The organism is Epilithonimonas sp. 33E (genome assembly GCF_059372615.1).
Map to the genome: position 1 here is coordinate 2595213 of NZ_CM182009.1, position 57671 is coordinate 2652883.

Below are 57671 nucleotides of genomic sequence, written 5' to 3' on the forward strand. Positions count from 1 at the left end.
TTCTTCCCAGGTTTTTTCACGGAATTCTTCTGCAACAGGCTCCGCTTCTTCTTTCCAAAGCTTATGAAGATATTGCAATTCATTCAATGCTTTTTGAACAACCTTCTCATCCAGCAATTCTTTTGCTCTTTGGATAATATGTTGTCTTTTTTCAAGATTATGAGCAAATTCCTGCTCCAGATATTCTTTATTCAAATCCAACATCTCATTGAACATTTTAAGATGATGGAAGTAATTGTTATTTAGATTTTTGAACTCAGATTTAGCAACCTGACCTGCATTTCCCCAGGCTTCTTTGATTTCTCTTATCGATTTGAAAAGATTAGTTCCCGGTTCAGAATTGGTGTAAAGGTTTTTCAATCGCTCAATGATTGCCAATCTTTCTTGCAGATTTCCCTGATGTTCAGCTTCTTGTTGTTTATGAAATTTATCTTGTTTTTCTTTGAAAATATTGACAAGAGCAGACAATTTGGAAGCCTGTGGATGATGATATTCGAAATGTTCTTCAGGATTTCCCTGTTCCAGGTACTCGTGTTTTTTGTCTTCGATTTCGTCAGACAATTTGTGATTTGCCTGTTCCCGCAATGCGTTAAAACGTCTGGAAAAAGATGACGCATCGTCTTTGTTGACTATTTTTTCCATTTCGTCCAAAGCTTCTTTTAAAGAATAATGAGAAAAATCTTCCTCAACAACTTCGGTTTCCTGATGTTCAGATTCGGTTTCGGTTTCTGAATTTTGACTGGTAACTGTTTCTTCTACTGGTTGATTTTCAGCAGCATTAGTTTCCGGATTCAAATTTTCATTCTCAGGATTTTCATTTTCAATACTCATAACAAAGCAAATTAATTGACAAAAACAACTTTTAGATGCACTAAATTAACTGTTTTTTACAGAAAACACCAAATATAAATACTAAATTTCTAAAAAAAACATTAAATATATATTGAAATGATTAATCCGATATTTAAAATTAATATTTACTTGACATAGGCTCTTTGATGTCGTATCTTTGCACCTCGCAAAAATTTAACCGCAGGCAAGTCCTGTAAAAACAAATAAAATCCGTAAATTTTATGAAAACATCTGATTTCAATTTCGATTTGCCAGCAGAGTTATTGGCAGAACACCCGTCAGAAAACCGTGATGAGGCAAGGTTGATGGTTCTTAACAGAAAAACTGAAACTATCGAGCATCGCCTTTTCAAAGATGTTATTGATTATTTTGATGAGAAAGACCTTTTCATTTTTAATAATACCAAAGTTTTCCCTGCAAGATTATTCGGGAACAAAGAAAAAACAGGAGCTAAGATTGAAGTTTTCCTGTTGAGAGAACTGGATGCAGAAACGCGTGTCTGGGATGTTCTTGTGGATCCTGCAAGAAAAATCAGAATCGGTAACAAATTATTCTTCACAGAAGATGAGTCTCTTGTAGCGGAAGTTATCGACAACACGACTTCAAGAGGAAGAACACTGAGATTCTTGTTTGATGGTTCTTATGAGGAATTCCGCGCAAAATTGACAGAACTTGGAGAAACACCACTTCCAAAATATATCAAAAGAGAGGTTGAGCCGGAAGATGCAGAAAGATATCAAACCATCTATGCCAAAGTTGAAGGTGCTGTAGCAGCTCCAACTGCAGGTCTTCACTTTTCAAAACACTTGATGAAGAGATTAGAGATCAAAGGAATTGATTTTGCAGAGATCACACTTCACGTTGGTTTGGGAACTTTTAACCCAATCGAAGTTGAAGATCTTTCCAAGCACAAAATGGAATCTGAAGAAGCGATTATCGATGAGAAGAACGCCGCGATTATCAACAAAGCTGTAGAAGAAGGACGCAGAGTTTGTGCCGTGGGAACAACGACGATGAGAGCTTTGGAAACTTCTGTTTCTTCTAACAAAAAAATCTCAGCTTACAGAGGTTGGACCAACAAGTTCATCTATCCACCTCACGAATTTGGTGTAGCCAATGCAATGATTACCAACTTCCACACGCCTAAGTCTACTCTGATTATGATGATTGCCGCTTTTGCGAACAAAGATTTCATCATGAGAGCTTACGAGGAGGCTATCAAAGAAAAATACAAATTCTACTCTTACGGAGACGCGATGTTGATTCTTTAAGATTTGAATTTTTCAAAAACAGAATGCACAATTTTTATAGTTGTGCATTTTTTGTTAAGCCACAAAAGTCACAAAGATTTTTATTGAATATTTTTTCAATATATAACAAGTTCACAAAATTTTCTTTTTGAACTTTTAACGTATCCATTCAATTTTGTCCTTTTGTAACTTTTGTGGTTTCAATCTCCATTATTTTCATTAATTTCATCCAATGAAAGCACTTTCCTTTTTCGCATTATTATCCATTACATTTTCCTGTTCACAGACTCAGGAGAATTTTTCAACACTAACGAGTCTTCCCAAAAAGCTGAAAGAAGCTTCGGCTTGTGAAATTTCAAAAGCATCGCCTTTGATCTGGACGATTGAGGACAATCATAATCACAATGTTCTTTTTGGGTTTAATGAAAAAGGAGAATTAATCAGGCAAATTACCATCTCTAATGTTGAAAATAATGACTGGGAAGATTTGACTTCTGATGATGAAGGCAATATCTACATCGGTGATTTTGGAAATAATGATAATAACAGGCAGAACTTAGCCATTTATAAAATTAATGCTTCGGATTTGAATAAGGATGTGGCTAAAGCAGAATCAATTGTTCAGTTCTATTATCCGGAACAGATGGAATTTCCTCCAAAGAAAAAAGACCGCATTTTTGACGTTGAATCGTTCTTCATCCATAACAACAATTTTTTTCTTTTCACTAAAAACAGAAGTTCAAAATTTGATGGAACAACTGTTTTGTATGAAGTTGATAACAACTCCACTCAAAAATTACCTGCTAAGAAAATCGGGAGTTTTGTGACCTGCGAACAGTTCAATCATTGTGCTGTGACCAGTGCAGACATCAGCCCGAATAAAGATAAAGTAGCTATTTTAAGCTCCGATAAAGTCTGGATTTTCACCAATTGGAAAGGCAATAATTTCTTCTCCGGAAACGTCGAAAAAATTGAACTGAATCATCACACTCAGAAAGAAGGTTTGTGTTTCAAAGATGAAAATACAATCTTAATGACCGATGAAGGCAACAAAACACACACAGGAAATCTTTATCAATTGAAGTTGAAATAACCACTCAATTACAATAATCTGGAAGCGGAAAATTTCGCCACAAAATCCTCAAACTCTTTTCGATAACTCCTGCCAACGGGAATATTGTATTTGCCCAAATTCAATTCATTATTATTAAAAGCAGATACATATTTTGAATTGATTAAAAAAGACCTGTGAATCCTTACAAAACCCCTATCAGAAAGTGAATTTTCCAAATCTGTCATTTTATTTTTTGTAATGATTTTTTTTTCATTTTGTAAAGTAATTTTGACATCATTTCCCTGACTTTCAAAGTAAAGAATGTCAGATAAAATGATTTTCCGATTCAATCCATCTGTCTTTACAATAATGAAATCTTCAACTTGTTCATCATAAGAAATATTTCTCAACACACGCTCTACAGATTTGAAAAATCTCTCGAATGTAATTGGTTTCAGAATATAATCAACCGCTTCCAATTCAAATCCTTCTATGGCAAATTCGCGGTAAGCTGTTGTGAAAATGGTTTTAGGTTTTCGATTTAAGGATTTCAGAAATTCGATTCCGTTAAGATTGGGCATTTCAATATCGAGAAACATTAGGTCAACAGGTTTTGTCTGCAATATTTGATAAGCTTCGATTGCGTTTTTTGCAGTTGCGACCAGTTTCAGAGAATCAATCTTTGAAATATGGTTTTCCAAAAGCTTTACAGCCAGAGGTTCGTCATCAATTATAATACAATTTATCATTCTGTTGCAGGCGTAATAATTTCTACTTCAAACCAATTTCCGATTTCTGAAACATTAAATTCAAATTGATTCTCATAAAATATCTTCAATTGCTCTTCTATATTATTTAATCCCAAACTTTCACGTTCAGATTTTAAAGTTTCTGAATAGGTATTTTTGATTCGAAAAACAGATTGATTTTCATCCGTTTCAATTTCAATATTAATTTCAATATTTCCAGCCGATTTTCCAGCGCCGTGCTTAAAGGAATTTTCAACCAAAGAAAGATACAACAATGGCGGAATCTTATTTTCAGAGTTGAGCTTTTGTGTTTTGAATATTTTCAGACGTTCGTCATATCTCAGTTTTTCAAGCTCAATATAATCATCAATGATAGAAATCTCATCCGAAATATTAACCGTTTTATTCTGACCTTTATAAAGAACATAGTCCAAAATTTCCGAAAGTCTGCTGATAGATTCTGAAGTTTTACCTGAATTAATAATGGAAAGCGAATAAATATTATTGAGTGTATTAAATAGAAAATGAGGATTAAGCTGCGATTTCAGAACCTTTAATTCTAATTCTGCTTTTTCCTTCAAGAGTTTGGTTGTGTTTTGTTTTTCACTTTTATATCGCAGCATAAACATCACTGAAACAAATGCAAAAGCTCCGGTAATAATAGAAAAAGTATAGCTAATCAACAGATATCTGATATCTGTAACAATGCTATAAATGCTGTCCTGTGGAAAATTACAAAAGAAAGGTTCGGCTATGTAAACAATAAAAAGACGATTAATAACAGAAAAGACATACAGAGAAACAACCAGTAAAGCGGAAAATAAAAAGTACTTTTTTCGGTCGAAAAAATGCTTTATAAGAACATAATAAATAAAATTGGCGCTGATAATCTGAAAAATCCAATGGCATAGATCATAGTAAAAAATCAATTGAATATTAGCATCCTCATATTCTCCGTAGTTCCTCGCCTCAATCAACATAAATAATGCTGTCCAAAATAAAATTTGAAAGCCAATGTTTGATTGATATTTTTTCCAAGTTCCGATTTTCACAATCTTCAAAAATATAAATTATAACCCGATAAAATCTCTTATGAATGCAGAATCGGCAAATCGAATGACAAACAGCCAGAATTATAATTTAAAATACAGAAAAAGTAATCCACATAAAAATCTCCTCTTTCCGAACATCACTTTAAAATTGCAATGAAAATCCCACCATCTTGCAAGAAAAAATTAAATGCAGACAACATCTTCTCAAAGATTCAATGGATTAGACCATCTAAGAACCATTGCAATTCTTTTGGTATTAATGTATCATTATCGAGCTTTTATACATCCAGATTGGATAGATATTTATGGGCGTTTTGGCTGGACAGGAGTTGATTTGTTCTTTATATTAAGCGGTTTTCTGATTTCAAATCAATTATTTCAGGAAATTAAAAATAAAGGGGAAATTAATCTAAGATCATTCTTCATAAAACGTTTTTTCAGAATCATTCCGCCTTATTTTTTCACATTACTATTATATTTCTGCTTTCCTTTTTTCAGAGAAAGAGAATCGCTTTCGTCTTTATGGAAATTTCTCACCTTCACTCAGAATTATGGCTTAGATGTCATCAACAAAGGAACGTTTTCACACGCTTGGTCATTGTGTATTGAGGAACAATTCTATCTGATTCTGCCTTTTTCATTTCTATTACTCATCAAATCAAAAACATTGAAATATCTAATTGTTATGATTGTATTCATTATATTATTTTCAATTTTTGCGAGGTATTTTTCTTGGCAGGAATACGTTTTTCCAAATATCAATTCGAATGAATTTTGGAAAATCTGGTATATGAAAATCTATTATCCAACGCACACAAGATTGGACGGATTGGCTATCGGCGTTTTAATTGGATATCTTTTTCAATATTCTTCAAAATTCAGAAAATTGATTGATGAAAATGGTAATTTGTTTTTGCTGTCAGGTTTAGCTTTTCTTGGTTTCTCTTTATGGGTTTGCAATGACCAATCTTCTGAATTTGCATCGATATTTGGATTCACATTCGTTGCTATAAGTTATGGTTTTATAGTAATTTCTGCGATTTCTAAATCTTCGTTTATAAGCAAATCAAAAAACTATTTCACAACTCAATTAGCCAATTTATCTTTTACAATCTATCTTTCTCACAAGGGAATTATCCATATTATTCAAAGCCTGATAGAATTTTACAAAATTCCTATTTCGGAAAATTTGTTATTGATTACCTGTTTAATCGGATGTATTACTGGAGGATTATTTTACAGATATCTTATTGAAAAACCGAGTTTAAAATTGAGAAATAAAATCTCTACTAATCTGTCTTCGTAAACGAATAAAGCAACATATCCGTAAGAAATTCTTGTCTTTTTTTGTAATCGTTTTTCAACAAACCTTCAAACTCGAAATTGCAGAATTCCGCTACTTTTTTGCTGGCAATATTGTCTGGTGCGATTTTCATAAAGATTCGAAGCATTTCTTTTTCATTCATACAAAAATCACGAAATGCTTCCAATGCTTCATAAGAATATTTATTACCCGAAAAATCATTAAAAATAAAGTATGCCAACTCACCTTTTGGAACTGTCCAGTCGATTTCCCTTACAGAAATATGACCGATCAATTCATCTGATTCCTTGAGAAAAATCCCAAAGTAGAAACCTTCTTCACTTTTAAAACTTTCAATCTTTTTTTGGAAATACAATTTGGTTTCTTGCAGAGTTTTCGTAACACTTAAAGTTCTCGAAAAGTAATCTTCCAGATAAGTTTTGTCATTTTGAAATTTAGTATAAAATTCCTCAGCAAAATCTAGCGAATAAGGTTTTAGAAGCAGTCGTTTGGTTTCAATCATCATTACATTTTAAAAAGTCCCGCCAATCCCGACAACCAATCTTCCTCCGTCTGACGATGTAAAATAAGAAATATTGGCAGAAATCGCATCAACCGCATTCAGCCAAAATCCACCACCGTACGAATTATGCCATTTATTAGAACTTTCATTCGGATTCCAAACTCTACCTAAATCAAACCCGCCGAAAAATCCATAGCTCAAAGGTAAAATTGAATTCTTGATTTTACCGACTTCATATCTCAAATCCGAGGTTTGATAAAAAGAATTTTTCCCATAAAAACGGTTAAAACGGAAACCTCGCAAATCTTTGTTTCCGCCCAACGTCGCCATTTGATAAAACTCGTAATCGTTACCAAAAAGCCATTTTGCCTTCGCATAAGAAGACCAAACCAATCTTTGATTTTTCGTCAGATAATGCAGGAAACCAAGTCCTGTTTCCAGTGAAGTATATTGTCTGTCCGTGTTTTGAAGATTCATATTCCAAACCGTTCTGATATCGAATTTCATTCCCAATTTTGGATTCGCTTTGTTATCATAATTCTCATAATTGAACGACAAATCGGCTCCACCAAACTGTTTCGATTTGAAAACGTCGTCATTGATGACACCAGGAATTGAAATATAGCGATTAGCCGTTCTATCGATTTTCAGAATTTCATAATTCAGTTTTGCGGAGAATGTTGACGCATTTTTGTTCCAGTTAATAGACGGCGAAAATCCAAACTCCCGAGCTCTGACATTATTAAAGCGATCTCCAAATTCTTCCTTCGGATTAACTGTCTCATTACCAATGCCGTAGAAATTCCTGATGTAATGAGAACTCGTGACCCTCGTATCCAAGCCGTAAAACCACTTACCTTTCAACAATGGAAACATGCCCTGATAAGCCAGTTCATAACCTCTCGTTCCTGTGAAATAATTGGCTGTAAAATGGTGTTTCTGAGAAAACGGATTCTTGATAAAATCATTCACAGTATAATCTGCATTAAAACCAATCGCCAAGGCATCATCCGGATTGAAATTGAAATTCATAAATGTGGTAAAAACATTATATTTCGGGTTTCTGTAGTTGTACTGGTTGATGTCATAGTCATCAGTCAACTTCAGAGTTGCACTTCCTTTATTTTCGAAATTGTTCGGTTTACTTTTATAATCGTAAATCGTCACTTTCCTGGAGTTGAAAACCGAATATTTATCGTTATCCAAACCTCCCAAAAGTTTGATTTTGATACTCGAATGTGGTTTTCCTTCAACAATAAATTCGTCATCGTCATCCAGACCATACAATATGATTTCTTTGGTCATCAATCCAGAATAAAGCTTGGATGATTGCAATTCTTCACCAGCTTTTTTCAGTCTGATGATTTTGACTTCGGTTTCGTTATTCGGTAATCTGGTGACTACAAACTTGTCTTTTTTGTCAGTTCCGGTCAATACCACTTTTTCCTGAAGGAATTTGAAATAAGCCGAAGCATATTTTTGAAGGTCATTTTTTCTCGTCAGTAATTTCTGAATCAAATCTTCTGAAACTTTATCCTGAACTTCTTTTGGAAGATTTTTAAAAGCTTCTCTGATGTCATTTTCCGATAAATGATTTTGAATAAATTCTGCTAAACCCTGCCAGTCTTTTCCATTAGAATTTTTAGCAAAAATCAAATCCAACGGATAAGGTTCACGGTTAAACCACTTCACGCTTTCAATCTGATGATCAAAAGTCTGCATATGCTTCAGCTCAGGAAATTCCATCAGGATTCCCGTGATAAAACCGTCATATTTTGAAAAAGCCTGGTCTCTGTCTTTCGGAATCGGGCTGTAAATCACGTTGCCATTTTCTTTCCTGGATTCGAATTTCCATTGATCGTGATGCCTGTCCCAATCGCCAATCAGCATATCGAACAAACGTGCTTTGATCCACGCTTTTTCATCCATTTTATATTTTTCATCTTTGGCAAGATTCAGGATTACTTCATCAGTTCCGAGAACTTTGTTCGGATTTTCCTCGGTTTCCATTGGTCGGTCTTCGAGATAATACAATTCATTTCCAAAATTCTCATTGAAATTTTTAAGAGTTTTCTGTTTTGGAATGTAAAATAACTCCGGTGTTGTGTGACGAATTCCCAATTTGTCTGCCATTTCACCAATTACCAGAGGCGTGTACGGATGAGAAGTCGTGTAAAAATCCAGCAAAAATTTGTCCGCATAACTATCCGAAAAATCATCAATTACATATTGATTTTTGAACGCCACAGCCTGCAAAAATCTCACACCGCTTTTTTTCAGCGCACGAATCACGTATTCATTTCCGGATTTAGTTTCCAGACGAAGGGATTTGGTTTGATGTCCGCCTCCTGCTCTATCGGGTTTCACGCCACCAAATAATGTATCCAATTCCAGATTTTTGACATTGATTTTTTTCGAATAATATTCACGGTAATGTTTTCCCCAAAGAAATTCATAGAATTTGCTTTTCTTCGTCATCGCAGAATCATAAATCGAGGCTTCTGTATTTTGAGGAAATTGATTCGGGTAATCTTTCGCAATTTTCGATTCGTTTTCTAAAACCGTTTTTCTGAATAGCAATTCCGATTTTTTTTGATTAAGACTGTAAAAACTCACTTCAGCATTTCCTGATTTTGAGATTTTCAGTTCTGCGTATCCGTTTTTTCCAAATGAAAAATCATTGCTTCCAACGGCTTTTGCAGATTCCGTTTTGGAACCTGCGCCGCTAACGATTTGCCTTATGTCACCTTGCTCGATGTATTGCAGATTGTGGTCGTGACCAGAAACTACGATGACATTTTTTCTTCCGCTAATCAATGTTTTCAGTCGGTCTGCCAGATTTTTATAATTCTGATTGCTGATATCCTGATGCGTGATTCCGCCGGTTGCCCTTGTCAAATTGATAATTGAACCTAAAACCGGGAGTGGAATTTTATTTTCCAAAGGAAAAATCTGCTTTTCCCAAGAATATTTTCCGCCGTGTGAGCCGTTCGTCATCAATGGATGATGTGTTGCCACAACAATGGTTTTGTTCTGATTTTTATTCAATTGGTCTTCGAATTCTGTGTAGAAATCTTCTCTGGTTTTGAGGTCACACTTTTCATTGATGCCTGGATTCTTGTCCCAATTGGCTAAAACCCATTCCGTATCCACTAAAATCAAAGTCAGTTTTTTGTTGATTTTTCTGGTTTCGATGGGACAGCCGTTTCTTGGTCCGAAAGCCGATTTGTCATTCAGTTTTTCTGTGACATAAGCTTCTTCTCTTTTCAAACCTTTGATGCCGTTGTTGTACCAGTCGTGGTTACCGGGAATGAAAACCGTTTTTCCTTTGAACTGTTGAGATAATGAAATCTGGTTATCCATTTTTTTCTCCGCCAAAGCTCTATGTTCGTCCTCATTTTTTGGCATTCCGACTGGATAAATATTATCTCCCAAAAACATCAAAGTACTATTTTCCGGAGCTTTGGATAATGAATCTTTCAGAATATTCATATTATGGAAAGCTTCGTCCTGATCAAGATTCCCAGCATCACCAACCAAATAAAAAGTGTGAATGACGCTGTCTTTTATCGTTGGATTTTTGGCAAAATATTTGGCGTTTTTTCCGTAGTCAGCATTTTGGACGGCGCAAGAAACCGCAACGAACAGAAGTATAATAAAAAGATATAATTGGTATATGTATCTCATAAATGATTTTCAATATTTAAAGGTAATCTATTACCGATGAATTTCACGCAGCCCTACTTGAGCGGACTCTTCTAGAACCTCAGAGTGACAATCGGGAGCCCTTCGACTTCGCTCAGGATAAACTGCAGGCGGATTAAGCTGCCATAAATAAAATTAAATATTTAAGTTAAAGGCTTCGACAAGTTCGACCTGACGATTTTGATTTCAAATATTCACGAAATTAGTCAAACTCTAACAATATTTAACAAAATTAAAATTAATAAGCTATAAATACTTTCTTAAATTTGTTCCAAATTGCTTTTATGGATATTTTGAAAATTTCGGAAGATTATGTTAAAAATTTATTCAAAGATAGATTATCTTCTGCTTATACTTATCACAATCTTGACCACACGATTCAGGTTGTTGATAAGATAAAAATCCTTGCAAAAGAAGAAAACATTGGTCCCGAAGACACAGAAAATCTGCTTTTGGCAGGCTGGTTTCACGATTTGGGTTACATTGATGATGCTGATAATCACGAAGAAGAAAGCCGAAAAGAAGCTGCAAACTTTTTAAAGCAATATGGATTTCCCGAAGATAGAATTGCTAAAATCGGAGAACTGATCCTGGCAACGGACAAATTTTACAAGCCTAAAAATCATCTGGAAGAAATCATAAAAGATGCAGATTTGTATCATCTGGCTTCGGATGATTATTTCAGGATTTGTGAGAATCTGAGACAGGAAATCAAGGAGGTTCATCATCAGAAATTCAGCAAGCAACAGTGGTCTGAGCTTAATATTGTTTTCTTTTCAAAACATCAGTTTTATACCAAATTTGCTAAAGAAAACTGGCAGCCAATCAAAGAAAAAAATGTGGATAAAATCCTTTCTCACATCCAGAATCTGAAAGAAGAAAAAAAGAAAAAAGCGGCCGAAGATAATGATAAAGCACTTCTGAATAAGAAAAAGCTTGAGAAGCTGGAAAGCCCTGAACGTGGTATAGAAACAATGTTCCGGGTGACACTGAACAACCACACCAAACTGAGCCAAATTGCCGATAGCAAAGCAAATATTCTGCTTTCCGTCAACGCGATTATTATTTCAATCGCATTATCATCTTTGATTCCAAAACTGGATGCGCCAAGTAATTCGCATTTGATTATTCCGACTTTTGTGATGGTCATATTCAGTGTGGTTTGTATTATTTTGGCGATTATGTCCACAAGACCAAAAGTATCCAGCGGAACGTTTACGAGAAAGGAAATAGAGGAGAAAAAAGTAAACCTTCTGTTCTTCGGAAATTTCTACAAAATGCCAATGGAAGAGTATCTCTGGGCGATGAAAGAAATGATGAACGACCGACAATATTTGTACGATACAATGATAAAAGACCTCTATTATCTGGGCGTTGTTCTCAACAGAAAATATAAATTACTTAGACTGACTTATACCGTTTTCACAATTGGAATTATTGTTTCTGTGGTAGCTTTTGTGGTGGCTTTTCGGAATGTGACGGTTTAGAAATTTAAATTATGCCAAAAATTTATAATAACAGAAACTCAGAAATAGCGCCTTGCATTATTTCCAAAGTAAAAAAAGCTTTAAAATTAAAAGAAAAAGAACCTAATAATACAAAAAATTGTAGCTTAGAATATTGGAATGAGGCAGTTGATATTGTTGGTAAAATAAATAATTGCAATTCAGACACAATAAGACTGGCAAAGGAGAATTATAACTTATTTATTAAATAAATTTTATTATTTAATAACAATCTAAATCCCTTCTACAAACTCATAATCCACATCTTCTGCCTCATAATTAACCGCAACACGCAAAGCTCGCAAACCGTTAATTCCCTGTAAATCTTCAACTTCCAGTTCTTCTATAGTTGAAAGTACATTTTGGTCCTGAAGGATTTTGATTAATTTCAAATATTCTTCACGTTCCCTATCCTGAGAATAGATAATGCTAATTTTTCCGGGTTGTGTGATACGTTCGTCAGAATTTTTGACCTGGGATTTGTCGATACGTTTTTTAATCATTTCGTAGCGGGCATTATAACTTCCGTCCACATCAAAACGTTTTTCATCCATCCTGAATCTGATACTGATCGGCGTGCTGTAAACTAAAATCAAAGACGAAACATCCAGAGAATAATCCAGCGTTTCTTTATATTTTTTGTAATGCAATTCGGATTCGCAAATCACACGCAATTGCCATAACCTTAAATTCTTGAGGAAAATCGGGTCGTAAGTCAACTCCGGTTCAATTGATGAACCGATATACATATTATGTTCTACACCGTCCGTCTTGAAACGCTCGTAGTAAAACGGAAATCTTTGCTGTTGCTCTTCCTGACGTTTGTCCAGGATATCCGCCAAAAACTTATTGACCGATGACAAACTATCATCAAATTTCTTCCTGAACTGATAAACCAATTCCGTTTTAGAATCCAATTGTTTGTGATAATCTGTAACGATTTGATTATAATTCACATTCTGAAGCTTGATGGACTCCAGCAAAGGATGAACTTCGTTATGAATAAAATTCTGAACCTGACTTTCTGTGTCGGCTTTTAAATCTTTTGCCAATAATTCTTGAAAATGAATCAGTTTTAAATTAATGGATTCCAAATCATTATCAGAACTTAGATCCTTGAAAACATCAGAAATCAGCATCAGATTGATTTCCAAATCTTTTTTAATTGCCAGGTTCCTCGAAACCGAAGAGTTCCTGATATCTGTCTGTCCAAAAAGTGGCGTCAGATTTTCGAAAGTGATTTTTCGGTAAGGCAAATCAAATTCTTCTCTGTAGAAACCAATGTGGCGTTCCGCTTCCTGTCGGAATTTCCAATAAACACTTGGATGTATCGCTGTATATTCCCGTTGGATAATCGCTTGGATTCTTGTCTCAATCCCATCATAAAGTCTGTCCATCGTATCTTCAAGATATGGCATCACGATTTCCATTTTTTGAGCATTGATGCTGTTCAGCATTTTCTTTCTGGAGACGAGTTCGATAATTCCAAGAACTTTTTTGTTTTTGATAATAGGCGCAAAAATTGCGCTTTTGATTCCCAATTCGTAGAATTGCTTGGCAAAATCACTGTCCGGAAACTCCCGGTAAACTTTCTCAACATCAGAAATGCTGAAGTATTTTCTGGATTCTACTAATGTGTTAAAATTCTTTTCACAAAGCAATTCATTTCTGGAATGATTCAATCCTGACAGAATAAAACTATCAATCACACCATTGATGGGCGTTTTTACAAATTTGTTTTCTTCGTGATTGATGGATGTATAGCCCAGTTCCAAATCAGGAACCTGAAAAATAGAACGGAAAATCTTGTTCAGTTCCGGTTTCAGATTTTCATCATCTTCAAGATTAATCAACTTGGTTTTGAGATTGGAAACTGCAATTTCTGTTGTGGCGTCAAAGAAATTAACGACAGCAAAACCCTTCAGTTCCCAGCTTTTTGGCGGAAATTTTTCTTTCCACAATTCGTAATCTTCAAAATTATCCAGCAATTCAGAAATCTCTTCTTCTGTCAATCTTTTGAAATTTTCCAGCGGATTAACATCAATAAAATCAACATTATTCAAAAAACGGTAATGGTTCACAATACCTTCCTCATTCGGAATATCGAAAATAAACGGCATCGAAAGATTGAGCGGAACATTATAAAAATTTCTCAAAATAATGCAACAGCTCATTACATAAAAACGATGCGGATCAAGACCTTTAATAAACATATCAAAGTTTTCGCCGGCATTTTTAAGGATGTTCTGAAAACGTTGTGTAGGATTGAAAAAGAAATTATAAAAAGGAAAACCAATTGCCTTGATTTCATTTCCCGTCAACATTGGCGGAAAAAGATCACGCAAAAGCTCCTTCATCAAGGTTTCATTTTTCTCAAAGAAATTAAGATTTGTAATACCATTCAGAAGTTCGGGAAATTCTTTCGCTTTATCCAGAATTCTCTGATGTGACAGCGCATATTCTGGGTTATCAGAAGCTTCTGCTTCCATTTTCTCGATGAGCTTTTCAAAGGAAAAATTCAGTATGAATGGGCTGTCGTAAAAGGCTTGGAACTTCATCTGGTAAAAATCAATGCAAATGTAAGAATTATCAATCTATTAATAAAGTCGAATTATAATTCCCAATACTTTAAGTTCAATAATTAAAATTACCGTTTCCAAATCATAATTAATTATTAATGTAAAACTTAGCTAAGAAATTATCTTTCAAAAAAACGAAAACTCAAGATTATCAAATGTATCTATCGTTTCATTATTGGATTTTTAAATTGTTACATTAAACGTATCTTTGCAAAAATTTTCAGAAAACATTGAAAGATATCCGCACACTTTCCCTCGATCAGCTCAAAGATTACTTCAGCACAATTGGTGATAAGCCGTTTCGTGCCAAGCAAGTCTATGATTGGCTGTGGAGTAAGAATCTGCACTCTTTTGATGAGATGACAAATCTTTCAAAAAATCTTCGTGATAATCTTTCCCGCGATTTTTTCATCAACCCGATTGCTGTCGATCTATTACAAAAATCAACAGACGGAACCATTAAAAACGGTGTCAAGCTTCACGACGGATTAATGGTAGAATCGGTTCTGATTCCGACAGAAACGCGTTCTACGGCCTGTGTTTCTTCTCAAGTTGGTTGTTCTCTGAACTGCGAATTCTGCGCCACAGCCAAACTAAAAAGAATGCGAAATCTGGAAGTTGCAGAGATTGTAGACCAAGTCGCATTGATTGACCGACAAAGCAAAGAATATTTTGACAGGCCACTCACAAACATCGTGTTTATGGGAATGGGCGAACCGATGATGAATTACAAAAACGTTGTCGAAGCTATCCATAAAATTACGAAACCGGACGGTCTGGGAATGTCGCCAAGAAGAATTACCGTTTCAACATCCGGAATTCCGAAGATGATAAAAATGCTCGCAGATGAAGAACTGAAAGTGAAACTGGCGCTTTCACTGCACTCAGCAATTGAACATAAACGTAATGAAATAATGCCTTTTTCTGATAAATTTCCTTTGACTGATATTATGGATTCGTTGCAGTATTGGTATCAGAAAACAGGTTCTCCGGTCACTTTTGAATATTGTGTCTGGAAAGGAATCAATGACGGCGATGAAGATATCAAAGCATTGATTAAGTATTGCCGACAAGTTCCAAGTAAAGTCAATCTCATCCAATACAACCCGATTGGCGAAGGAAAATTCGACCACAGAAGTATTGAAGCCGAGCAAAAATATGTCCGCGAACTGGAAAAAGCAGGAATCACGATTGTTGTCAGAAAAAGCCGTGGCGGCGATATAGACGCAGCTTGTGGACAATTAGCTAATAAAACGGCGGAGTAATTCCTTAACAATACTTTAATCCATAAAATTTTACGTTCAAAAAATCAATTCTTATTTTTACAGAATATGAAAAGGATTTTTTACATCTTATTGATTCTCTCTGGGTTTCAAATCTCAGCACAGAAAACGCAATCACTGAATCTAAAGAAATACAAAATTGCTGTTTTGAGTGATTCTTTAAGGGAATCATCAGGCTTGACAAATATTAATGGAAGACTTTTTTCGTTCAATGACAGCGGTAACACCAGCGAAATTTTTGAAATAAAACCAGGAAGTTCAAACATCGAAAAGACCTTTCAAACCGGTCTCAAAAATATCGATTGGGAAGCTATTACAAATGATGGTGAAAATTTTTATATTGGAGAATTCGGGAATAATCTGGGAACAAGAAAAGATTTGAAAGTGTATCAAATCCCTTTCAGAAATGATTCTTTGATGGTTAATTCTATCAAGACCATTCCGTTCTTTTATCCTGAACAAACCGATTTTACACCAAAAAACATCAGTAATAATTTTGATGCAGAAGCGATGATTTTCTTGGATGGGAATATTCATCTTTTTACTAAAGAATGGATTACGAACACGGTTTCACATTATGTAATTGACAAAAATCTGACAGAAAACCAGCCAGCTCAGAAACTGGAAAGTTATGATACAGGATTTGTAGTGACGGATGCTTCTGTTTTTCAAGATAAATTATATGTTGTCGGTTACACCAAAAATGCGTCGGTTTATCTTATGGTTTTTGACAAAGATGAAACGGGGAATCTTTTCTTCAATAAGCCTCCAAAAAAATATGCTTTGGGAAGAGCCTACAATATTGGACAAATCGAAGGTATTACGACAACTGAAAAAGGAATTTATATTTCAGGAGAGCGATTCAGCATCAAATTCAAAAAAGTACCGCAAAGTCTCTATTTTATTCCGTTTAAAGATTTAGAATAATTATATTTGTAGAATAATAAGTAGATGTTATAAGAGAGATGTTAGATAGTAAACTAATATTTTCTGCTAAAATCTATTATTAATAATTTTGGTCAATTGATAGACAACTGCTCAACATAGCCCCGATTGCAGTGAAAATCCTTTTTATTTGTCTTTGACAAATAAAAAGATTGCAACGGAAAGCGGGTTAGAATGTTGAAAAAAAGTACAGTCGTCTTGCTCCAAAAATATAATCTTTAAACGCAAACAGTGGCAAATACAGTAGAACTCATCAAAGCTCCGATCTCTGACGAAATGAAACTTTTTGAACAAAAGTTTTATGAATCGATGAAAAGTAATGTTGCTCTGTTGGATAAGGTCACGCGTTTTATCGTGACAACAAAAGGTAAGCAAATGCGCCCGATGTTTGTTTTTCTCTGTGCAAAACTGGTCGGAAATGTGAACGAAAAAACGTTCCGCGGCGCCAGTATGATTGAGCTGATCCACACGGCGACTTTGGTCCACGATGATGTTGTGGATGAGAGTTTTAAGCGCCGGAATTTCTTTTCTATCAATGCGCTTTGGAAGAACAAAATTGCGGTTTTGGTTGGCGATTATCTGCTTTCGAAATCGGTTTTACTTTCTACGGATAATAAGGATTTTGATTTGCTTTCTGTGATTGCAAGAACGATCCGGGAAATGTCTGAAGGTGAATTGCTTCAATTGGAAAAGGCGAGAAAACTGGACATTACCGAAGATGTTTACTATGAAATCATTCGTCAGAAAACGGCCACTTTGATTGCGGCCTGCTGCGAAGTTGGCGTTTTGTCTAATGGCGTAGATGAATCAACTGCGAAAAAAATGCAGGAATTCGGGACTTACACGGGAATGGCTTTCCAGATCAAGGATGACCTTTTTGATTATCAAACCAGTAATATCATTGGAAAACCCGTCGGAATCGACATCAAGGAACAAAAGATGACTTTGCCTTTGATTTATACTTTGAAAAATGCGAGTCCAGAGAATTACAAAAAATATTTCGCAACGATAAAGCGTTATAACAACGATTCTAAAAAAGTTCGCGAGTTGGTAGAATTCGTGAAATCTTCCGGCGGAATGGATTATGCCATCCGTACCATGAAAGATTACCAGCAAAAAGCATTGGATATTCTGGCTGAATTCCCTGATAACGAAGCCAAAGAGTCCCTGAAGTTGATGTTGGATTATGTGATCAGTAGAAAGTTGTAATTCAAATTTATTTCTTTTGTTTTTCTGAAATTTTTATTCCGTAATTTTGGAATATGAACAACTCACCTCTTGCCGAAATCCTCCGTCCGAAAACCCTTGACGATGTTTTGGGTCAGGAACATCTGACCGGAAAAAACGGAACCATCCGGAAAATGCTGGAGAATGACACACTCAATTCTCTTATTTTTTGGGGACCACCGGGAACAGGAAAAACAACGCTTGCTGAGATCATTTCTGAAAAATCCGGAAGAAAATTCTATAAACTATCAGCGGTTTCTTCCGGTGTGAAAGATGTGCGAGATGTGATTGATGAGGCTAAAAAGCAAAATCTTTTCTCAGGAAAAAGTCCTATTTTATTCATTGATGAAATTCACAGGTTTAATAAGTCCCAGCAGGATTCTTTGCTTCATGCTGTGGAAAAAGGCTGGATTGTTCTGATTGGCGCCACTACGGAAAATCCTAGTTTCGAAGTGGTTTCGGCTTTATTGTCGCGTTCGCAGGTTTATATTTTGAAGGCTTTGACGTTTGAAAAACTGGAAGAATTAGCCGACATTTCTGTATCAAAATATAACGAAATCAACAAAACCAAATTTTCCCTCGAGGAAAAAGAAGCATTTATTCAGTATTCCGGAGGCGACGCAAGAAAGCTGATTAACTCCGTAGAGCTTGTACTGAATCAATTCAAATCAGCGAAGAAAAATAAAATTTCCAATAAGGACGTTCTTTCGGTTTTGCAGGAGAATATGGCTTTATATGATAAAAATGGCGAACAACATTATGACATTATCTCCGCCTTTATCAAATCAATGCGAGGCTCCGACCCAAATGGTGCAGTCTATTGGCTTGCAAGAATGCTGGTTGGCGGCGAAGACATCAAATTCATTGCAAGACGAATGGTGATACTGGCTGCGGAAGATATTGGATTGGCAAATCCAAACGCACTTGTCATGGCCAACAATTGTTTCCAGGCCATTAATGTTATCGGAAATCCGGAAGCAAGAATTATTCTAAGTGAAACTGCAGTTTATCTCGCTGTTTCTCCAAAAAGTAATTCAACTTACAATGCAATTAACGAAGCAATGGCTTTTGTAAGGAAAACAGGTGATTTACCGGTGCCTTTACATCTCAGAAACGCACCAACCAAATTAATGAAAGACCTTGATTATGGCAAAGATTATCAGTATGCTCATTCTTATCAGGGCAACTTTATAGATCTGGAGTTTTTGCCTGACGAAATCAAAGGGACCGCATTCTATAAGCCTTCCAACAATTCTACAGAGAAAAAAATACATGAACAGATGAAGGAAAAATGGGGAAACAAATACGACCGGTAACAATAGTTAAATATTCCTAAATAACACTTTTATAGCCGTGCTTTCGGTTTGTTTTAATATATTTGCGATTCACAGATAGCTATGGAACATTTTGAAAGTTGGAAAGACTTACTGAACCCCGAATTTTACATCAAACTAGGTGGTTTTTGGCTGATTTTGTTTATCATTTTTGCAGAAACCGGGTTATTCGTAGGTTTCTTTTTACCGGGCGATAGCCTGCTCTTCATTTCCGGTATTTATGCAGTCCAGATCATTGATACCACTTTCGGTTCTACCGGTTCGGATTTTCTGGACACCACTATTCTTGCAACAGCGGTAGCCATTGCAGCCATCATCGGAAACGAGATTGGCTATTGGTTTGGATACAAAAGCGGACCATTGTTGTATGAAAGAAAGGATACCTTCCTGTTCAAAAAGAAATATCTGTTCAAAGCGCACGATTTTTTCGAAGACCATGGAACAGTTGCAGTTATCTTGGCAAGATTTCTTCCCATAGTAAGAACTTTTGCGCCCATTGTCGCAGGAATTGTAAAAATGGACAAAAAGAAGTTTTTCTTTTACAACATTGTTGGCGCTATTTCCTGGTCATTTACAATGATATTTGCAGGTCATTATCTGGATAAACTGTTTATGGATCAGTTTGGGATAGACCTTAAGAAGAAATTGGAACTGATCGTTTTGGTCATTGTTTTGGTAACAACGCTCCCAATCATTATCAAATTCTTTTTCACAAAAGACAAAGAAAGACCCACACAGGAATAATTTTTGATAATCAATATCAGACAACATATAAAAACCGGAAGCCATTTCCGGTTTTTGCATTTTAACAAATCAAAATATTAAAATGAAAGTATTCCTCAACAAAAGAATTCCACAGACCGGAATCGAGTTACTGAAAGCAAATAATTTAGAAATTATAACACCTCAGCATGACATTCTTTCTCAATATGAATGGCTTGAACTTTGTAAAAAAGCGGATATCATCCTGAATGTAGGTAAGAATAAATTCGATAGGAATTTTTTTGACAATTGTCCAAATATAAAAGCTATTTCCTTATTCTCAGTCGGATTTGACCAGGTAGATATCGAAGAAGCAACCAAACGGAAAATCCCGGTTGGAAACACACCGAATGTGCTTAATAAAGCTACTTCTGACATTGCATTCCTCCTGATGCAAATGGTTTCCAGAAAAGCCAATTACAATATAGAAAAAGTAAAATCCGGAAACTGGAAAGATTTTGATGCTTTAGAACAGTTAGGACAAGAATTATATGGCAAAACTTTAGGCATTTTTGGTTTAGGAAGGATAGGTTTTGAAATGGCTCAAAAATGCAAAGATGCTTTCCAGATGAACATTATTTATCACAACAGAAACCATAACGAACAAGCTGAAAAAGAATTATATGCTAAATATGTTTCTTTTGATGAATTAATTGAACAATCTGATGTCATCAGCATCCATGCGAATTATACGTCGGAACAGATGGATCTTTTCAATCAATCAGTTTTTGAAAAAATGAAGCCGAATGCAATTTTCATTAATACGGCACGAGGCGGTTTTCATAATGAAACTGACTTGTTTGAAGTGCTTCAATCAAATAAAATCTGGGGTGCAGGTCTGGATGTTACCAATCCCGAACCAATGGATTCCAAAAATCCCCTACTCCAGCTCCCGAATGTTGTAGTATTGCCACACATAGGTTCTGCTACAGTCGAGGCAAGAAATGGAATGTCAAGGATTGCCGCAGAAAACATCATTGCTTTTTCCAGGAATCAGCCAATGCCAAATTGTGCCAACCCTGAGGTTTATCGATAATATTTTGAAAAGCTTGGAATCATATTTGTTTAAATTATCTCAATACTAAATCAAATATTATGACACCAGAAGACAACCGCGATGAGCAAAACAGAAAATTAAGAGAAATGGATTACAATCCGGGCGAAGATATCTTTAACCGTGAACACCATATTCCCTTGGACGGCGACGGAAATCCAATCAAAGACCCAAGTCAGGTGAATGACGAGATGCCTTTCGGACTTGATGTTCCGGGTGCCGAAGATGATGACAACTTTGAACAGATCAACGATCAGCTTCCTGATGAAGAAAACAATTATTACAGCCAAAGCGATAACGAGGATGACCATGAGGAAACCAATGAAGATATCGTGGAATAACAATTAAGCTTACCAATCCGGTAAGCTTTTTTATACATCATGAAAAATCTTCAAAGGTTTTTTCTGCTCATCAATTGCAACTAAGGTAAAGTCACCTGAAACAGCCTTCTCTCGAGTATCAACATACATCTCTTCCACAAAAATCTCGACATTCACTTTCACGCTCGTATTTCCGACATATTTTACTCTTCCTATAAGCTCTACCAAAGTATCTGCAGGAATTGGTTTTTTAAAATCAATTCTGTCACAGCTGACTGTTACAAAAGATTTCCTGGCAAATCGCGTTGCGGTCATGAAAGCAACCTCATCCATCATTTCCATCACTTTTCCACCGAACATGGTGTTGTGGTGATTGGTCGTATTCGGGAAAACCACTTTGAAAACACGGGTTTCAGATTCCTGAATTTTAGTTTCGTAATTCATTTCTTTTAGAATTTAATTTTAACATTTGAAATGAATAGAAATTGAATTTCTACTTCAAATCGCGAAAGTTTTTGGGGATCCGACTTTCCGCTCTGCGGATAACGGTTGCGCGACAGTTCGTGAGTTACACACGATTCACCCTTTTTCAGCAGCAAATATAAGAGATATCATTTTATCAGAAAGGTTTTGCTGATGTTTTTCATTTTGAATATCTTTAAAACCACAAAAATCAGTCAACTATAAACTATCAACTATATAATGACATTCCAGGAACAGATACAGCAAGGTATTCCGAGTCAATTGCCACAAGCAAAACCGTACGAAACCAATATTAATCACGCTCCGAAAAGAAAGGAGATTTTAGGGGAAGAAGAGAAAAAATTGGCATTAAAGAATGCTTTACGTTATTTCGAGCCTCAGTTTCATGCGGAATTATTGCCGGAATTTAGAGAAGAATTAGAGAAATACGGAAGAATTTATATGTATCGCTTCCGTCCGGATTATGAAATGAAGGCAAGACCGATCTCTGATTATCCGGGGAAATCTGAGCAGGCAAAAGCGATCATGCTGATGATTCAGAATAACCTGGATTATGCAGTAGCGCAGCATCCTCATGAGCTTATCACTTACGGTGGAAATGGTGCGGTTTTCTCCAACTGGGCACAGTATCTTTTAACAATGAAATATCTGTCTGAAATGACGGACGAGCAGACTTTGGTGATGTATTCCGGTCATCCGATGGGATTATTCCCGTCTCATAAGGATGCACCGAGAGTAGTTGTAACCAACGGAATGATGATCCCGAATTATTCCAAACCGGACGATTGGGAGAAATTCAACGCCTTGGGTGTAACGCAGTACGGACAAATGACGGCGGGAAGCTATATGTACATCGGTCCACAGGGAATTGTGCATGGAACGACGATTACCGTTCTGAATGCTTTCAGAAAAATCAATAAAGAACCGAAAGGCGGATTGTTTGTGACTTCCGGATTGGGCGGAATGTCCGGAGCTCAGCCAAAAGCCGGAAATATTGCAGGCTGCGTTACCGTTTGTGCGGAAGTAAATCCAAAGATTACAAAGATCCGTCATGATCAGAAGTGGGTGAACGAAATTCATGAAAACCTTGATGAGCTGGTGGAAAGAGTAAGAAGAGCTCAGGAAAACAAAGAAACGGTTTCTTTAGCTTATTTAGGGAATATTGTTGAGGTTTGGGAGAAATTCGATCAGGAAAATTTAAGAATCGATATAGGATCAGATCAGACTTCGCTGCATAATCCTTGGGCGGGAGGTTATTATCCTGTCGGACAAAGCTTTGAAGAATCTAACGCGATGATGGCAGAAAATCCTGAATTATTCAAAGAAAAAGTTCAGGAAACGCTGAGAAGACACGCAGAAGCCATCAACAAACATACGGCAAAAGGGACCTATTTCTTCGATTACGGAAATGCTTTTCTTTTGGAAGCATCAAGAGCGGGCGCCGATGTAATGGCGGAAAATCCCACATTGGGAAGAGAATTCAAATTCCCTTCGTATGTTCAGGATATTATGGGACCGATGTGTTTTGATTATGGTTTCGGACCTTTCCGTTGGGTTTGTACAAGCGGAAAACCGGAAGATCTGCAGAAAACCGATGATATTGCGTGTACAATTCTAGAGGAAATTCAGCAGAATTCCCCTGAAGAGATCCAACAGCAGATGAAAGATAATATTCAATGGATTAAAGGTGCACAGGAAAATAAACTGGTCGTTGGTTCGCAGGCGAGAATTTTATACGCTGATGCAGAAGGAAGAATGAAAATTGCGGAAGCTTTTAATAAAGCGATTAAAAACGGAGAGATCGGACCAGTAGTTTTGGGGAGAGATCATCACGATGTTTCCGGGACAGATTCGCCGTACAGGGAGACTTCCAATATTTATGACGGTTCGAGATTCACGGCGGATATGGCGATTCACAATGTGATTGGCGACAGTTTCCGTGGTGCGACGTGGGTTTCCATTCACAACGGCGGCGGTGTTGGTTGGGGAGAAGTAACCAATGGAGGTTTTGGAATGTTGCTGGATGGAAGCGATGATGCCGACAGAAGGTTAAAATCGATGCTGTTCTGGGACGTGAATAACGGAATTTCAAGACGAAGCTGGGCAAGAAATGAAGGTGCTGTCTTCGCTATCAAAAGAGCCATGGAAGCAGAACCGAATCTGAAAGTGACGTTGCCGAATTTTGTGGATGAAAGTCTATTAAGCTGAAAATTCCCCTCCTCTGGAGGGGTGGCGATTCGCCAAAGGCGAATTGACGGGGTGGTTATCCTGAATGAATCCAATCACCCTATGAGCTCAGAGAAATTTCAACTATAATTTTCAATAATAAAATCCTCCAATTCCTTCATCACCACAGAAAGATTGTGTTTCACATCCCAGTCCGTAATTCTAAAAACTTTCAGACCCAGACTTTCTAAAAACTTAGTCCTTTCCAGGTCATATTCTTGTTTAAGGTCGTGACTTGATCCATCGATCTCAATCACAAGCCCCAACGTTTTTACATAAAAATCGACAATATAGTTGCCAATAATCCTTTGTCTGTCAAAATCAATATTGTGGAATGTTCTGTTTCGAACCTGTTTCCAGAATAACACTTCAGACAGAATTCCCAATTTTCTTTTTTCTTTGGTCAAAGCTTTCAGGAGCGGATTGTAAGGTAGGTTTTCCACAAAATTGCGGTAGATGATAATACCCTCAATTTGGGTTAGCATTTCTTTTCCTGACATTTGTATTTTTTTTTTTGAATTTAAGTTTTTTCTTTCAGGTGGAGAAATTGAGAACCACCCCGTCAGAAATTCTCTGAATTTCTGCCACCCCTCCAGAGGAGGGGAATTCCCAGCCGCGGTATAATTTGAAAAGTGACGCTGCCAAATTTTGTGGATGAGCGTTTGTTTGAGACGTCATTGCGAGGAGGAACGACGAAGCAATCTGTTGAATTGATTATGATAACCCCCGCTAGTGCGAGCATCTTGCTCGTACCCAAAAATAAATAAATACACGAGCTAGAAGCTCGCGCCACCAAAAGCTCTTATTTGTTTTAAAACAATTATGTTTATTCCTTCCGTAGTCCTACGGAAATCTCCCAAAAGTTGCGGGAAATCTCCCAACACCTCCGTTGATTTAAAACAATCCTATTTGTAACTTCCGTAGTCCTCCGGAAGTCTCCTGCAAGTTGCTGGGAATCTCCGGAGGACTTCTTTGATTTAAAACAATAGTGTTTGTGACTTCCGGAAGACTCCGTTGATTTGAAACAAGCTTGTTTGTAATTAAAGAAGTTTTTATATATTTGGTTTAATTAATTAATCAAAAAATACAAATAGATGAAAATTGCACTCACTAAGCTGAGCACCAAAGACCTTGCGACTTTGGCTCAGAGAATTCTCAGCAACATCCAGTCAGGGAAATATCCTGTGATCACCAACCATCCTCTTACGGCAACTTTGCAGACCTCCTACGCCAGTTATGACCTGGTCTATACCAAGCAGATCTACAGCGGAAAAGGAAAAGATGTTGCCACGGCAGACCATGAGCGAGATGTTGCCTACAAAAATCTGAAAGCGTTTCTCAATGGTTACAGACAACTACCTTCCGCACCCAATTATCAGTCAGCGGTGGATCTGTATGGCATCTTCAAAACCTTCGGACTGGACCTCGACCGTTTGAGCTATTCTTCCCAAACAGCCCAGATGAAAAAGCTGATAGAGATCCTGGAAACAGCAGAAAATATACAGAAGCTGAAAACCCTTTCCCTGGATGCAGCATTTGGAGAGATGAAGAGCAAGCACGAGGCTTTCGAAACGTTATTCGCTGATCAGGCAGAAGCCAACGCAGACCTGAGACAGATGACCAGCGCCTCTGCCATCCGGAAAGATCTGGAGAAAAATCTGAAAGCGTATCTTAATCTTTTGACGGTGATGAAAGAGGTTCCGGGTTGGGAACTGCTCTACAGCGACACCAATGAGCTGGTGAAGGCCGCCAAGAACTCGGATCAGAAACCGAAAGATAATGACCAGGGCAACAATCCATAATCCACGAACTCAGCGCAATGCTGAGTTTTTTGTTCTGAACAAGCACTTCAACCATCATTTTTGTCATCCCGTAGGGATCTAAGCTCTAAATTTTCCCAAGCTATTCTTTTAAGACTTGAGATACCTACGGGATGACAAACTGTATGGATTTTAATTGATATTTTTGAAGTCTTAATATTAAAGCTCCTCGTCCGTTCAAGTAGCGTAATGTAATCAAAACAATGCAAAACCTAGGAATAATAGGCTTCGGCTGGCTCGGCAATCACATCGCAGAAAGACTATTGGGCAGATATAAAATCTTCGCCACCACAACAACACCTGCCAAAGCACAAGAACTCAACAATAAAGGCTACCACGCCACTCTGACCAGTTTTCCTGATACGTTAGATGCTGAGATGCAACCTTGGACAGTCGCCAAAGATCTGGACGCCATCATCATCAGCGTTCCGTTTTCCGGAATCCGGGGCGCACAGATTCCAATGAGTCACAAACGCCAGAACCTCCTCAATTTCCTTGGCAATTACAAAGGTCAATTGTTTTTAATGAGTTCGACCGGCGTTTATCCTCAGATTGAAAAAGAATTTATAGAGGAATACCTGCCGGCACAGGAAGTGGAAAGTGAAAGTTTTATTCTGGAAAGATTCCCTCAAACCAATATCCTGAGATTGGCTGGTTTGATGGGCGATAATAGACTCCTCAAGAATTACAACATCTCCAATCCCGATCACTTGGTAAACCACATCCATTACGCCGATATCTGTTCCGCCATCGAAAAAATGCTGGAGCAAAAATCCCAATCCAAGGTTTACAACATCGTAGCGCCTATCCATCCCAGTAAAGAAGAAGTCATCAATGCCCAGAAAGGGCTCTCCTACTCTGGTGAGCGCGCTACCAAAGGCAGAACCATTTCGCCCGAAAAGCTGATTCAAGAATTGGATTTTGAGTTTCAATATCCCGATCCGCGGTATTTTCATTTGTAGATTTTACTGCTCATAACAACAAAAACTTCCACTGCCAAACTGTCAAAAATCATCCAAAATCCAAAGCCAACAAAAACATATTTTGGGTATAGAAGGAGTATACCGATAGCTTCAAAAAAACTTCTGTCAAAGTGTCAAAATATATATGCGAGAAACAAAGCATCTTAAAGATATTTTAACATCCCCTCCCAACCTTTGGAATCATTCTTGAACCTAATCTATAAAATCGTTCATTATGGAAGCCAATACAATCAAAACTATCGCAAAATACGGATTAGGTGCAATGCTGATTTCCGCAGGAATCGGGCATCTCACATTCGCAAGAAAAGAATTCCAGGCACAGGTCCCGGAATGGGTTCCGTTGGAAAAAGATGATACCGTTGTCTATTCCGGCATTGTGGAAATTGCAATTGGAACGGCTATTATTGCTGCTCCAAAGAAATATGAATCTCTAGTGGGGAAAGTTGCGGCAGGACTATTTACAGCTGTTTTTCCCGGAAATTACACCCAATACAAAGAAAGGAGAAACGCCTTTGGCCTTAATACCGATAATAAAAGATTTGCCAGATTATTTATGCAGCCGTTATTGTTACTTTGGGCAATCAAATCAACAGATTAATACTATTGGAATCCATTATAAACTCAGCATTAAGTTGAGTTTTTTATTTTCGAATAGAATAAATCAATAATTCTTTTATTTCCAAAATGAATTTTAAACTCTAAATTTATACTTCGAAAAATCGATTTTAATTCAAATCAAAAACTATGAGTTCAATACAATCCAATTTTAACAATTTATTCAAATCAGAAAACGAAATCCCGGAAGAATATAAAGTCCCAATAATTCATCAGAGAGAATACCTTCTCAACGGAGAACTGGTTCAATGGAATGGCGACGTGACAGAAATCTATTCGCCGGTTTGCATCCCTACGGAAAACGGTTTGGAAAGAAAGCTACTGGGAAGCATCCCGAATATTGGACCAAAAGAAGCCCTTGATGTTTTAGACGCTTGTGTAAAAGCTTATGACAATGGACTTGGCGAATGGCCGACCATGTCTGTGGAAGGCAGAATCAAGTGTATGCAAAGGTTTGTTTACCTGATGATCAAAGAGCGTGATTTGGTCATCAAATTACTAATGTGGGAAATTGGCAAAACCCTACCCGATTCTACTAAAGAATTTGACCGAACTGTAGATTACATCAACCAAACTATTGATGCTTTAAAAGATCTGGACAGAGAATCATCCCGTTTCCAACAAGCAGAAGGAACAATTGCTCAAATCCGTAGAGCACCACTTGGCGTAGTTCTAAGTATGGGACCATTTAATTATCCTTTGAATGAGATCTTCACTACGTTGATTCCTGCTTTGATTATGGGCAATACGATTTTGTTTAAACTTCCAAAACACGGTGTTCTTGCGCATTATCCATTATTGAAAGCTTTCCAGGAAGCCTTTCCAAAGGGAACTGTAAACACATTGTACGGAAAAGGCTCAGAAATCATAACGCCGATTATGGAAAGCGGTAAAGTGAATGTTCTGGCTTTCATCGGATCAAGTAAAGTCGCAAATGGTTTGAAAAAACTGCATCCAAAAGTGAACAGATTGAGAGCAATTCTAAGTCTTGATGCAAAAAATGCAGCGATTGTTACTAAAAACGCCAATCTGGATGTTGCTGTTAGCGAATGTATTTTAGGTTCGCTATCGTTCAATGGACAAAGATGTACTGCTTTGAAACTGATATTTGTTCAGAAAGATGTGGCGGAAGAATTCACTCAAAAATTAACGGCAGCCGTTTCTGCAATGAAAGGAGGATTGCCTTGGGAAAAAGATGTAAAAATTACACCACTGCCTGAAGTGAACAAACCGCCTTATCTGGAAGAATGTATCGCAGATGCTGTTTCAAAAGGGGCTAAAGTACTGAACGAAAATGGTGGTTACAACGAAGCTTCTTTTGTTTTCCCAGCAGTGGTTTATCCGGTTAATGATCAAATGAAATTATACCACGAAGAGCAATTCGGACCGGTGATTCCTGTTGTGCCGTTTGAAACGATTGAAGAACCAATTGATTACCAAGTGAACGCAGACCATGGGATGCAGGTCAGTATCTTCAGTGAAGATGCAATGGAAGTTTCAAAACTGATTGATCCTTTTGTGAATCTTGTTAGCCGTGTGAACATCAATTGTCAGGCTCAACGTGGGCCAGATGTTTTCCCTTTCACAGGAAGAAAAGATAGTGCGGAAGGAACGTTGTCTGTTTTTGATGCGTTGAGATCTTTCTCAATCCGGTCATTGGTAGCGGCAAAAATCACCGATTCAAATAAAGAGCTTTTGAACACGATTGTCAGAGACCATGATTCTAACTTCCTGAGTACCGATTATATTTTCTAAAAAATGCCAGATCTATTTCTGGCTTTAGACCTTTCAAATTCTATCCGCAGTTGAGATTAGCTGCGGATTTTATTTATATGTTACAGCAGTTTATAAAAAATTGCTAAAATTCCGGATTCGATTTCAGTATTGTTTTTTTTGCAGTATTTTTGAAGTCTAAATTTCTGAATTGAAAAAATTAGACAAATATATCATCAAGACTTTTTTCGGGCCATTTCTGTTTATTTTCAGTGTATTGTTTTTCATTTTTATTGTGAACATTATCTGGACTCAGATGTCACAGCTTACAGGAAAAGGTCTTACCTATTGGGAAATCACCAAGTTTCTTTTCTATCTGGGAATCAGTGTTGTGAGTATGGTTTTGCCACTTACCATTCTACTATCTTCTATCATGACCTTTGGAGATTTTGGAGAACGTTATGAGCTGGCCGCGATGAAAGCTGCGGGAATCTCGCTTGTGCGTGTAATGATGCCGCTTTTCGTAACGGTATCCCTGCTTTCTGTCGCCCTCTTCTTCTTTTCCAATAACATTATTCCTGATTTTCAGAGGAAAGCGAAGAATATGATGTTCAATATAATCTCTTCCAAACCTGCGATCAATTTTACTCCTGGTGTTTTCATAGATCAGATTTCGGGTTACTCGGTAAAATTTGATAAAATCTATGGTGAAAAGGGTGAGAAATTGGAAGGTGTTTTTCTTCATAAGAACGCAAGTGCTTATGATGATCAGCAAACTATTATTGCAAAAAAGGGAAAATTTGCGCCTGCAGTTGACAGAAATTATCTGAAACTGATTCTCTATGATGGCTATGTTTTTACAGATGACATCTCTAACAAGTCTTATAATGACAGACTGAAACAACCGAATCAATCGGTGAGATTCGATAGCCTGGTGAATCATTTTGACATAAGTGAGCTGATTAACAATGCAATCGAGAAAGAAAAAATTACGGACGATTATCGTTTCCAGACTTATAATGAAGTTGCAAAAACTCTGGAAAAAAACAGGAAAGATAATATTACAACCCTAACTTCTATTGCTTCGCCTGTTATTTCGCAAACCAATAATTATGTTCAATACATCGATAAAACGAAAGCGAAAAATAAAATCAAGGAACCTTATAAAATAGATACACTTAAAAAAGATAAAAAACTAGAAGTGCTTTGGGGCGCCTACAACAAAATAGAAGCCCTGAAAACAAGTATAGATTCTAATGAGAACTCGATCAGAGATACTGTAAAACAACACAACAAGATTGTTATCTATCAACAAAGGATTGTTTCATATTCCTTCACATGTGTTATCTTCTTTTTGATTGGCGCCAGCCTGGGGTCAATCATCAGAAAGGGAGGAATGGGACTACCAGTTATCATTGCCATTGTCATTTTCATCATCTTTTACGTTTTGAATTTGTCTGTAGAAAACTTGTCATGGAAAGGATCTATGAATCCTTATCTTGCAACCTGGATCCCGAATATGGTTTTATTCCCGTTCAGTGTCTGGCTGACTTATAAAGCCCTGACTGACTCACAGCTCTTCGATATTGAAAAATACAGAGCACTTTTCAAACCGATTATTGAAAAGTTCTCCAAACCGAAAGAACACCAACGTTATCAATAAATAAAAAACCTCTGAAAGAATATTCTGCCAGAGGTTTCTTATGAAGAAGAAAGAAAAGATTAATTTTTAAAAGCCAATTGCAAAAGATGTGTTTTGACTTCGCATCGCAAACAGCTCAGTATACATTCTGTAAAATAATTTTGAGCGTCTATTGCTTTGGTCAGCGGATGTAACTCAATCTTGTCAGAGTGGACAATCTCGCCTAAATAAGAAATACTGTAATAAGCAAAGATCTCTTCACCAGACTCGGGAACCGGCGTTGCATAACCCGTTGTTGCGATAGACCAATCTGTACCGAATTTTTTGGCCACATTAAGCGCCATTGCATCCGTGATCTCTTTTGAAACACAGTTGGCGGATCTGCCCTGCTCCGGATCGATACCAAGATGTTTTACTTTCTCTTCCAGAGTATATGCCGTTAATCCTCCTCTGAAAAACCGTTCTGCATCAGGCATCTGAGAAAAAGCCAGCTGTACGAATCCCGATGTTACGCTTTCTGCAATAGAAATTGTCTCATTTCTGTCGATCAGATAATAGCTGATTTTGTCTAATAGTATCTTTGGAAATTCCATAAGTTTGATTTTTTGTGTAATTATATATATTATCTATTTCTGCCTAACAAAAGCTTTGCCAGATTATGTTAAATCGAGACATTAACATATTTTTCAAAATAATGAAAATCTTCCTTCTTGTTTATCGTCAAATGAAACATCAATTGGATCGGATCTTTACAACCTATACTTTCAAAGCAATCAAAATTTGCAATAGATGCGTATATTCTGTTGATGTCTAAACCTTTAAGAATCACAAATAAGAGAAATATATTATGATTTATTTCCTTCGCATATACAATAGCTTCTTTTTCAAACTTTTTTCCGTTGTTGATTACATTCAGAAAGCTTTCGGATTTCAGGGATTTTTGTAGTTTTTCACAGTTCATAGTTCTGTTTTTTTTGGAAGTTAGAAGAGACTGCCTCCCAACCAACCAATGTTGATGAGAGGCAACCTCGAAAAGAATGGATTGATAAGAGTCTGTTGTAACTTATACATCTCCGGCATTAAACGAAGACATATAATAAAGTGCATTTCATTTCTCTTAAAAAAAGAGACTTTCTATTATTGTATTCCAAAGTTACAAAACATGACATTTGTCAGTTTATGATCCAAATCATATCAATGAAAATAAATTCTAATATAATATTTTCCTATTACGAATTTTCAGGATATTTTTCTTTTCCATTACCTTCAATGTCCTTATTGTTGTTTCCACACAAAGGCCGGTAAGATTTGCCATTTGTTGCCTTGTAAAAGGAATCTGGTAAGAAAAAGGTTCTTTGACCCGGTTAGAACTTTTAAGATAATCCATAAGGATTTTCAGTTTAACAGCAGGACTTTGTGAACACATATTCTGTGTCATTATTTGCTTGAAATACAAATTCTCAGAAATAAATCTGTTAATATCCATCCAAGTCTCCGGGTATTTTTCCAACATTTTGAAAAACTGAGCTTTCGGTAACTTGAGAATTTTGCAATTTGTTGTGGTAACTGCATTCATAGGATAACTTTTATCCATGAAAAGTAAAGACTCTCCAATACTTTGTCCCTTTTCAAGGATGTTCTGGAGAATCTCTTTACCTTCTTCGTTGTAATTATTCAGTTTTACCTTACCTTCGACAATCTGATAATAATGGTTCGGGGTATCTCCTTCTGAGAATATGTTTTCGGAAATATTGTAATTTTCAATTTCCGCACCCATTGCTTGTAAAATGTTTTCGTTGATAATCATAATAGATTAATTTTAATTTTCTTATGATTTTAGAATTCTTCACAACTGGTGAAATCAGGAGAAAATATGATTTGATTGAGTGTATATCCTTTAGGATAACGACTGCTTAACGTCTCTGAACAGAATCGACTCGAGTTGTCGCTGTATCAGTTCTAATAGATGCTGTATCTGCACCTGCTTGATTGTTAGTGGCTGCATTATCCTGTGTAACAGTACTAGAGTCAACGCCGCTGTTTTGATAGCCTGTGTCTTTTTTTGAACAACTCAGGACAAATATCATTATTCCGAGAATTGTGAACATTAAGTTTTTCATAACAATTATTTTTTATAATTACATCCGCAACAACATCTATTCCATAAAACAAAAAATTAATCTATTATGATTATCAATAAAACACCTTAATTAACAAATTAGTCAAACATTACAACTTTACAACTAAAATAATTAACAATAACAAAATTAAATTATAAAAAAAAATGCAATGATATAAACAAATACAATAGTGAAGGCCGTTAAAATCTGAAAATTAAAGATTCGTAATGAATGAGAGATTTAATTGTAAAATAAATTTTATTAAAAATATAACCATTTAAATTACAGACAATTTATAATACTTCATTACACAATGAAAATTAAATAATGACTGACAATAATTTATTTTTTTTGAATTGCGACGATAAAGTATCTATATTCGTAAAACAAAACTGATGTTATGAGAAAAATAATTCTTTCTGTTTGTACCGTTGCAATTTTGCAGTCGTGTGTTGTTTCTACTGCTGCAAAGGTAGTAAAAGGTGTTGCAAAAGTTGGTTACAAAACGGTAAAAGGAACGGTGAAAGGTGTAAGCTGGGCGGTAAGCAAAGCCAACGGAAAAATTGATGAAGACCGTATCGACGGAACCTGGAAAGTTGTCGGTGTTTACAAAGGTTCGTTTGAAACCTTCAGCAATGACCAAACCCCTGACTGTTCCTTTAATAGTGATTGTGCAGAAGGTTTTGACCAGATTATCTTCAATTCCAAAAAATCCAAATTCAAACCGGTACATTGCAGCACCGAGAAAGAAGACTGGCAAAAGTATGATTTCGAATTTGGAAAAAATCCTTTGACTAAAGAGAAAGAAAACTACATCGAGTACAATTCCAGCAATTATATATCTGTCATCGATATCAACAGCAAAACAATGATTCTTGAAGGTAATCTAATGCCAAAACTAGCTTTTTCAGGTGCTAAGTTGTATCTTTTAGAAAAAGTGAAATAAGAGATTTTACCGTTTTCTCATAAAAATGAGAAATACTACCCATAAAAGCAATTAGGCTTATTCATTATCTTTGAGGCGTATGAAAATATCTATTTTTTCTCTGCTTCTGATAATGTTTTGCCTGCCTGTTTCTGCGCAGCGCATCGTACTTTCGGATACGCTGAAAAAATACGATGTTGATTATCCTTATTACCTTGAAGACAAAGATGCATCATTAAATTTCGAGAGTGTCGCAAGTAAGACTTTTGTAAAAGCAGAAGATAAAGTCCCTGATTTTTTAGGCAATCTCTCCGATGCTATATGGTATCGTTTCAATATTTCTAACAAAACCAATGAAACTCAATGGTTTTTGGAAGTGAAAGCGGGATTTATGCATAACATTTCTATTTACCAAATAAATGAAGATGGCAGAGTAAAATCTCTCACTTTGAACGTCAATAATCATAGCAATCATGAATCTGTGGCGTCCAATAACCTTATATTTCCAATTACTATTCTCAAAAACTCAGAAAAAACAATTTTTATACGTTCCACAAGCAAAACCCTTATCAGGACTTCTATGAGCATTGGAACTATGCAAAAGTTGTATGAAGATAAAACTTTCACATCTTTTGGTGACGGATTTTTTACGGCCATTGCTGTTGCGCTGTTATTGTATAATCTGTTTGTATATTTTATGCTACGGGAAAAAGTTTATCTGCATTATATCGGCTATATCTCTGCGGCAATACTCCATAACAATCTGGTTTCAGGATACATACAGGCGGTTTTACCATTTCCGGATTGGATCAATACAACTACAGTTCTTCCGGTAATGTGTTTTTTCAGTATTCTTTTCACCAATTCATTTCTACAATCCAAAGAATATGCTCCATTGATTTACAAACTCCGCTTACCGCTATTATTAATATGCATTATCCCATTGATTTGTTACGCATTGGGCTGGTACAGAATTGCTATATTACAATCCGCCACTTTGATTTTTATGCTTTGCATCTATTGGGTTATTGCTGGAATTATCGCATATAGAAACGGTCTTGCTCCTGCGGCATTTTATCTTGGTGGCTATGGTATTTTAGTTGTTGTAAGTATCGTTTACGAATTGAAAATGAAAGGTTTGCTCCCGGAGAATTACTGGACAGACTCATCTCTTTTTATTGGAGTCGCAATAGAATCCGTGATTTTATCCTTTGCACTTGCCAACAAATTTAATTTCTACAAGAAGGAAAAAGAACGGTTACAAAATGAGGCATATCAGCAGGCAACACGCTTTTCACGCGAGCTCATCAGCATGCAGGAAGCAGAGAGAAAAAGAATCGCTTCCGAACTACACGACAGTCTGGGACAGAAATTAGTCTTAATAAAAAACAAAATTCTCAGGACATCATTATCAGAGACAAAAGAAACACAACAACTATCGGAGGACACATTGAGTCAGAATGTTGCAGATGTCATTCAGGAAATCCGGAATATTTCTTACGGATTAAGGCCTTATCAATTAGACCTATTAGGTCTTACAAGCTCAATTAAAAGTATGGCGGAAGATAGTTTTGACACCACAGAAATTGATTACAACATTGATTTGCAAAATATCGACAGCTTTTTTGATAATGAAGCCCAAATCAACATTTACAGAATCATACAAGAATGCATTCATAATATTATCAAACACGCTGATGCAAAGAATATCTATATCATTATAAAAAAAATTGATAATCAAATCAAAATTACCATTACTGATGATGGTATCGGGTTTAGTTCCGATGAAAATAAAATGGGTTTCGGTTTGAAGGGAATCAAAGAACGTTTACAAATATTGGGTGGAACAATGAATGTAGATTCTAATTTTAATAAAGGAAGTCTTTTCGAATTTCTGATTCCTCTGCAATAAACAATTATTGAAAATGAATATTGAAAAAATAAAAATATTAATAGCAGATGACCATCCCATTTTCTTGAAAGGTTTGCAGGAAGTATTGGAAGATGCAGATAATCTGGAGGTTGTACATAAAGCCGACAACGGAACTGATGCGATTGACCTTGCTTTGAAAAATGAAATTGATATCGCTATTTTGGATATCGATATGCCTGGTGCAAACGGATTACAAGTTGCCGAACAAATTCTGGCGAAAAAACCTGGTGTTGCCATCATTTTACTGACGATGCACAAAGCAAAAGATACTTTTTTGAAGGCTTTGGAAATTGGTATTTCTGGTTATGTTTTGAAAGAAAATGCTGTTGTTGATATCATCAGTGCGATTTCGGCAGTCAACAAATTTCAATCTTACATCAGCCCGGAGATGTCTTCCTATTTACTAAACAATAAAAACAGGAATCGTAATGATTCGACCTTACAACTGGAGCTTCTCACACCATCGGAAAAAAAAATAATGGAAAAAATATCGCAATACAAATCGACAAAAGAAATAGCAGAAGAACTGTTCGTGAGCGAGAAAACAGTTTCCAACCACAGGATGAACATTGCGAAAAAACTCGATTTAAGTGGTAAAAACAGCTTGCTCCGATTTGCTATCGAGCACCTGAATTTCTAGCCTAAGCAATACTACCCAGAAATTTGAGCAAAAGCGCTCATTGTACAGCACTTGCAATCAAAATAATTTTGTACTCAGAAAAAAACGAGTATGAAACTTCGAAAAAATACAAGCAATTTTTATTTTATTACTTTTTTTCAACTGCTACTTTTTAGTGGGTTTTGTTCTTATGTAAAAGCACAGATTTCTGATTCTGTACGTGTACATCTAGATTCCTGTCTGCATATTTTAAAAGACAATTCACTGTATAGCAAACGTGTGAACTGGAAATCAATTCAGAAAAAAGTATTTGAGAAAGCTAAAACTGCAAAAAACAAATCGGAAGCTTTTGAAGCAATGAAAATCGCCTTCGATGCGTTGGGAGATATACACGCCGCCTATTATCATCTTGACCAATCCTACGTTCTTGAAAATAAAAATCTCATCAGCAGATATACAGATTCTATAAAAGCTGGGTGGAAAAGCGGACCTCGCATCGAAGGAAAAATGCTTGGTCAAATAGCTTATCTGCGTGTTCCTTACATCGGCGTTACCAAGCAGGAACAAATCAACAGTTATGGGAATTGGCTGTATAATGAAGTTGCGAAGCTCAAGAATCTCAACCCAAAAGGATGGATAATTGACCTCCGACTAAATGGCGGCGGTAATATCAGACCGATGCTGGCTGGGCTGGCACCATTTTTCAAAGATGGAATCATAAGCTATTACATCAATAACAAAGGTCAATCCGAGGATGAATCTTCTTTCCGAGACGGAGACTTTTTGATGGATGGTAAAGTACAGGTTCATATTAATAATAAAATTCCAAATTTTCCCGATGCCCAAGTTGCAGTTCTAACTGGTTCCGGCACAGGAAGCTCCGGAGAAATAACCGCAGCGGTTTTCAGCAAAAGAAATAATACTATTCTAATTGGCGATGATACAGCAGGACTTGCCAATGCGACCAATGGTTTTGTCTTTAATCATAATAAGACTTACTTCCGCATATCGACAGCATACATTGCCGATTCTAAAAAGAAAAAATTTCCGGAAATCATCAAGCCCGATGTCTATATCAGAGGTAATGAAAGCTTTAATAACATCAATTATGATAAGGCAGTAAAAAAAGCAATAGAATATTTGAAACAAAAATAACAACCAAAATTTATAAAAAATGAAACAAATAAAAATGATACTCTTATTATTCGCAGCACTTCTGATATCTTGTACAGAAGGCGATACACTTACAGAAACAGACACTGGAAATAATGTAACGGAAAAACCATACACTATACAAGGAACCGTGAAAGACGGTGCAGGAAATGCCATAAAAAGTGCAAGAATCAGGGTAGAAAATCCAAACGGAAACAATATACATTACACCACAACTACAGATGAGACTGGCAAATACAGCGTAACCGTGAGTGCCATCGGCGGATATAAAATGTATGCGTGGAAAGAAGTAACAACGGAAAATGGCACTTATCAGCTGAGAATGGGTATGGAAAAAGATGAGGATTATGATGCTTTCAGCGTTCCTGCAAGTGGTATCGTTAAGAATTTTGTGTGGAAACTAAATGGAAGAATCCCTGATAGAACCGTCAGCGCACAAAATGGAACAGGATATTTTGGAGGAAGTGTCAAGTTCATCAATTACAATTCTTTTGCTGATGAGATGCCTTCTGGAACTGAGGTTACTATAACTTTAACTCCTGCATCTGGTGCAAAATATCTCGATGGAACGTCAGCAGAAGGAAAAATTGTACAAAAGAAATTCATCATTGCTTCTGGCGTGGGACAGGTTTATTACATCAATGATATTCCTGCAACGAAATATAAAATTACCGCTTCCAGTATGAAAAATGGGATAAGCCAATCTGTGCATCTGGGAATTGGAAATCCGGATACTTTTACTCCAAATGCTGAATATTATTTCCGTCCGGATGGTGGCTCTGGCAATTATGAAAACGGACTGCTATCTCCAAACGAATATTATTTCTACATAATGAACAAGTAATCATTTTCATCATACTATTTTAATTCTGAGCAGACAGCTATCTATCTGTCTGCTTTTTAAAACTCAAAATTCATCATCAATTAACCTGGAGAAAACTTGTAGGCTGGTAAAGCCTGTGCTGTTTTTTCGATTTCTAAAAAATTAAAAAATAAAATCTTATGCTTAAAAAACTACTATTTGTCTTCCTTTTACTGACGCTTCATATTTCTAAGGCACAAAATGTTAATATTCCTGATGCCAATTTCAAATCTTATTTAATATACAATACTGAAATCAATACCAATGGCGACTTTGAAATTCAGGTGTCCGAAGCGGCTGCTTTTACTGGTGTTATCAATTGTGCTAATATGGACATCAAAGATTTGACAGGAATAGAAGCTTTCATAAATCTAACCGTTCTCTGGTGTAATACCAATAAGATTCAGTCGCTGGATGTTAGCAAAAACAAAGAATTAGCAATATTGAATTGCTCTCAGAACTGGATTGCTAATCTGGACGTCAGTAAAAATACAAAGTTAACCGAATTAGATTGCAGTACCAATCTGCTGACTTCTTTAGATGTTACAAGAAACACAAATTTGGGCAATTTGAAATGCTATCTCAATCATCTTACTAATCTCGACATTAGCAAGAATACAAATCTTACAATGCTGTATTGTTATGAAAATCTATTGAATACAATTGATGTCAGCAAAAATCTGATGTTGATGACTTTTGACTGTTCTTCTAATAAACTTACTAACCTTGACATTACAAAAAATCTGAATCTCGATTTTGTAAAGTGTGCAGGAAACAAACTAACGAATCTGGATGTTACCAAGAATCTAAATCTCAATGTATTGCAATGCGAACTCAATCTCATCAGCAGTCTGGATGTGAGTCAAAATACAGGATTAGTCTATTTACAATGCGGTTCGAACAAACTGACAACTCTTGATATGTCAAAAAATACGAATCTCTTTGCGCTGGACTGTTATGAAAATCAGTTGACCAATTTGGATTTAAGTCAAAACCTGAATCTTGGATGGCTGATGTGCTATGATAATCAATTGACTTCTCTGGATTTAAGAAAGAATACTGGTTTATCACTTTTATCTTGTCATAAAAATAATCTGCAGTCTTTGGATTTAAGCAATAACATTTTACTGTCCAGCCTGAATTGCTCTTTCAACCAACTGCAATCTCTCAATGTTAAAAATGGAAATAATGCCAATTTTTATGAATATGATTCCACTAAAAACACTTCGCTTACTTGTATCCAGGTAGATGACGCCGTCTATTCGGAAGCCAATTGGATAAAAAGAGACGGAATTGCCAGTTACAATACCAATTGCGGTTTTGTTCTATCTGCTAACGACATTGCAAGAAATCCCATCAAAATGTTTCCAAACCCAGTAAAAGAAATTCTCCATTTTTCCGAAGATGTGACAGATATTAAAATAACTGATATGTCAGGGAGAACAATAAAGCAGATTTCTAATTATTCAAAAAACATAATCACAGAAAGTCTTTCGAAGGGAATTTACATTGTCTCTTTCAAAAACAAATCGGGAAATATGATTACTCAAAAACTGATAAAGAATTAAAATTCCAAAAAAAAATAAAAACCTGACAGACTTCTGAAATTAAAAATGAAAAAAACAGCTTTCCTAATAATTATTAGTTCAATTTTAAACTATCTCAATGCCCAGATAGTTAATATTCCGGATGTTAATTTTAAATCCTATCTTGTTGGAAATCCTGACATCAATACGAATAATGATAATGAAATCCAGCTTGTCGAAGCATTTTCTTTTACAGGAACAATTGACTGTAGCGATTTGAACATCTTTGACCTGACTGGAATAGAGACCTTTGTAAACATAACGAAACTATGGTGTTACAAAAACAATTTGACCACTTTAGACCTCAGCCAAAATATTAATTTAGAAGATTTGCGATGTGATTATAATAATTTGAAAAGTTTCAATACAAGCCATACTGTGAAACTGAAAACTTTGTTATGTGCAGCTAATAAAATTGCTGTATTAGATTTGAGCAAAAACCTTGAGTTACGATATTTAGCCTGTTACGAAAACAATTTGGTTAATTTGAATTTACATCTGAATAAGAATCTTGAACGCTTGGATTGCGGATTAAATCAATTGATTAATTTGGATATAAGCGGAAATCTAGCCTTGAAAGAATTATCCTGTGGCTGGAATCAGCTAAAACAACTGAACCTTAAAAATGGTAAGAACTCGATTTTGCAGGTAATGTTGGCAAGAGGTAACAGCAATCTTAGCTGTATCCAAGTAGATAATGTGGAAGAGAGTAACAGTAAAATCAATTGGGCAAAAGACGTAACTGCCAGTTATAGTACGGATTGTAATTTTATGGACGTAAAAGATTCCTATAAAAAAGAAATTGTGCTTTACCCAAATCCTGTAAAAGATATTCTAAATCTTTCCGAAGAAGTTTCTGATATAATGATAAAAGATATGTCCGGTAAAAGAATTTTGGAATTTACCACTTCAAAAACTATCAATCTCAAAAGCCTTTCCAAAGGAAACTATCTCATAGAATTTAAAAATAAATTGGGAATAACAATCATCAAGAAATTGATAAAACATTGATTTTGGTAATTATCGACCAAAATATAATTTATTTATAAAATAAAAAAGCGTTGAAAATCAACGCTTTTTTGCAGAAAGGAAGGGATTCGAACCCTCGATACAGTTACCCGTATACTACCTTTCCAGGGTAGCTCCTTCAACCACTCGGACACCTTTCTAATTGAGGATGCAAATATAATGAAATATCTGATTACTCCAAGGATTATTGAAATTCTTCTGTAATTTCTCCACAAATATTTTTATTAAATAATTCTGAGAAACTTTTATTGTATTTTGGATTCTTCAAAATGTGCATACATTTGGTAATCGCTGACTCTGCTGTCATATCTTTTCCGCTAATCGCACCAATTTTTGTGAAAATATTACTGTTGCTATATTTCCCAAAACTGATGCCTCCGGAAATGCATTGACTAATAACCACAATCTCAATTCCACGATTTCTTAATTCTTGCAAAACTAATTGTGTTTTATCACTATTGAAAATAGTTCCTGAACCAAAAACTTGCAAAACAATAGCTTCCGGCGTTTTTAATTCTAATAAAGATTCGAAGTTCATTCCAGGAAAGATTCTGTAGAACAGAACATTTTCATTGAGATAAGTATCCAATTCGAATTCGCCTTTCGGTTTCCAAAGCAAATCCTTTTCAATATTAAGATGAACACCGGATTGTCCAAGAATAGGGTAATTGGGACTTTGATAAGCATCAAAAAATTCTGCAGAATATTTCAGACTTCGGTTTCCCCGGAGAAGTTTGTATTCGAAATAGACAGCCACTTCTTTTATAACCGCTTCATCATTTTCATAGAGACTTGCATAATATAGACTTGTCAGAAGATTTTCCTTAGCATCGGTTCGTAAATCTCCGATTGGCAATTGAGAACCTGTTAAAATCACTGGTTTGCCCAAATTTTTCAGCATAAAGCTCAATGCAGAAGCCGTGTACGACATTGTATCTGTCCCATGAAGAATCAGAAACCCATCAAATGTGTCGTAATTCTTATGAATCCATTCCGCAATCATCCGCCACTCTTTCGGTCCCATATCAGAAGAATCTACAGGATTTTCGAATGGATGAACCGAGACTTCACATTCCAAAAGATTCATTTCCGGGATTCTTTTGAAAATGGTAGAAAAATCAAACGGAACGAGACTGCCTGTGGTGTAATCCTTTTCCATCCCGATTGTTCCGCCGGTATAGATCAATAGAACTTTTCTTTTCATATAATAATTTGATTCGAAGGTCAAAACTGCAGCCTACTTTCTCAGGATAAACTCACACCAATTAAGCAGCCATAAAAACCTCAGCAAAAGTAAAATTTTAATATGAATCGGAAAAATAAAAAATGCCCGTTTAAAAACGAGCATTAATTTTATATTTAAGTTAAATTATTTAACCAAAAGGATACTGGCAATCTGATTAGCCAACTCGGTTCCGATTCTGTCCTGGGCTTCTTCTGTTGCTGCGCCGGTGTGAGGCGTTAAGGATATTTTTGGGTGTGTCAGGATTTTCTCGGAAGGTGTCGGTTCATTCTCGAAAACATCAAGACCTGCAAACGCCAATTTTCCGGAGTCTAAAGCTTCAATCAAAGCTTCCTCATCAATTACGCCGCCTCTTGCACAGTTTACAATCGCGGCACCGGTTTTCATTTTATCCAGTTCTGCTTTACCGATAATTGGCCCATTCTGAGCAGGAACGTGAAGTGTGATGAAATCAGAATGCTGGATCAACTGCTCCAACGGCTCTGTTTCAATCTCCACATTAATATATTGCTGATTGTAGAAATCTACGCGTACACTTGCCTTTCCTATTCTGGTATCAGAAGCGATCACTTTCATTCCCAATCCAAGAGCGATTCTTGCAACTTCCTGCCCGATTCTTCCGATTCCGACAATTCCAATAGTTTTACCTCTCAGCTCAACACCTTTTTCGTAAGCTTTTTTCAGTTTTGCAAACTCAGTATTTCCTTTCACAGGCATCTGTCTGTTCGAATCCTGAAGAAATCTGCTTCCTGAGAAAAGATGAGCAAATACCAATTCCGCTACAGATTCCGAAGAAGCTGCAGGTGTATTAATCACATGCTTTCCTTTTTCTCTCGCATAGGCCACTTCGATATTGTCCATTCCAACGCCTCCTCTACCGATGATTTCCAGACTTGAACAGTTATCTATCATTTCCTTCGTCACCTTTGTTGCACTTCTTACAAGCAAAACCGTGATTTGATTTTCATTGATATAAGTAATTAGATTTTCCTGAGGCACTTTATCCGTAATTACCTCGAATCCGTTTTCTTTAAGCGCATCTATTCCGGACTGTGTCAATCCGTCATTTGCAAGTACTTTCATAGTATTATAATTGATAGTTGATAAATGATTATTGATGATGAATTGATTCCGAATTACTAAATCATTCATCATTCAATCGTTTATCATTGATATTGTTAGTCACGGAAAACTTCTATGGTCACTTGTTTTTCAACCATATCCGTGAATTTCCCTTTGTATCTTGTTGCTTTTACAAGGTGGTTGTCTATCCAGTGGTAGTTCCCGCCTCTTGGTTTGCCCATCAGCACACTGTGATATTTGAATCCGTGTTTGTCCAGCCATTCTTCTGTAATCTGTCTGAGATCCTCGGTTCTGGAAGTGAAGAAGCAAATCTGATGACCCTCATCATACCATTTGTTGATTGTTTCCAGCGCATCCGGAAAAGGTTCGCAGGTAATCATTCTTTCCGGTTCTTCATTCGGGACATCATCCGTAATCGTTCCATCAATATCGATCAGGTAGTTTTTAATATCACCTTTCAGCATCGGGCTCAGATGTTCTATGTATTCTAATTCCATCAGGTTCAAAATTAAGTTTGCAAAATTAAATATTTCTATGCCAATTCACAAATCATTATCAAAAGCTTAACAAAAGGTTCATTTTATAGAAAATTTTTAAGAATAATTTACTTTTATTTTTACTAAAATAAGTTCTGAACCAAAAAATTTTAAGTTTGAGGGATAATTATCGGGTATAATTCATCCGAAAAAGATATCATTAGTTTTTATATATTTGATTTCAAAGAAAAACTATGGAGAAAAAACTCAAACTTTGGGACGCCGTGATGATCGTAATGGGCTCGATGATAGGAAGCGGAATTTTTATTGTAAGCGCAGACATCATGCGGAATCTTGGTTCTGGTTATTGGCTGATTGTCGTTTGGCTAATCACTGCAGTTATGACTGTGGCAGCAGCAATAAGTTACGGCGAACTATCGGCAATATTTCCAAAAGCCGGTGGACAATATACTTACATCACCGAGATTTTTGGGAAGCCAATGGGATTTCTCTACGGTTGGGGAATGTTCACTGTTATCCAAACCGGAACAATTGCTGCAGTTGCAGTTGCATTTGGGAAATTTACGGCCTACCTTGTTCCGGCACTTAATGACGCTGCTCCCATTTTTCAAAATGGTGACTTTAAGATAACCTGGATTCAGATTCTGGCGATTGTTGTGATTCTGTTTCTGACTTTTGTCAATACTCGCGGTGTAGAAAGCGGAAAACTTCTCCAAAATATTTTTACCTCATCCAAAATTATTGCGCTTCTCGGTTTGATCATTCTTGGTTTTGTTCTCATTTCTCAATCCAATTGGAACTCTAATATGAGCTTTGGCTGGGACGCTTTCCAAAATCTGAAACAAACCGAATGGAAAAGTATTTCCGGAGCAACTATTCTTGGCGGAATTGCCGCTGCGATGGTTGGTTCGGTTTTCAGTTCTGTGGCTTGGGAAAATGTGACTTTCATTTCCGGAGAAATCGAAAATCCGAAAAAGAACGTGGTGAAAGCAATGATTTTGGGAACTTCTGCCGTGATGATTCTTTATCTTTTAGTGAATTTTGTTTACTTAAATGCACTCGACAGAGATTCTATCGCATTTGCTGCTAATGACCGAGTTGCCGTTGCTGCTGCTGAAAAAATGTTTGGAAATGCTGGAACAATAATCATTGCAATTCTTGTGATGATTTCGACTTTTGGTTGTGTGAACGGAATAGTTCTAGCCGGAGCAAGAGTTTTCCAGACAATGGCAAAAGACGGATTATTTCTAAAATCTGCAGTTGAAAATAATAAAAACGGAGTTCCTGCGAAATCACTTTGGATGCAGGGAATTTGGGCAAGTTTGCTTTGTCTTAGCGGACAATACGGTGATTTGCTGGATATGATTTCGTTTGTGATTGTTTTGTTTTATATGATTACGGTTTTTGGTGTCATCTATCTGAGAATCAAAAAACCTGAGATGGAAAGAGGTTACAAAACTTTTCTTTATCCTTTTACGCCTATTCTTTATCTTTTGATTGGAACTGGATTTTGTATTCTGCTATTCATTTATAAACCGCAATATACTTGGCCAGGATTGGGATTGATTTTGCTTGGATTGCCTGTTTATTTTTTTATTAATAAGAAAAAATATTCACACTAATTCAAAATTTAATTTTACATTTGATTTAATGATAAATTAAATTCTAAATTAATATTAATAATAATAATAATAATTGTTTAATCCATTATTTAAAGATGAGTGAAAATATATTAAGTATAGAAGACAAAAAGAAAATTGCCGAAGCATTAGAGAAAAAGAAAAATGGATTAACGTGCCCGATGTGTCAAAACAAAAATTTTATAATGGCTGACGGATATTTTAATAATATTATGCAAACTCAATTTAATTCAATGTCAATTGGAGGCCCTGCTATACCAACAATTGCAATTGTTTGTAGTAATTGTGGATTTGTTAGTCAACACGCTTTAGGAGTTTTAGGATTATTACCAGCTACTGAAATAAAAACAGATGAATCAACAAGATAATTTTACTCAACAGGGTTTATCAGTAGATATTAATGATGAATTGTCAAAAAATTTGACAATTCATAAAAATGTTAATCAAGAAATAATTATTACAACACAAGATAAAATTAAATTAATTTTAATGGAAACAAAAGAACACTTAATTTCCCAACGAGATTGGTGGACACCTTTTGGATTATTATTATCTTTTATAACAACATTATTAACTGCAGAATTTAAAGAAGCATTTGGAATAAGTAAAGAATTTTGGAAAGCAATTTTTGTAATTTTTACAATTTTTTCATTATTTTGGTTCTTAAAATCAATGTATAAATTAATTAAAAATTGGGGAAATGATGATTTAGATAAAATTATAATAAAAATGAAAGTTAAAGAGAATGAAAATAAAAAACAGTAAGTCTTTATCTTTTTTAATTTTATAAAATTAACTCCCCAACAAAAACTCCTTATAATTCCCCAAAAACTTAACCTCTGCACCAATCGCTCTTAACTCATCGATCGAATTGACATAAAGAACATTGTTCCAATCGCCAACAACGGTTACAAAAAAGAAATAATTCCCCAATTTGGTTTTCAAAGTTCGGGATTCGATTTTGCTAAGGTTCATATTTCGCCACGCAAAAACCGACAAAACCTGATGAAGTCCACCAGCGTGGTCTTGAGGTAACGTAATCAGAAGCGCTGTTTTTTTTCCGATACTTTGCATTTCATTTTCATATGAATTCTCGGTTTTAGAAATAACAATGAATCTCGTATGATTTTCCTCGACATCGTGGATATTTTCGTGGATGACTTTTAAGCCGTACAGATTTGCTGCAAATTTGTTTGCAACCGCTGCAATTTTTCTGTCAGGATTTTCGGAAACACGTTTTGCTGCTGCTGCAGTTGATGCAAAATCCTGCTTTGGAACGTCGGGGTATTTGTCATTCAGGAAATGAAAACTCTGCGCAAGCGCCTGAGGATGAGAATAGATTTTCTCAATTGCAGTATCATTTTCTTGACCTGGATGAATCATCAGATGATGTGCAATCGGCATTACCGCTTCGGCTTCAATTTTGATTTCCGGCGTCTGATAAAGATAATCCAACGTCATAGAAACCGTTCCTTCTATTGAGTTTTCCAACGGCACAACCGCTTTATCCACTTCATTATTTTGAACTGCCAGAAAACAATCCAAAATATTGGCTTTTGGAATCAATTCGTCGTTTGGGAATAATTGAGTCGCGGTCAACTGCGTAAAAGAGGCTTCGGGTCCTAGGAATGCTATTTTCATTCTGCGAAATTAAAGAATTTTTGAACCACAAAGGCACAAAAGTAAATATTGAAATTATTTTATAATCGAGTGCAAAAAACGAAACGTTAAGAATTACAAGCTTTTTGAACTTTTGAAAACATAGAGAAGAAAATCTTTTGTGCTTTTTGACTAAGTCGAATCTGCGATTTGTGGTTAATTACTTTTTAGAAAAATCAAAGTTAAAATTAGCACTTACGATAAAACCATTGTTGTATTGGAATACATTTTTACCTTCCACTTCCCTTCCCAATTGAACAATTTGATTCAGATAACCACCTTCTACTCTTACCAAATCATTGAATTTATAGCCTAACAAAACTCCGATTCTGTTTTGGTCAAAAATATTCTCGCCAACATTTTTTCCGAAGCCAATCATTACCTCATCGTAAACTGCTATATATGGTGTTTTCGCTGCAATTGAAGTTCCTTTCAAAGGCATTTGCAAACGAATCATATACCGCGCTCGGTTCATAAATGGATATTGGTCTTCGGAAGTCAGATTAGTATTAGAATATCGCCCAACCCAACGCTGTTCCAGCATAAAACGATGCGACAAATCGATTTTTCCAATCTTGTCGGTCACCGTTGCCATCTCATAAATCCTGTGTTCCGTGAAATCTTTCCCCATTCCATTCAAAGGGATTTCACCGTAAGGAAAAGTCTCTGCCCAAGCGTAACCAAGTCGTAATTGCAGATTCGGATTTGCCTGATAATTGATTCCCAGACGCAAAAGACTCTGTTGCCAAGTCGTGATATAATCATTTCTTCGCCACTGGTATTCGGTGTGGATGGAGAATTTCGAATCTAATTTAAATGTTCCGTTATAAACATACCAGCCAATGTTGTTGTGATTACTGATTCGGTTTTGCGCGGAAAAAGAATTTGAAATTGAAACTAAGAATAATGCGCTAAAGAATAATTTTGCTTTAGTGAAAATCATATTGAATTATTATCGATTTCTACAAAACTAATGATTCAGAAAGGCAAAAGCAAATTGGGCAAACTGTATTTTGTTTTAACGCAAAGGCAAAAAATCATTCAAAATGAAAATTACGTTGTAAGGCACAAAGATTTCAACTTCATTAAAATTTAATTAGTTTCTATGCTAATGGCAGGAACTTTATAATTATTGAATTTCTTATCTGGTTGCAGAATTCTGGCTTTTTTCAGAAGATCTTCCGCAATTAGAATTGATTGGTTATGAACTTCGATATCATTTAGAAAAAATCTGGATTCTGATGTAAGATTTAATCTTTTCTTGGCTTCGGAAACTGTTACTTTTTCGATATTCATAGGCTTTTTCATGATGATGTTAATCAAACCATTCTTCACAAGGTCGTCATATTGTTCGATTTGCGAAGACGGCGATTTGTAAACCTGAACACTTTGAATTTCTTCCGGATTGAAACTATGAAGCAAAACATTAGAAACAATTACGTTATCAACAATATAAATTGGGCTCACTTCAGATTTCTGAGCAAAAGAAAATTGAAAACAAAAGAAAACGGTGAAAATAAGAATCAGTTTCTTCATAAAAATTTGGATTTGAATAGCTAAGTTAAGGATTTTAATTAGCGTCGCCCTTTTCGATGCCTTCTTCGATTTTTTCAAAAACCTCTTCTTGTTCCTCATTAGAAATATCGAATTGGTCTTCTTTGTCCTCGTTTCTTACAACCAACGAAATCCAAATCGGAAAATGGTCAGAATCAACAGATTTCATCACTTTCATATCGACCAACCGAAAATGTGGACTCACGAAAAAATGGTCAAGAGGCCAGCGCAGAAACCAATATTTGGCGTGAAAGGTATTGAACATTCCCCGTCCGCGTCGTGGGTCAAGCATTCCACTGGATTTTAGAAATAATTTAGTTGTTCTGGACCAGGCGACATCATTCAAATCTCCGAAAACAATGGCTGGTTTTCCAAATTCTTTCGCTTTTTCCCCTACCAGAAGAATCTCCGCATCGCGTTCTGTACTTTCAGGATTTTCCTGAGGAACCGGTGGTGTTGGATGAATTCCGAATAATCTGACCGTTTGATTATTATAGTCAACATCAGCAACAATTGACGGAATATCATCATCAATCAAATAATTAACCTCGTAATTTTTAATCGGAAAATGACTGTAAAATAAGAGTCCGTAAGTGTTGGCTAAAGGAACTTCAATTTTGTATTCGTAATTTTTTGTAACCGTTTTTAAGGCATTTTGCCATTCTTCGTCAGTCTCCAGAAAAAATAAGACCGACGGATTTTCCTTTTTAACTAAATCAATTAATTTCTGATAATTCCGGTTATGCTGATAAACATTACAAACGAGAATATCCAAAATCTTTTCATCAGAATTTGGTTTGGCTTTATCAATCATCGTTTTCCCAAAATCGGTGTAAGGAATAATGATATAAAATAGATAAACAGCACTTACCACTTCGACTCCGAGAATTGAATATTCATAAATATCCGGGGTGTCGAAAGTGAAAAACCAAGCGAAAATGAGAATTAAAAGGATAATAAATTTCTGAAAACGTGGATAATCAAAAACGCGAAAAGCCCAGTAAGTATTTCTGATAGCCGGAATCAGCACCGACAGAATCGCTAAAACGGAAATAACCCAATACAAACAGTGTGTGATACTTTCCATTTAAGTTAATTCTTAATATTTTTCCCGAGAATAATCAAACTTCTTTTTTCGCCGTCAAGTTCAGCGATATTTTTGAGATTCGCCCACAATTCAAAACCAAATTTTTCGAATAAAGTCAAACTCGGAAGATTATGAGCAAAAATAAATGCGAGAAGATTTTCGATTCCGAGATTTGACGCTTTTTCGATACAAGATTCCAAAATCTGCTTCCCAAAACCTTTATCCCGAAATTTTTCATCAAGATAAATACTGATTTCAGCCGTTTTCTGATAAGCCGGTCTTCCGTAAAAATCCTGAAAACTGACCCAGCCAATGGTATTTTTTTGAGAGTCCTCGACCATCCAAAGCGGACGAAATTCAGAATTATGCTGATGAAACCAAGCGAGTTTGCTCTCGATAGAAACAGGCTCCAAATCAGCAGTGACCAAGCGTGATGCAACCGTAGAATTATAAATTTCCACAATCTTAGAAAGGTCCTCTAACGTCGCATCACGAAAAGTCATACTTTTATTATAGTTGATGAATAATGATTGATAAATGATTTTATCATATTCTCAATCAATAATCATTTGTTGAGTTAAATGCTTGTTCCAAATCGGCAATCAGATCTTCTGCATCTTCGATTCCAACGCTTAATCTCACCAAATCATCAGTGATTCCGAGAACCGCTCTTTTGTCTTCGGGGATTGAAGCGTGCGTCATCATTGCAGGAAGATTTGCTAATGATTCTACGCCACCCAAAGATTCTGCCAAAGTGAAAACTTTTACATTTTCTAAGAATTTAATCGCATCCTCTTTTTTACCGGATTTGAAAGTGAAAGAAACCATTCCACCAAATTCCGTCATTTGTCTTGTCGCCAAATCATACTGTGGATGAGACGACAATCCCGGATAGAAAATTTTATCGACCAAAGAATGATTCTCAAGATACTTAGCGATTTCGAAACCATTATCAGAATGTCTTTGCATTCTAAGTGCCAAAGTTTTGATTCCTCTCAACACCAAATAAGAATCGTGAGGTCCTAAAATTCCGCCACTTGCAAACTGGATGAAATGTAATTTTTCTCCTAATTCCGAATCTTTTGCAATCAAAGCGCCGGCAATCACATCAGAATGTCCGCCCAAATATTTGGTTGCGGAATGCATCACAATATCTGCACCCAAATCCAATGGTTTTTGAATATAAGGTGTTGCAAATGTATTATCAACAGCTACCAAAATATCTTTACCTTTCACAGCATCAGAAACCATTTTAATATCTACCAATTTCATCAAAGGATTGGTTGGCGTTTCTAGCCAGATTAATTTGGTTTTATCAGTAATAACACTTTCCAATTGCTCAACATTATCAAAACCGATGAATGTAAATTTCAACTGATACTTTTCGAATAATCTTGTGAACATCCTGTATGAACCACCGTAAAGATCATCTACAGCAATGACTTCATCACCTGGATTTAACAATTTTAAAACACAGTCAATTGCAGCCAAACCAGAACCGAAAGCCAGACCTCTCGCTCCGTTTTCGATGCTCGCTAAAGAATCTTCCAGAGCTTGTCTTGTTGGGTTTGCTCCTCTGGAATACTCGTAGCCAGAAATCAATTGTCCCGGGCTTTTTTGTGCAAATGTTGATGTTAAAAATACAGGAACATTGACCGCTCCGGTCGCTGGTTCGTGGTGTTGTCCACCGTGTATAACTTTTGTATTGAATTTCATATTATTTATAATTTAGCAATATAACAATGTATCAGTTTACCAATGCTTAAAGATTGTTACATTGTTATACGTTTACATTGGTACATTATTTTTTTACATTTTTATCGCCGACTTTACCGCAAATTCCTCAGCCATTTCTCCTATCCATTGCGCTACATCTTCTTCACTGGTTGCTCTTTCGTAAGTATGTCCAATGGAGACTAAGATTTGGTGAAAAAACCTTTTCATTTCGTCAACAGGCATATCTTTTGTCCAAAGGTCGATTCTGAGAGCTTCCATAGCCTTACTATCCCAAACGGAAATCATCGCTGCTTTTGTTTCTTGTCTTTTGATGCCACCATCTTCGGCTTTCCAAAACATTTTTTCCGGAACGTGATTATCGTCCAGTTCTACATCTATAACGATTTTTGTTTTTTTCATTGATTTTATTCTTATAAAATTTTAAATATTTAGAAATTAAGTGATTTTGAAAATGAAACTCATAATTAATAATTCATAACTAATAATTATTTTGGTCTGTATTCTGAGCCATTGAAGATTTCTGTTGCATTCTTTTTCAAAAACACTTGTAGTTTTTCTTCCGGATGTGCTTTCAGATAATGTTTACAAATCTGCCAGCCTGTCCAGATCGCGATTTGTGGGGAACTTTCTCTATCCACTTCCGTATAGAATTTTGAAAATGGTCCAGGCGTGATGAATCTTTCGGAAAGATTCGGGTCTGCACTGAACAACAAATCGCTTTCTACAAAATAATTCCAGATGTTGGCTTCATTAGCAACCGCCCAATCGTATTGTTCTTTGGTATAATTGATTTTCAAATAATCCGGAATATTGGGTAAAAATGCATCCTGAAGAATCTGAATCTTTCCCTGATAAACCATTTGATCAAGAAATTTCTGTTGATCCAAAGGCACAGGAACTAATCTTGCTGCAAAAAATGCCGAAATCTTCGGAACTAAATTATCCGGATTCATCGATTTTTGAAAATATAATTCCAAACCTTTGTAGTTCTTGTTTCCATTTCCTAGAAAACCTGTGATATCAACAAAAAGCATATTCTGATCTTCTCTTAGGAATATCGGATCCGTTACATTTTGCGGATCAATAACTGATGAATATAAATAAATATGGGGTGGAATAAAATTCGGAAAATAGTTTTTGATACGTGAAAAAAGATCGATTAAATCTTTATTTAACTTAGTTTTATCAATCTTGGAAATCGCTTCTTTATAAATCCGAACTTCCATTGTATCTTTTCTTCTTTCACCATATTCAGAATCCGGAACTGAGCCTTGAAACCAGGGATATTTTGCTTTGAAATTGTCCAAACTCACCGATGGATTGTAAAACTCACCGGACAGATCTGTGATTTCTATTTTTTTGACAGGATTTTTGATTTCGATATTCCATTGGTTTTCATTTTCTTTTTTGCAGGAAATCAATCCAAAAACTAAAACTGCAGAAATCGTGATATATCTGAAAAACTTCATTATTTTTACATTAAGATTTTCGAAAAGCAAAAATACAATTTTAATAGATGAAGCTCCCAATATTTACTGAAAGATTAATGTTAAGAAAATTAACAGAAGAAGATGTTGACAACATTTTTCTTTTAGACAGCAATCCTGATGTTATGAAATACGTTGGAGTTTCACCAATTACGAAGAATGAAGAATCCGCAAAAATGATTGAGAATATCATTAATCAATACGAAAAAAACGGAACAGGGAGATTAGCAGTTATTGAAAAAGAAAGCAATCAGTTTATCGGCTGGAGCGGAATTAAACTTTTGACAGAGGAAGTGAACGGCTTCAAAAATGTATATGAATTAGGCTATCGTTTTCTGCCCGAATTTTGGGGAAAAGGTTACGCAACTGAATCAGCAATAGCTTCATTAGATCTTGGCTTCAATCAACTGAATACTGATAAAATCTATGCTTACGCTGATGTTGGAAATGAATCTTCCAATCGTATTCTCACAAAATTAGGTTTTGAAAATAAAGGAACTTTTCTTGATAAAGGTGATATTTGTAATTGGTACGAATTAGAAAAAAATAATAGAAAATAAAAATAATGCAGACACAAAAAGTAATAGATCATATCGTTAACTGGCTAAAAGATTATGCAATCAAAGCTAATTCAAAAGGTTTCGTTGTCGGTGTTTCCGGAGGAATTGATTCGGCTGTTGTTTCAACTTTAGCAGCAAAAACCGGATTACAAACTTTGGTCCTGGAAATGCCAATCCGTCAAAAGCCCGATCAGGTAGATAGAGCACAAGATCACATCGATTTCCTCAAATCCAATTTCTCCAATGTTGAAGGCTTTACTGTTAACCTAACACCGACCTTTGAAAGTTTTGAAAAAACGACGGAAGGTTACAAAGATGACTCACCTAATAAAAATCTGGCTGAAGCCAACACGAGATCAAGACTGAGAATGATAACGCTTTATTATTATGGTCAAATCAACGGATTATTGGTAACCGGAACAGGAAATAAAGTAGAGGATTTCGGAGTCGGATTTTTTACAAAATATGGTGACGGTGGCGTTGACATCTCTCCTATTGCTGATCTTTATAAAACTCAGGTTTACGAAATTGCAAAAGAATTAGGAATTCTTGAGAGCATTCAGGTAGCAAAACCTACAGATGGACTTTGGGAAGTTGAAAGAACGGATGAAGATCAAATTGGCGCCACTTATCCGGAATTGGAATGGGCAATGGAACAGCAGATCGCAGGAAAAAATGCAGAAGATTTTAGCGGGAGAGAAAAAGAAGTGATGGAAATCTATCTGAGATTCAACAGAGCGACTCAACATAAGATGAATCCAATTCCTGTTTGTGAGATTCCGCAAGAATTAAAATAGAATTTAATTTTTTGACAACTACAAAAACAATAGTTTATGCAAGAAGAAATCAGCAAACATTCCAGAAAAATTTATAAAACTGTAAAAAATCCAAAACATACAGTCAACGAAAAAATTAAAGAAATCATTGTCGAAATCTTTATTATTGTTTTTGCAGTATCACTTTCTATTTGGCTTCACGGCTGGAGCGAGCACAGACACGAGCAAAAAGAATCTAACAAATTTCTAAAAGAACTGAAAACTGATCTGGAAGCAGATGCAAAACTGATTGAAGAAAATAAAAAAATATTGTCAAGTCTTGATAGTGATTATAAATTTATTCTCTCTTTAAAAAACCAAAAAATACCTGTAACAGATAGTTTGGTAGGTTCTCATTCAAATTTTTATCTTTTGGGCTCTGCTTTCAATGTTGGAAGGTATGAAGGTTTCAAATCGAGTGGTAAAATTGGAACAATAGAAAACGATTCTTTAAAGAACCAAATTTTGGCATATTATCAACAAACTTTACCTAATCTGACATTCAGAGTTAATTTTCTAAATTCTGAACAACTGAAAATAAAAGATGCGGATCCCGGTAATCTTAATTTATCCGATTTTTATAAAAGTCAAAGAATGCAGTCTAATTATTCTAATTTGAGTTATAATAGTAAAGGCTTGATAGATGAATATCAAAATGCATTAAATCAGATTAATCAAATCCTAAAGGAAATTGATTCTGAAAAATAAATTAGAAGGTAATTAGATACAAACAACAAATCTAAAATATATGAAAATCAGAAACCTACTTGCTATTTCAATCGGCTTAGCTTTTTCATCCCTTGTTCACTCTCAGGAAACTAAAACAGAAGAAACTACAGCTCCTGCTCCTGTTGAAGTGATTGACAGACTTAATATTCCGGGACCATTAACCTTCAATGGCAATGAATATTTTCTAACCTGGAGCAAACAAAATTCGGCAACCTGGGCGCAGCAGCAATATATTTTAAGGGACGACGATTTCAACAATTACAAAGAACTTATCAATATCTCTTACTTCGATAAAGAAATTGATATCGAAATGGCCGTTAAACAAAAAGTAGAATACGTTGAGAATAGAAAAGAAAGGACTCAGGACAAATATTCATTTGTTAGCGTGACCGAAAGTCCTGATGGTAAGGAAATTATTGTAGATTATCTCGTAACGGTTGTTCCAAAAGAAGGCGAATCTTATGCAGAATATAATATTGATCGATTCAAAAATTTTGATGCTAACGGTAAAAAATCTTTCCTGATTTTTTCTTATTCCAAAAGAATTGCCGGTGATTTGAAATATTCCAGCAAAGCTCTATCCAAAGAAAGAAACAAATTGATGGAAGCTGTTATCACAACTGCAATTCCCACTGTAACTTATAAACCGACAGCTGTTGAACCTAAGAAATAAATTTTATTGAAAGCTAGATGTCAGAAGTTAAAAATGATGATGAGTTTTACATCAAACGTTGTATAGAATTAGCCGAAAAAGCCTTGGGGAAAACTTACCCGAATCCTTTAGTCGGTTCGGTAATCGTTTATAATGACCGAATTATCGGTGAAGGTTTCCACAAAAAGGCAGGCGAACCACACGCAGAAATCAATGCAATTAATTCGATTAAAGACGAAGACCAACATCTGATCCCGGAATCCACCATTTACGTTTCACTGGAACCTTGTGCTCATTTTGGAAAAACGCCACCCTGCGCTCTTAAGATTAAAGAACTGGGGTTCAAAAAAGTAGTAATCGGTGCAATGGATAGCCATGACAAAGTGAATGGCAAAGGAAAAAAAATCATTACCGATGCAGGAATTGAAGCTATTTCCGGAATTCTCGAAGACGAATGCAGACGACTCAATAAACGATTTTTCACTTATCATGAGAGAAAAAGGTCTTTCATCATTTTGAAATGGGCGCAGTCCGCAGATGGCTTTATGGATAAAGACTTCAGACCTTATCCAATCAGCAATGCATTGTCAAAACAATTTGTTCATCAGATGAGAAGTGAAGAGCACGCTATTCTAATTGGAAAAAACACGGCACTTCACGACAATCCGAGCTTGACGGTAAGAGAAATCGAAGGAAGAAATCCTATTAGAATTTTGATTGATTTCAATCTCGAAGTCTCTGAAAATTCTAATATTTATAATGACGAAGCTAAAACAATTATTTTTAATTCGGTTAAAAACGTCGAAGATAACAATCTGAAATTCATCAAGATCGAAAGAGAAAACTCAATCAGTCAGATTTTAGAAAAACTGTATGAATTGCAAATTCAGTCTGTGATTATCGAAGGCGGAAGATTTACACTACAAGAATTCATCAATAAAAATCTTTGGGATGAAGCCCTGATTTTTAAAAATCCGAACTTAAATCTGAAAACAGGGACACAAGCTCCTAATTTTGATTTTGAACCTGAGAAAACTCAAAACCTGAGAGACACCGAAGTGTTATTTTTCAGTAACGGAAGTCTTGATTAATATCAGAATTACAGCTCAGAAAAAATCCGTAAATTCGCATCTTTAATTTGATTTTCATTCTATGAAAAATCTGAGTGCACCAGTAAAAGGTTTGATTTTTTCTTTGTTGGCAATGGGATTTGCTTTTGCGATTTACTTTTTGTTTTTGGCAAAACCGAATTATTATCTCGTAGACAATCCTACACCGGAAACTTATTATTTCAAAATCAATAATGGTGAGGAAAAAATACTATCCGCAGGACAATATCTGAAAGTTGATCTCAACAAAGGAAAAAACAGCGTGAAAGTTTTTGATCAAAATAAACAGATGCTTTACGATTCAACTTTTACGGTTAATAAATTAAGAGGACTTCTGAATATCACACACAAAGACTATTACATCAATAACCAATATTACGGTTATGGTCTGAACAAAGATTCGTTGATGGCCACAAAACCTGGGATTGAGATTGATAAAAAGCAATATCTTGGCGATGTTAAAAAAATGAACAAGCTTTATTCCGAAGACTTTTATTACAACCTTGACGAAGATTATGACCGGGTTATCAAAAACGTAGCGAAAGTAGAAAGCAGATCAAAGATTTTCAGAAAGCAGGATTTCATCAATTATT

56 protein-coding genes and 1 tRNA gene (2 of these 57 cut by a window edge) are annotated in these 57671 nt (G+C 35.9%); 34 read left to right on the forward strand and 23 right to left on the reverse strand.

From position 1 onward, the window contains the following. A protein-coding gene (locus tag AC5P2S_RS11900) for a DUF349 domain-containing protein (protein ID WP_494554994.1) crosses the window boundary here: on the reverse strand, positions 1–831 show its 5' portion. 984 nt of this gene lie to the left of the window's left edge; the window shows 831 of its 1815 coding nt (coding positions 1–831); the start codon lies at positions 829–831; its stop codon lies off the left edge, out of view. A gap of 242 nt (positions 832–1073) precedes the next feature. Here AC5P2S_RS11900 and queA point away from each other — a divergent pair, with 242 nt between their 5' ends. Continuing rightward, positions 1074–2123 carry a tRNA preQ1(34) S-adenosylmethionine ribosyltransferase-isomerase QueA gene (gene queA, locus AC5P2S_RS11905; RefSeq protein WP_120212981.1) on the forward strand — a complete coding sequence of 350 codons (1050 nt, stop codon included), beginning with the start codon at positions 1074–1076 and terminating at the stop codon, positions 2121–2123. A gap of 211 nt (positions 2124–2334) precedes the next feature. Beyond that, positions 2335–3195 (forward strand): hypothetical protein, encoded by an 861-nt coding sequence (locus tag AC5P2S_RS11910; protein ID WP_494554995.1) that lies wholly within the window; start codon positions 2335–2337, stop codon positions 3193–3195. An 8-nt stretch (positions 3196–3203) separates the two neighbouring features. Here the strand turns inward: AC5P2S_RS11910 and AC5P2S_RS11915 are convergent, their stop codons facing one another. Together AC5P2S_RS11915 and AC5P2S_RS11920 are read right to left on the reverse strand one after the other, a co-directional pair. After that, positions 3204–3905 (reverse strand): LytR/AlgR family response regulator transcription factor, encoded by a 702-nt coding sequence (locus AC5P2S_RS11915; RefSeq protein WP_494554996.1) that lies wholly within the window; start codon positions 3903–3905, stop codon positions 3204–3206. After that, positions 3902–4957, reverse strand: a complete 1056-nt coding sequence (locus AC5P2S_RS11920; protein ID WP_494554997.1) for a sensor histidine kinase — start codon at positions 4955–4957, stop codon at positions 3902–3904. The genes AC5P2S_RS11915 and AC5P2S_RS11920 overlap by 4 nt, the downstream gene beginning before the upstream one ends. A gap of 187 nt (positions 4958–5144) precedes the next feature. Between AC5P2S_RS11920 and AC5P2S_RS11925 the strand changes: the two genes are divergently transcribed. Then, complete coding sequence (locus tag AC5P2S_RS11925) at positions 5145–6263, forward strand: acyltransferase family protein (RefSeq protein ID WP_494554998.1); 1119 nt, start codon at positions 5145–5147, stop codon at positions 6261–6263. On the opposite strand, the gene AC5P2S_RS11930 is transcribed toward AC5P2S_RS11925, so the two are convergent. Continuing rightward, positions 6247–6786 carry a GNAT family N-acetyltransferase gene (locus tag AC5P2S_RS11930; protein ID WP_494554999.1) on the reverse strand — a complete coding sequence of 180 codons (540 nt, stop codon included), beginning with the start codon at positions 6784–6786 and terminating at the stop codon, positions 6247–6249. The genes AC5P2S_RS11925 and AC5P2S_RS11930 overlap by 17 nt on opposite strands. A 6-nt stretch (positions 6787–6792) precedes the next feature. Next, positions 6793–10470, reverse strand: coding sequence for a metallophosphoesterase (locus AC5P2S_RS11935; protein WP_494555000.1), 3678 nt, complete (start codon positions 10468–10470; stop codon positions 6793–6795). A gap of 302 nt (positions 10471–10772) precedes the next feature. Between AC5P2S_RS11935 and AC5P2S_RS11940 the strand changes: the two genes are divergently transcribed. Both AC5P2S_RS11940 and AC5P2S_RS11945 read left to right on the forward strand, forming a co-directional pair. Next, on the forward strand, positions 10773–11975 hold the full coding sequence (locus AC5P2S_RS11940; RefSeq protein ID WP_494555001.1) for a Pycsar system effector family protein: 1203 nt from the start codon (positions 10773–10775) through the stop codon (positions 11973–11975). A gap of 11 nt (positions 11976–11986) precedes the next feature. Beyond that, complete coding sequence (locus AC5P2S_RS11945) at positions 11987–12205, forward strand: hypothetical protein (RefSeq protein ID WP_494555002.1); 219 nt, start codon at positions 11987–11989, stop codon at positions 12203–12205. A gap of 21 nt (positions 12206–12226) precedes the next feature. Here AC5P2S_RS11945 and AC5P2S_RS11950 read toward each other — a convergent pair whose 3' ends face one another. Further along, positions 12227–14551: a GAF domain-containing protein gene (locus tag AC5P2S_RS11950; protein ID WP_494555003.1), complete on the reverse strand. Its 2325-nt coding sequence runs from the start codon at positions 14549–14551 to the stop codon at positions 12227–12229. A 251-nt stretch (positions 14552–14802) separates the two neighbouring features. Here AC5P2S_RS11950 and rlmN point away from each other — a divergent pair, with 251 nt between their 5' ends. The 7 genes from rlmN to AC5P2S_RS11985 all read left to right on the forward strand — a co-directional run bounded on the left by rlmN (position 14803) and on the right by AC5P2S_RS11985 (position 21518). Continuing rightward, complete coding sequence (gene rlmN, locus AC5P2S_RS11955; RefSeq protein ID WP_120212972.1) at positions 14803–15837, forward strand: dual-specificity RNA methyltransferase RlmN; 1035 nt, start codon at positions 14803–14805, stop codon at positions 15835–15837. A 66-nt stretch (positions 15838–15903) separates the two neighbouring features. After that, positions 15904–16782 (forward strand): hypothetical protein, encoded by an 879-nt coding sequence (locus AC5P2S_RS11960; protein WP_494555004.1) that lies wholly within the window; start codon positions 15904–15906, stop codon positions 16780–16782. A 249-nt stretch (positions 16783–17031) separates the two neighbouring features. Next, complete coding sequence (locus AC5P2S_RS11965; RefSeq protein ID WP_283416839.1) at positions 17032–18009, forward strand: polyprenyl synthetase family protein; 978 nt, start codon at positions 17032–17034, stop codon at positions 18007–18009. A 53-nt stretch (positions 18010–18062) separates the two neighbouring features. Then, on the forward strand, positions 18063–19343 hold the full coding sequence (locus AC5P2S_RS11970) for a replication-associated recombination protein A (protein ID WP_494555005.1): 1281 nt from the start codon (positions 18063–18065) through the stop codon (positions 19341–19343). An 81-nt stretch (positions 19344–19424) separates the two neighbouring features. Then, positions 19425–20105: a DedA family protein gene (locus tag AC5P2S_RS11975; RefSeq protein ID WP_283416837.1), complete on the forward strand. Its 681-nt coding sequence runs from the start codon at positions 19425–19427 to the stop codon at positions 20103–20105. A gap of 82 nt (positions 20106–20187) precedes the next feature. After that, positions 20188–21159, forward strand: coding sequence for a 2-hydroxyacid dehydrogenase (locus AC5P2S_RS11980; RefSeq protein WP_494555006.1), 972 nt, complete (start codon positions 20188–20190; stop codon positions 21157–21159). 59 nt (positions 21160–21218) lie between these two features. Further along, positions 21219–21518, forward strand: a complete 300-nt coding sequence (locus tag AC5P2S_RS11985; protein WP_494555007.1) for a hypothetical protein — start codon at positions 21219–21221, stop codon at positions 21516–21518. A gap of 30 nt (positions 21519–21548) precedes the next feature. On the opposite strand, the gene AC5P2S_RS11990 is transcribed toward AC5P2S_RS11985, so the two are convergent. Beyond that, positions 21549–21941 (reverse strand): acyl-CoA thioesterase, encoded by a 393-nt coding sequence (locus tag AC5P2S_RS11990; RefSeq protein ID WP_494555008.1) that lies wholly within the window; start codon positions 21939–21941, stop codon positions 21549–21551. A 258-nt stretch (positions 21942–22199) separates the two neighbouring features. Here AC5P2S_RS11990 and hutU point away from each other — a divergent pair, with 258 nt between their 5' ends. Beyond that, positions 22200–24188, forward strand: coding sequence for a urocanate hydratase (gene hutU / locus AC5P2S_RS11995; protein WP_494555009.1), 1989 nt, complete (start codon positions 22200–22202; stop codon positions 24186–24188). A 98-nt stretch (positions 24189–24286) separates the two neighbouring features. Here hutU and AC5P2S_RS12000 read toward each other — a convergent pair whose 3' ends face one another. Beyond that, complete coding sequence (locus AC5P2S_RS12000; protein WP_494555010.1) at positions 24287–24706, reverse strand: endonuclease domain-containing protein; 420 nt, start codon at positions 24704–24706, stop codon at positions 24287–24289. Between the two features lie 594 nt (positions 24707–25300). On the opposite strand from AC5P2S_RS12000, the gene AC5P2S_RS12005 reads away from it, so the two are divergent. The 5 genes from AC5P2S_RS12005 (at position 25301) to AC5P2S_RS12025 (ending at position 31000) form a co-directional block, all read left to right on the forward strand. Further along, on the forward strand, positions 25301–26008 hold the full coding sequence (locus tag AC5P2S_RS12005; protein WP_494555011.1) for a DUF6261 family protein: 708 nt from the start codon (positions 25301–25303) through the stop codon (positions 26006–26008). A gap of 221 nt (positions 26009–26229) precedes the next feature. Then, positions 26230–26988, forward strand: coding sequence for a Rossmann-fold NAD(P)-binding domain-containing protein (locus AC5P2S_RS12010; RefSeq protein WP_494555012.1), 759 nt, complete (start codon positions 26230–26232; stop codon positions 26986–26988). A gap of 235 nt (positions 26989–27223) precedes the next feature. Beyond that, on the forward strand, positions 27224–27607 hold the full coding sequence (locus tag AC5P2S_RS12015) for a DoxX family protein (protein ID WP_494555013.1): 384 nt from the start codon (positions 27224–27226) through the stop codon (positions 27605–27607). 146 nt (positions 27608–27753) lie between these two features. Continuing rightward, positions 27754–29379, forward strand: a complete 1626-nt coding sequence (locus AC5P2S_RS12020; RefSeq protein ID WP_494555014.1) for an NADP-dependent glyceraldehyde-3-phosphate dehydrogenase — start codon at positions 27754–27756, stop codon at positions 29377–29379. A gap of 169 nt (positions 29380–29548) precedes the next feature. Further along, on the forward strand, positions 29549–31000 hold the full coding sequence (locus AC5P2S_RS12025) for an LptF/LptG family permease (protein WP_494555015.1): 1452 nt from the start codon (positions 29549–29551) through the stop codon (positions 30998–31000). A 59-nt stretch (positions 31001–31059) separates the two neighbouring features. On the opposite strand, the gene AC5P2S_RS12030 is transcribed toward AC5P2S_RS12025, so the two are convergent. The 3 genes from AC5P2S_RS12030 to AC5P2S_RS12040 all read right to left on the reverse strand — a co-directional run bounded on the left by AC5P2S_RS12030 (position 31060) and on the right by AC5P2S_RS12040 (position 32786). Continuing rightward, on the reverse strand, positions 31060–31572 hold the full coding sequence (locus AC5P2S_RS12030) for a CinA family protein (RefSeq protein WP_494555016.1): 513 nt from the start codon (positions 31570–31572) through the stop codon (positions 31060–31062). Positions 31573–31640: 68 nt separating this feature from the next. Then, on the reverse strand, positions 31641–31940 hold the full coding sequence (locus AC5P2S_RS12035) for a hypothetical protein (RefSeq protein ID WP_494555017.1): 300 nt from the start codon (positions 31938–31940) through the stop codon (positions 31641–31643). 249 nt (positions 31941–32189) lie between these two features. Continuing rightward, positions 32190–32786: a Crp/Fnr family transcriptional regulator gene (locus AC5P2S_RS12040; RefSeq protein WP_494555018.1), complete on the reverse strand. Its 597-nt coding sequence runs from the start codon at positions 32784–32786 to the stop codon at positions 32190–32192. A gap of 713 nt (positions 32787–33499) precedes the next feature. Between AC5P2S_RS12040 and AC5P2S_RS12045 the strand changes: the two genes are divergently transcribed. The 7 genes from AC5P2S_RS12045 to AC5P2S_RS12075 all read left to right on the forward strand — a co-directional run bounded on the left by AC5P2S_RS12045 (position 33500) and on the right by AC5P2S_RS12075 (position 41208). Continuing rightward, the gene (locus AC5P2S_RS12045; RefSeq protein ID WP_494555019.1) at positions 33500–34045 is read left to right on the forward strand and encodes a hypothetical protein; all 546 of its coding nucleotides are present in this window, start codon (positions 33500–33502) and stop codon (positions 34043–34045) included. 79 nt (positions 34046–34124) lie between these two features. Then, positions 34125–35936, forward strand: coding sequence for a sensor histidine kinase (locus AC5P2S_RS12050; RefSeq protein ID WP_494555020.1), 1812 nt, complete (start codon positions 34125–34127; stop codon positions 35934–35936). A gap of 13 nt (positions 35937–35949) precedes the next feature. Continuing rightward, positions 35950–36597 carry a response regulator gene (locus AC5P2S_RS12055; RefSeq protein WP_494555021.1) on the forward strand — a complete coding sequence of 216 codons (648 nt, stop codon included), beginning with the start codon at positions 35950–35952 and terminating at the stop codon, positions 36595–36597. 90 nt (positions 36598–36687) lie between these two features. Further along, positions 36688–37731, forward strand: coding sequence for a S41 family peptidase (locus tag AC5P2S_RS12060; protein ID WP_494555022.1), 1044 nt, complete (start codon positions 36688–36690; stop codon positions 37729–37731). A gap of 19 nt (positions 37732–37750) precedes the next feature. Continuing rightward, a complete protein-coding gene (locus AC5P2S_RS12065) occupies positions 37751–38593 on the forward strand; it encodes a carboxypeptidase-like regulatory domain-containing protein (RefSeq protein ID WP_494555023.1) in 843 nt (280 codons plus the stop codon). 158 nt (positions 38594–38751) lie between these two features. Further along, on the forward strand, positions 38752–40179 hold the full coding sequence (locus tag AC5P2S_RS12070; protein ID WP_494555024.1) for a T9SS type A sorting domain-containing protein: 1428 nt from the start codon (positions 38752–38754) through the stop codon (positions 40177–40179). Positions 40180–40224: 45 nt separating this feature from the next. After that, positions 40225–41208, forward strand: coding sequence for a T9SS type A sorting domain-containing protein (locus AC5P2S_RS12075; protein WP_494555025.1), 984 nt, complete (start codon positions 40225–40227; stop codon positions 41206–41208). Between the two features lie 71 nt (positions 41209–41279). Here the strand turns inward: AC5P2S_RS12075 and AC5P2S_RS12080 are convergent. The 4 genes from AC5P2S_RS12080 to AC5P2S_RS12095 form a co-directional block, all read right to left on the reverse strand. Next, positions 41280–41366 (reverse strand) — tRNA-Ser (locus tag AC5P2S_RS12080). A 44-nt stretch (positions 41367–41410) separates the two neighbouring features. Beyond that, complete coding sequence (locus AC5P2S_RS12085; RefSeq protein ID WP_494555026.1) at positions 41411–42430, reverse strand: asparaginase; 1020 nt, start codon at positions 42428–42430, stop codon at positions 41411–41413. A gap of 165 nt (positions 42431–42595) precedes the next feature. Then, entirely contained in the window at positions 42596–43552 is a 957-nt protein-coding gene (locus AC5P2S_RS12090; protein ID WP_494557030.1) for a D-2-hydroxyacid dehydrogenase, read from the reverse strand. A 95-nt stretch (positions 43553–43647) separates the two neighbouring features. Then, on the reverse strand, positions 43648–44049 hold the full coding sequence (locus tag AC5P2S_RS12095) for an LNS2 domain-containing protein (protein WP_283416817.1): 402 nt from the start codon (positions 44047–44049) through the stop codon (positions 43648–43650). Between the two features lie 233 nt (positions 44050–44282). Here AC5P2S_RS12095 and AC5P2S_RS12100 point away from each other — a divergent pair, with 233 nt between their 5' ends. The 3 genes from AC5P2S_RS12100 to AC5P2S_RS12110 all read left to right on the forward strand — a co-directional run bounded on the left by AC5P2S_RS12100 (position 44283) and on the right by AC5P2S_RS12110 (position 46454). Continuing rightward, on the forward strand, positions 44283–45671 hold the full coding sequence (locus AC5P2S_RS12100) for an APC family permease (RefSeq protein ID WP_494555027.1): 1389 nt from the start codon (positions 44283–44285) through the stop codon (positions 45669–45671). A gap of 95 nt (positions 45672–45766) precedes the next feature. Next, entirely contained in the window at positions 45767–46057 is a 291-nt protein-coding gene (locus AC5P2S_RS12105; RefSeq protein ID WP_494555028.1) for a hypothetical protein, read from the forward strand. Further along, on the forward strand, positions 46041–46454 hold the full coding sequence (locus AC5P2S_RS12110; RefSeq protein ID WP_494555029.1) for a hypothetical protein: 414 nt from the start codon (positions 46041–46043) through the stop codon (positions 46452–46454). Before AC5P2S_RS12105 ends, AC5P2S_RS12110 begins: the two co-directional genes overlap by 17 nt. Positions 46455–46481: 27 nt before the next feature. Here the strand turns inward: AC5P2S_RS12110 and pheA are convergent, their stop codons facing one another. The 8 genes from pheA to gldB form a co-directional block, all read right to left on the reverse strand. After that, positions 46482–47330 carry a prephenate dehydratase gene (pheA, locus tag AC5P2S_RS12115; protein WP_494555030.1) on the reverse strand — a complete coding sequence of 283 codons (849 nt, stop codon included), beginning with the start codon at positions 47328–47330 and terminating at the stop codon, positions 46482–46484. A gap of 178 nt (positions 47331–47508) precedes the next feature. Then, a complete protein-coding gene (locus AC5P2S_RS12120; RefSeq protein WP_494555031.1) occupies positions 47509–48291 on the reverse strand; it encodes a DUF2490 domain-containing protein in 783 nt (260 codons plus the stop codon). A gap of 149 nt (positions 48292–48440) precedes the next feature. Further along, on the reverse strand, positions 48441–48884 hold the full coding sequence (locus tag AC5P2S_RS12125; protein WP_494555032.1) for a hypothetical protein: 444 nt from the start codon (positions 48882–48884) through the stop codon (positions 48441–48443). Between the two features lie 34 nt (positions 48885–48918). Next, a complete protein-coding gene (locus AC5P2S_RS12130) occupies positions 48919–49989 on the reverse strand; it encodes an endonuclease/exonuclease/phosphatase family protein (protein WP_494555033.1) in 1071 nt (356 codons plus the stop codon). Positions 49990–49994: 5 nt separating this feature from the next. Next, the gene (locus AC5P2S_RS12135) at positions 49995–50492 is read right to left on the reverse strand and encodes a GNAT family N-acetyltransferase (protein WP_494555034.1); all 498 of its coding nucleotides are present in this window, start codon (positions 50490–50492) and stop codon (positions 49995–49997) included. Between the two features lie 55 nt (positions 50493–50547). Continuing rightward, positions 50548–51705: a cystathionine gamma-synthase gene (locus tag AC5P2S_RS12140; RefSeq protein WP_494555035.1), complete on the reverse strand. Its 1158-nt coding sequence runs from the start codon at positions 51703–51705 to the stop codon at positions 50548–50550. Between the two features lie 93 nt (positions 51706–51798). After that, complete coding sequence (gene gldC / locus AC5P2S_RS12145; protein ID WP_089768268.1) at positions 51799–52125, reverse strand: gliding motility protein GldC; 327 nt, start codon at positions 52123–52125, stop codon at positions 51799–51801. A gap of 86 nt (positions 52126–52211) precedes the next feature. Further along, positions 52212–53195, reverse strand: coding sequence for a gliding motility lipoprotein GldB (gldB, locus tag AC5P2S_RS12150; RefSeq protein WP_494555036.1), 984 nt, complete (start codon positions 53193–53195; stop codon positions 52212–52214). 77 nt (positions 53196–53272) lie between these two features. On the opposite strand from gldB, the gene AC5P2S_RS12155 reads away from it, so the two are divergent. The 6 genes from AC5P2S_RS12155 to AC5P2S_RS12180 form a co-directional block, all read left to right on the forward strand. After that, positions 53273–53773 (forward strand): GNAT family N-acetyltransferase, encoded by a 501-nt coding sequence (locus AC5P2S_RS12155; protein WP_494555037.1) that lies wholly within the window; start codon positions 53273–53275, stop codon positions 53771–53773. A gap of 5 nt (positions 53774–53778) precedes the next feature. After that, the gene (gene nadE / locus AC5P2S_RS12160; RefSeq protein ID WP_494555038.1) at positions 53779–54570 is read left to right on the forward strand and encodes an NAD(+) synthase; all 792 of its coding nucleotides are present in this window, start codon (positions 53779–53781) and stop codon (positions 54568–54570) included. 36 nt (positions 54571–54606) lie between these two features. After that, the gene (locus tag AC5P2S_RS12165) at positions 54607–55296 is read left to right on the forward strand and encodes a DUF6090 family protein (protein WP_494555039.1); all 690 of its coding nucleotides are present in this window, start codon (positions 54607–54609) and stop codon (positions 55294–55296) included. Positions 55297–55336: 40 nt separating this feature from the next. Next, a complete protein-coding gene (locus tag AC5P2S_RS12170; RefSeq protein WP_494555040.1) occupies positions 55337–55990 on the forward strand; it encodes an HI_0983 family protein in 654 nt (217 codons plus the stop codon). 17 nt (positions 55991–56007) lie between these two features. Beyond that, complete coding sequence (ribD, locus tag AC5P2S_RS12175) at positions 56008–57060, forward strand: bifunctional diaminohydroxyphosphoribosylaminopyrimidine deaminase/5-amino-6-(5-phosphoribosylamino)uracil reductase RibD (RefSeq protein WP_494555041.1); 1053 nt, start codon at positions 56008–56010, stop codon at positions 57058–57060. Positions 57061–57121: 61 nt separating this feature from the next. Further along, positions 57122–57671, forward strand: the 5' portion of a protein-coding gene (locus AC5P2S_RS12180; RefSeq protein WP_494555042.1) for a hypothetical protein. It continues 23 nt past the right edge of the window; the window shows 550 of its 573 coding nt (coding positions 1–550); its start codon is at positions 57122–57124; the stop codon falls past the right edge of the window.

Coding starts and splice junctions, on each gene's coding strand:
- AC5P2S_RS12020 (WP_494555014.1), top strand. CDS start 27,754: ATGAGTTCAATACAATCCAATTTTAACAATTTATTCAAATCAGAAAAC.
- AC5P2S_RS12170 (WP_494555040.1), top strand. CDS start 55,337: ATGAAAATCAGAAACCTACTTGCTATTTCAATCGGCTTAGCTTTTTCA.
- AC5P2S_RS11975 (WP_283416837.1), top strand. CDS start 19,425: ATGGAACATTTTGAAAGTTGGAAAGACTTACTGAACCCCGAATTTTAC.
- AC5P2S_RS12070 (WP_494555024.1), top strand. CDS start 38,752: ATGCTTAAAAAACTACTATTTGTCTTCCTTTTACTGACGCTTCATATT.
- AC5P2S_RS12140 (WP_494555035.1), bottom strand. CDS start 51,705: ATGAAATTCAATACAAAAGTTATACACGGTGGACAACACCACGAACCA.
- AC5P2S_RS12005 (WP_494555011.1), top strand. CDS start 25,301: ATGAAAATTGCACTCACTAAGCTGAGCACCAAAGACCTTGCGACTTTG.
- AC5P2S_RS11915 (WP_494554996.1), bottom strand. CDS start 3,905: ATGATAAATTGTATTATAATTGATGACGAACCTCTGGCTGTAAAGCTT.
- AC5P2S_RS11945 (WP_494555002.1), top strand. CDS start 11,987: ATGCCAAAAATTTATAATAACAGAAACTCAGAAATAGCGCCTTGCATT.
- AC5P2S_RS11950 (WP_494555003.1), bottom strand. CDS start 14,551: ATGAAGTTCCAAGCCTTTTACGACAGCCCATTCATACTGAATTTTTCC.
- AC5P2S_RS12055 (WP_494555021.1), top strand. CDS start 35,950: ATGAATATTGAAAAAATAAAAATATTAATAGCAGATGACCATCCCATT.
- AC5P2S_RS12065 (WP_494555023.1), top strand. CDS start 37,751: ATGAAACAAATAAAAATGATACTCTTATTATTCGCAGCACTTCTGATA.
- AC5P2S_RS11925 (WP_494554998.1), top strand. CDS start 5,145: ATGCAGACAACATCTTCTCAAAGATTCAATGGATTAGACCATCTAAGA.
- AC5P2S_RS11910 (WP_494554995.1), top strand. CDS start 2,335: ATGAAAGCACTTTCCTTTTTCGCATTATTATCCATTACATTTTCCTGT.
- hutU (WP_494555009.1), top strand. CDS start 22,200: ATGACATTCCAGGAACAGATACAGCAAGGTATTCCGAGTCAATTGCCA.
- AC5P2S_RS12050 (WP_494555020.1), top strand. CDS start 34,125: ATGAAAATATCTATTTTTTCTCTGCTTCTGATAATGTTTTGCCTGCCT.
- AC5P2S_RS12010 (WP_494555012.1), top strand. CDS start 26,230: ATGCAAAACCTAGGAATAATAGGCTTCGGCTGGCTCGGCAATCACATC.
- AC5P2S_RS12105 (WP_494555028.1), top strand. CDS start 45,767: ATGAGTGAAAATATATTAAGTATAGAAGACAAAAAGAAAATTGCCGAA.
- ribD (WP_494555041.1), top strand. CDS start 56,008: ATGTCAGAAGTTAAAAATGATGATGAGTTTTACATCAAACGTTGTATA.
- AC5P2S_RS12035 (WP_494555017.1), bottom strand. CDS start 31,940: ATGAACTGTGAAAAACTACAAAAATCCCTGAAATCCGAAAGCTTTCTG.
- AC5P2S_RS12100 (WP_494555027.1), top strand. CDS start 44,283: ATGGAGAAAAAACTCAAACTTTGGGACGCCGTGATGATCGTAATGGGC.
- AC5P2S_RS12130 (WP_494555033.1), bottom strand. CDS start 49,989: ATGGAAAGTATCACACACTGTTTGTATTGGGTTATTTCCGTTTTAGCG.
- nadE (WP_494555038.1), top strand. CDS start 53,779: ATGCAGACACAAAAAGTAATAGATCATATCGTTAACTGGCTAAAAGAT.
- AC5P2S_RS12125 (WP_494555032.1), bottom strand. CDS start 48,884: ATGAAGAAACTGATTCTTATTTTCACCGTTTTCTTTTGTTTTCAATTT.
- AC5P2S_RS12095 (WP_283416817.1), bottom strand. CDS start 44,049: ATGGAATTAGAATACATAGAACATCTGAGCCCGATGCTGAAAGGTGAT.
- gldC (WP_089768268.1), bottom strand. CDS start 52,125: ATGAAAAAAACAAAAATCGTTATAGATGTAGAACTGGACGATAATCAC.
- AC5P2S_RS12110 (WP_494555029.1), top strand. CDS start 46,041: ATGAATCAACAAGATAATTTTACTCAACAGGGTTTATCAGTAGATATT.
- AC5P2S_RS11980 (WP_494555006.1), top strand. CDS start 20,188: ATGAAAGTATTCCTCAACAAAAGAATTCCACAGACCGGAATCGAGTTA.
- AC5P2S_RS12165 (WP_494555039.1), top strand. CDS start 54,607: ATGCAAGAAGAAATCAGCAAACATTCCAGAAAAATTTATAAAACTGTA.
- AC5P2S_RS11970 (WP_494555005.1), top strand. CDS start 18,063: ATGAACAACTCACCTCTTGCCGAAATCCTCCGTCCGAAAACCCTTGAC.
- pheA (WP_494555030.1), bottom strand. CDS start 47,330: ATGAAAATAGCATTCCTAGGACCCGAAGCCTCTTTTACGCAGTTGACC.
- AC5P2S_RS12085 (WP_494555026.1), bottom strand. CDS start 42,430: ATGAAAAGAAAAGTTCTATTGATCTATACCGGCGGAACAATCGGGATG.
- queA (WP_120212981.1), top strand. CDS start 1,074: ATGAAAACATCTGATTTCAATTTCGATTTGCCAGCAGAGTTATTGGCA.
- AC5P2S_RS11940 (WP_494555001.1), top strand. CDS start 10,773: ATGGATATTTTGAAAATTTCGGAAGATTATGTTAAAAATTTATTCAAA.
- AC5P2S_RS12155 (WP_494555037.1), top strand. CDS start 53,273: ATGTTAAGAAAATTAACAGAAGAAGATGTTGACAACATTTTTCTTTTA.
- AC5P2S_RS12075 (WP_494555025.1), top strand. CDS start 40,225: ATGAAAAAAACAGCTTTCCTAATAATTATTAGTTCAATTTTAAACTAT.
- AC5P2S_RS12120 (WP_494555031.1), bottom strand. CDS start 48,291: ATGATTTTCACTAAAGCAAAATTATTCTTTAGCGCATTATTCTTAGTT.
- AC5P2S_RS12060 (WP_494555022.1), top strand. CDS start 36,688: ATGAAACTTCGAAAAAATACAAGCAATTTTTATTTTATTACTTTTTTT.
- AC5P2S_RS11935 (WP_494555000.1), bottom strand. CDS start 10,470: ATGAGATACATATACCAATTATATCTTTTTATTATACTTCTGTTCGTT.
- AC5P2S_RS12090 (WP_494557030.1), bottom strand. CDS start 43,552: ATGAAAGTACTTGCAAATGACGGATTGACACAGTCCGGAATAGATGCG.
- AC5P2S_RS12040 (WP_494555018.1), bottom strand. CDS start 32,786: ATGATTATCAACGAAAACATTTTACAAGCAATGGGTGCGGAAATTGAA.
- AC5P2S_RS12135 (WP_494555034.1), bottom strand. CDS start 50,492: ATGACTTTTCGTGATGCGACGTTAGAGGACCTTTCTAAGATTGTGGAA.
- AC5P2S_RS11985 (WP_494555007.1), top strand. CDS start 21,219: ATGACACCAGAAGACAACCGCGATGAGCAAAACAGAAAATTAAGAGAA.
- AC5P2S_RS11960 (WP_494555004.1), top strand. CDS start 15,904: ATGAAAAGGATTTTTTACATCTTATTGATTCTCTCTGGGTTTCAAATC.
- AC5P2S_RS12045 (WP_494555019.1), top strand. CDS start 33,500: ATGAGAAAAATAATTCTTTCTGTTTGTACCGTTGCAATTTTGCAGTCG.
- AC5P2S_RS12030 (WP_494555016.1), bottom strand. CDS start 31,572: ATGGAATTTCCAAAGATACTATTAGACAAAATCAGCTATTATCTGATC.
- AC5P2S_RS12000 (WP_494555010.1), bottom strand. CDS start 24,706: ATGTCAGGAAAAGAAATGCTAACCCAAATTGAGGGTATTATCATCTAC.
- AC5P2S_RS11990 (WP_494555008.1), bottom strand. CDS start 21,941: ATGAATTACGAAACTAAAATTCAGGAATCTGAAACCCGTGTTTTCAAA.
- AC5P2S_RS11930 (WP_494554999.1), bottom strand. CDS start 6,786: ATGATGATTGAAACCAAACGACTGCTTCTAAAACCTTATTCGCTAGAT.
- gldB (WP_494555036.1), bottom strand. CDS start 53,195: ATGAAGTTTTTCAGATATATCACGATTTCTGCAGTTTTAGTTTTTGGA.
- AC5P2S_RS12015 (WP_494555013.1), top strand. CDS start 27,224: ATGGAAGCCAATACAATCAAAACTATCGCAAAATACGGATTAGGTGCA.